Source organism: Parabacteroides sp. Marseille-P3160 (assembly GCF_900162725.1).
Lineage (GTDB): Bacteria > Bacteroidota > Bacteroidia > Bacteroidales > Tannerellaceae > Marseille-P3160.
Genome location: NZ_LT799418.1, coordinates 1981835 through 2039505, shown reverse-complemented (window position 1 = coordinate 2039505; position 57671 = coordinate 1981835). Strand labels below are relative to the sequence as shown.

Sequence of the window (57671 nt, the reverse complement as noted above, 5' to 3'; positions counted from 1 at the left end):
TACAGGCAGGCATTACGGCAAGTATTCCGATATTCGACCGTAACCGCGTAAAGTCTAATGTTACACAAAGCCGGATTGGACAGTGTCCATAATAATGTGTAAATGTAAAACTACAGGTTGAATAACTTGTAGTTTTTTCATTTATGTATAATTTTATCAAAAGTCATTGTTATGGACATACCAAAAGGTTTTTTAAGTAAGGAGTTCTTGAGCCAATTCAAGACACAAGACGATGTTGAAGCTTTTATGAGTGAGCTTCACGTAAAAGTTTATGAACAAATGCTTCAAGGAGAGATGGATTCTCATCTTGGTTATGAAAAAGGCTCAAAAGAAGGCATCAATACAGGTAACTCTCGCAATGGCAGCTATCCAAAGAAGATTCAAGGCAAGCATGGTGAATCGGTTATTGAAGTACCTCGTGACCGAGAAGGCGAGTTTGAACCTGTAGTTGTTCCTAAGCATCAAAGTCGAGGATTATCCATCGAACGTTTAGTCATCTCTCTTTACGCTAAAGGGATGAGCGTATCAGATATTGAATCAGAGATGCATGAGATTTATGGCGTAAATCTATCAACATCCGCTATCTCCCATATAACTAACAAAGTCAATCAACAGGCAATTGAGTGGCAGAACCGCCCATTAGATAATCTGTACCTGATTGTATGGATGGACGGTATTGTCTTCAAAGTCAGGGACAATGGCAAGGTTATTAATAAGACCGTTTACCTGTGTGTTGGACTTAACAAGAATGGTTTTAAGGAAGTGTTGGGTATGTGGGTCGGCAAGACAGAGTCATCCTCGTTTTGGATGGGAGTTTTGACCGATTTGAAAGCCCGTGGCGTGGAAGATATACTTGTTACCGTAACCGATAACCTGAGTGGATTTACAGATACGATAAAGACTGTTTTCCCTGAATCGACCACTCAGATATGTGTTGTTCATCAAATTCGTAACTCCTGTCGCTATGTTGTCTGGAAAGAGAAGAAAGAGTTTACATCTGACATGAAACTCATTTATAATGCACCAACTAAAGAATCGGCAAGTCAGGAATTAGATAATTTCGAACAAAAATGGGGCTCAAAATATCCCTATGCCATCCGTTCTTGGAGAGCCAATTGGGATGAGTTAACCTCGTTCTTTGATTTTCCATTAGAAATCCGAAAGATTATCTATACCACCAATCTGATTGAAAATCTGAACGGTAAAATAAGGAAATACACCAAAAACAAACTCTCATTCCCCAACGATGATGCTTTGAAAAAGTCTGTATATCTGTCTATTGCTGAGATTGAGAAGAAGTGGACGATGCCTATCCACAATTGGGGGCTGATACTGAATCAATTTTTGGTTATCTTTGGAGAAAGAGTGAACCTGTAAAAGAAAAATTCTTTCAAACTCCCCATCTTTTTTTTGGGGGGGGAGAATTTGAAAGAATTTATATGATAATAATTCAACCTTGTAGTTGACCGTTTACACAATGTTTTGGATAGTCCCCTCCTAATCAGATTCTATAGTGTATTTATCATGAGGATTGCCTAAAATCATCACACCAATACTTTACACCCGTGGGTTGAGTGTAAAGTATTGGAACTTTATTCCCTAATTTATGCAAATACAATCGCAGATTTAACATGTTAAATCTGCGATTATTTTCTTTTGTTATTCTTTCCCAGTATTTCTTCGTTAAATCTGGGATTAAAACAGTTCCTATAAAGCTAAAAACTATAAACTAGATTGGTAATACCACCAATCGAAATAGATAACGATTGCCAAATTTATATTTACCAAAAACTAATTTCTAATTCAGGTTTTTATTTTCTATAGATTCGAGCAATAAAACCACCCCCTTGTGCCATTCTTATTTTTAGTTTTTTACTAGTAGGAACAGAGATAACTTCTCTCTTATAATCTCGGGCTGCTTTATTAGCATTTGCTCCATCTTTGAATATTTCAACTTGAAATTCTCCTGTTCCTAAAAACGACAAATCAAGCTCTAGCTCACGCTCATCCCAATTAGTTAGTGCCCCAACATACCATACTCCTTTTTTTTGGCGGGCAATTGTTACATATTTGCCGACTTCCCCATTTAAAGCGATTGTTTGATCCCATACTGTTGGTATCTGAGAGATGAAATCTAAACATTCTTTTTCTTTCAAATAATTTGACGGACTATCACACATCATATTCAGAGGAGATTCGAACACTATATATTCAGCTAGCTGACGACATCGTGTTCCCTGGCTCATCGGTTCGCTTTCCACAGGACGATAGTTTCCCCTTGTCGCATTGCGCATAGCTCCTTGCGTATAATCTATAGGCCCTGCTACTTGTCTAATAAATGGTATTGTTACATCATAAGTAACCTGATCCATGTTAGACCATTTCATTTGTTCCAATCCGTTTACCCCTTCGAAATTAATTACATTCGGAAAAGTGCGTTGCAAGCCCGTGGGTTTGTATGTGCCATGATAATCGATCAGTATTCTATATTTAGCTGAAATTTCGGCTGCTTTGTAGTGAAAATCAACCATCAGTTGGTCGTCACGATCCATAAAATCCACTTTGAATCCCTTAATCCCCATTTCGGAGTAATGCTTACTAATGCCTTCTATATCTTTGTTCAATGCATAATATCCAGCCCAGAGAATCAGCCCTACGTTACGTTCTTTAGCATAAGCTACCAACTCGGGCAGATTAATCTCAGGTACCACCTCATATAAATCTGCGGTAAGATTAACAGACCATCCTTCGTCCAAAATAATATATTCGATACCATTCTCTGAGGCAAAGTCGATATAATACTTATAAGTTTCATTGTTAATTCCTGTCTTGAAGTCTACACCGTACAGGTTCCAATCGTTCCACCAATCCCAAGCTACTTTCCCTGGTTTTATCCATGAACAATCGCCTATCTGATTTGGAGTTGCCAGTTTATATATCATATCATTGTCAACCAGATCTTTATCATTCTCTGAAACAATTATGGCTCGCCAAGGGAATTTAGTAGCCCGATCGAATTTGGCAATATATGATTCTCTGCTTTGTACTTCTCCTTGCAGCATATTATGACCTCCTTGCCTTATCTCTTTAGGATATGGAGCAAAAACACCGACCAGCGAATTCGACTTATTACCATTATACAAATACATACCCGGATAATTAATCAAATCGGCCTCCACAATACATACTTTTTTCCCGTTGCCCCCTTCTACAAGTAGTGGCGAAAATGCTAAACGATCAGCATCCCACTCTGAAAGTTTATCATGCGTATATATATTCTCGAATGAATTGTAAAATTGATCTTCCAATGAGTTTCCCTTGTTTTTTACATAAGGGATATACGCTTTAGATTCGGCAGGAAAATTGAATACAACTTGTTCATTTTCTACAATAAAAGGACTTTTCCTGATTGTCTCGAAACGGTAGGCAAAACCATCATTATAAGCACGGAAAACAATATTATAATCATTTTTGAATTCTAACGTCAACTCATTATAATTATCTTTAATTTTCGCCTTTTTATATATGGGTGCATCTAAGATCTGATCGACGGTCTTTCTCGTGCTTCCGGATAGTCTGGGGTTCACTCCGAATACTTGATTATCGCTAAAAGTAAGAGAGATAGGCGACTTTAGCAACATAGTTGCTCCTGCATGAGAAACTTGATATTCAATCAATTTACCAACAGCTATATCGGCTTTTAATTTCTTGTCCGGCGATTCTAGGACAAATAGCTTTTGAGCTGAAGTTGATATAACTATGAGTAAAAATGATAGATTCAATAAATTCTTTTTCATATGATTTGATTAATTAATAAACATCATAGACTCTTGATACAATGACTTTCTTAAGAGCCTATGATGTTAATTTTTCACTTCAATCGAATAAGATTTCTTCAGTAATCTTATTATAATATTCAATACATTGTTTTATATCCGGCACATTGTTGTCCCAGTTATATTCATATTCGATAGATAAATATCCTTTGAAATTGAACTTTTTCAATTCAGTGAGCATTCCTTTCATATCCAAAATGCCTGTACCCCATATAACATCATGTTGTTCAGCTTCACCTTCCTTTTTTTTCGCAATATCTTTGAAATGAAGTGACATAACACGTTTGTTTATTTTTTTCAAACATTCGATTGGGTCTAAACCTTCTCTTTTCCAGTGTCCTACATCTGAACATGAACCTATGTTATTGCCGCGATCTCCTATAGCTGCAAGCAATAGATCTGGGTTCCAATAATCGGATGGCTGTGGATGATTGTGTACAGATATTTTAATGCCATATTGCTTAGATAAATTTTCTACAAGATCCCAGTCCTTTAATGCCGGTTCACATGTAATATATTCCATATTCATGTCCTTGGCAAAAGCGAACATTTTTTCCCAATCAGAAGTTTCATTGGTAACAAAGACTCCCGTTGCAATAATTTTCACATCTTTCGATGATGCCAATTCCTTTATTTTCTTACGGGTATCATTATCCAGTTCAAATCCGAATATTTTGTCGCCAAAACCGGCTCCGAGCTTATGTCCCGGATACACCTCAATATATTTCACTCCCAGTTCTTTTGTTTTATCCAAAGCCTCAGCTAAAGTAAAACGATGGAAGCTATATGACTGCACTGCCAGATACCAACCATTTTGCTCAGCCTTTGCTATACCTTTAGCCTGTATTTGATCTTCTTGCTGGCTGTTTTGATCTTGTTTTGATTTTGACGAACATGCCAATAGGGAGCAAGACAGTAGGCAAACTACTATGAATATTATTTTTCTTATCATTTATCCGTTTTTTGATGTGTTTAAACAATATATTCTAATTATTTAGGCATTTCAGGAAGAGTAAACCCGTTCTCATAAGTATGTTTAATCCATTCGTTTGACATATCTAATGCATTGAATTCAGCAAAACGTCTGTCAAAACGAGGATCACCATCTATTACGGTAAAGTCATCAACAGTTACAATTTTGATCTTATCATTTGGCGAGATATTTGTAAACTTCATATTTTCACCATCCCACAATAATTCACGGTTTAATCCATGTATTCCGGCCAGACGTACCGCCAATACTCCCATTACTACCATTTCGTTGAATGGTCCTGAGAACTGGAAGTTGGAGGATGCTTCAGTCCGATTTTCCGGACTCTCTTTACAAGCCCTGATCCAGTCCTGCTCATGGGCATTTGTATTCCATATATCACCATTGCCGCCTTTAATTCGGGGGATAGTAGCTTTAGGCTGGTTGAAATGCTCCATAGCAGAAAGTGGCAATAATGTAGGATTCATACCATAGCAACCTGTCATTATTTTCCCTTTCGACCCGATGAATATAATCCCACCATTCTCATCTCCCATCATTTCCCCATCTTTCAGTTCTTCCGGGCGAGGGGGCATTAACCCGCCATCATACCAATGTACTTTTACTTCAGGCATTGCTACCTTAGGTAGATTGTCGCGGGCAGGGAAAGTATATGTCACCACTTCGGCATGAGGAGGGGAATAAATATTACTCAGTGTAGAACTCCCTATTACGCTTGTCGGGTATTTAAGGTTCAGTGCCCAGTAAAGAGGATCCATTATATGGCAGGCCATGTCACCCAGAGCTCCTGTACCGAAATCCCACCATCCGCGCCAGTTCCATGGGGTATATACCGGATTATAGGCACGTTTTTTAGCAGGGCCGAGAAATAAATCCCAATCCAGTGTTTTAGGCCCTTTTACCAAACCTTTGGGTTCCTGTAGCCCCTGCGGCCAGATAGGGCGGTCTGTCCAGCAATGTACTTCGGTTACTTCACCGATTACTCCTGCCTGTATCCATTCGGCGACTTTTCTGCAATCGTCAAAGGAATTTCCCTGGTTACCCATCTGGGTAGCCACTTTGTATTTTTTAGCCAGTTTAGTTAGCAACCGGGATTCGTATACAGAGTGAGTCAATGGTTTTTGCGTAAAGCAGTGCTTGCCTAATGTTATGCCATGAGCTGTTACTCCTGCATGTGTATGGTCGGGCGTTGCTACCATAATGGCATCTATGGATTTGCCCATCTCTTCGAACATTATCCTCCAGTCTTTAAATTGCTTGGCTTTGGGATAATCGTTGAATGTTTTGGAAGCATATTTCCAGTCCACATCGCAAAGAGCCACAATATTTTCGGTTTTCATATTGGCGAGATTGCGACGACCAATTCCTCCTACGCCGATCCCGGCTATATTCAACTTATCGCTAGGCGCTGTATAACCAAACGATTTACCTAACACCATACTCGGTACAATTGTTAAACCAGCAGCGGTCATGGCTCCGGTTTTTAAAAATTTCCTTCTCGATAAATTTTTCATGTTCAATATAATTAAGGTCACAGACCTATTTGTTAATTTTGCAACTATAAAAACAACAGATAGTTGCAATTTTTAAATGTTCGATTAAATATTAACTGTTACTTATATTTATTTGCTAAGAGACTCTAAGATTTCCTTTCTCATTTTTCTGAAATTGGGGATTGTATTATTGTATTCGGCATAAGATATAACAACCTTATCTACAATGTCCTGAGCTTTTAACGGATTCTTCTCCCTCAACATCTTTAATAATTCATAGTCATAGATGCCATCTCTCATTGCCGACAACCTGATGGATGGATACAATTTTCCATATCCGGGATAAACGATGTAAGAATCGCCTCCAGGCCAGTCGTGAGTAAGGTTGGTCGTTTCCTTATAAGGATCAGCCGCAGTGGTCCATGAATTACCTCCCCAATGCAAATAGCCGGAAGCTTGGTATTTGAAATTAATCCAGTGCATGATTCTCATCTGGATCAGAGGTAACTGGATAAAACGGTTAGCATAATTACCCTGCGGTCCAGTACAAGTGTAGATCCAGACTTCATCTCCTTTGTCTATCAATGGTTTAAATATGGTGTCATAATTAGATCCAAATACATTTACCTGAGGAATCCAAATGTCAATACCATCATCAATACCTTCAGAAGTTAATACAGCCTCTAAGATTTTTACTCCTTCCATATGCTTCCTTACAAAAGTGCTTATTTCCGAATAAGATGCTGCGTTGGCGATAACAGGCTCGTCTCCGATGTGTTGTAGATATCTATCATACCAACCGTTGTCTTCTAAATATTTTCTGAATACAGGCAGAAACTGAGAATAGAATATCTGGCTTCGCTGATCGGAAAGAGGCAAAAGTCGAATTGAAATTTCGTTGCCTTCAAGAATAGGAACATATACTCCGAAAGGAGCTTCTGATTCACCGAACCGATAACCAAGATGTGCACCTTCGATTCTTGTCAACGCCCCTAATTCTTCAAAAATACGCAACTCTTTATCGAAATTATCGAAATCGAAACTATACACCCCATCAGCAGACAGACTGAATTTAATATTATCAAATAGACTTATATAGTGGGTATTATTCTTGTACTCTGCCGATATCTTAGCAAATTCCCGAACTAACTGCCAATAAAAATCAGAATATCTGGTTACCGGAGTTCCATTGTTCATATACGCCAATGTTTGGCTGTCCATAAAGTACCAGTTTGTTGTTGATAGTGAAATGTTATCTACTACCACCGGGTATACTTTAATAAAAAATGGCTTCTCCTCTGATATTTGTTTCCCATCGATAGATCCGGAAACCCTCATTGTTCCTTTATAGATTCCTGCAGGCGTACTCTTTGGAATTTCGGCGGTTATCCAAAAAGGCTGAGCCTCATAAGACTTAAATCCTGGTTCATCTAACGGGAACATAGGATCAGGATATTGATCGGTGGGTGACTTTATGATTACATTAGATTCTAAGATAAAGCGATTAGTAGATCCTACATACCCAATTTTTTTAATCGTAGCATCTAGACTTGCAGAATGCTCTGTATGATTTATCTTTACATTTATCTGAGGATCTTTTAATTGATCAAAGGGCTTCACTACCAATTGAATTGTTGCGTATTCTCCCTGCGCCACATACAAAGTATCGGCTTGATTTTCTAAAGACTGTTTAGGAAGTACCTTTTCCAGGGGATCTATTTGATAAATATGAAGAACCTTGGCAGGAGTTGAGTCTAGAGTATTGTCACATTGATGTCCATAAGCAAAAAGTGAATTCGTTATTATAGCTAGAAATAGGTACATCAGTCGATATACTATGTTCTTATTTTCGTTACACATAAATGTTTTATTGCTGATTAGTTAATTCAAATAATTATTTACTCACTAAGAGATTCCAATATTTGTTTTCTCATATTTCTGAAATTGGGAATCGTATTGTCGTATTCTGCATTTGAGAAAACAACTTTATTTACGATATTCTGAGCCGCTGCTGGATTTTTTTGATCTAGCATCTTTAACAGTTCATAATCATAAATCCCATCTCTCATTGCCGACATTCTGATAGATGGATACAATTTTCCATATCCCGGATAAACGATGTAAGAGTCGCCTCCGGGCCAGTCGTTAGATAAGTTAGTCGTTTCCTTATAGGGATCATCAAAAGCAGTCCAGGAATTACCTCCCCAGTGTAAATACCCGGAAGCCTTATATTTAAAATTGATCCAGTGCATGATTCTCATCTGAATCAGAGGTAATTGAATAAATCTATTTACATAATTACCCTGTGGCCCGGTACAGGTATAAAACCAAACTTCTTTTCCCTGATCAATCAATGGCTTAAAGACAGACTCATAATCTGACCCAAGGGTATTTACCTGAGGAGTCATAATATCAATACCATTCTGAATGCCATTTGTGGTCAGGATAGCCTCTAATATCGGCACTTCTTTCATGTGTTTTTTTACAAAGTCACTTATTTCCAAGTAAGATTGAATATCCGAATTACCGGGCTCATCTACAATATGTTGCATATATATATCATGCCAACCTCTATCTTTTAAGTGTTGTTTAAGTGCCGGAAGAAATTGATTATAAAAATCCTGACTTCGTTGATCTGAAAGGGATAATAATCTGATTGAAATTTCACTGCCATCAAGAATAGGCACATAGACCCCTAAAGAATTAGTGGGTGCACCAAATCGATATCCTAATTGACCACCTTCTATTCTTTTTAACGCCCCTGCTCGCTCGAAAATTAGTAATTCTTTGTCAAAATTATCAAAATTGAAACCATATTTTCCATTGGAAAGTGTAAATTGAATATTGTTAAACAAGTTTATGAAGTGAACATTATTTTTATATTCGGCAGATACTTCAGCAAATTTGCGAACTAATTGCCAATATAAATCAGAGTGCATATCTACTTTTGTTTTATTATTCATATAGGCGAGTGTCGGACTATCCAGGTAATACCAATTGGTTGTTAATAATGATATTTCTCGGACTGCCACCGGATATACTTTAATATAAAACAACTTTTCGGTAGAGACTGACTTCCCGTCAATAAACCCCGCAACCTTCACTACTCCTTTATAAAGGCCACTAGGTGTTTCCAAAGGAATATGTGTTGTTATCCATAAAGGTTGAACGCTATAAGATTGGTAACCAACCTCATCTATCGGAAATATGGGATCCGGGTATTGATTGGTCGATGACTTTATAATTACGTTAGATTCTAAAATGAAGCGATTAGACGCTCCTACATAGCCTACTCTTTCGATTTTAGCATTCAGGCTTGTGGAATTTTCTGTGTGATTGATCTGAACATCGATGTTACGATTATCTATTTTATCGAAGGGACTAACAACTAATTGTAACGTTGCATACTCTCCTTGTGCTACATGTAGGATATTATCGACATCGACTTCCAAAGACTGGTCAGGGATAACTTTCTCTAATGCGTCTATTTGATAAATATGAAGTAATTGTTCCAGACTCGGAGCAATCAATATTATTGATTTGCTTTTGTCAACCTCAACCCTTTCTGCTGTTTCATTTATTTTAATCGGAAGCGCATATTGTTTCTGGCTAAGATTCAACTTCTTTATTTGATCCCGATACAATGTTGTTTGTAACTGTTGAGCCTTGTCACTGGGCTTAAATTTTACCATTAATTGATTCATATTATAACATGAACCCGGTAAGAGATCAAAATTGGTACTATGAAGCGTATTGTAATCTTTCAGTTCTTTTTCGGATAAAACAGACAGATTTACTTCGATTTCTTTACTTGAATTGCCATCTTTCGCCAATCCTAAATGGAAAATAACCTCTTCCTGCGGAATGTCGACAAAGACATCAGTTACTCCATATTGTGAGAACGAGATTTTTACCGCTTCCTCTGTAATGGGGTCATCTGTATCGCTTTTACAAGAAAAGTTCAGGATGACTGTAATCATCGCTACAAACAAAAACAATAATCTGTTTTTCTTATTCTTGTGCATATTATTCAATTAAAATTATTATTCAGCCCAGTCATTCAATAATTTTTTCGCTTGTTCTAATTCCTGATAAAGCTCAGGACTTTCTTTTTTTGATCCGAATTGAAGAATGATCTTGTTCATTTTCTCTAATTTTTCTTTCGATTCCAGATCGTTCTTCTCTTTCCATTCATCCCGATAAATACGAATCTTTTCTGCATCCTGAATCCCTTCTCTCAGACGTTCGAATCGGACAGAACTACGATCAGGATATACGATGTAGGTATCTCCCGCGGGATAGCGAATAAAACGAGAGTCTTCGAGCGGCTTTTCATTCCATGAGTTGTATGTCCAATGTAGAAATCCATCATAGCCTAAAGCCAAAGAATACCACGAAATATACACTGCATCTGCCGGATTTGAAAAAGTAAATATATTGGGAAATCTATCTCCACAGCAAACATAATAAGCAGACACGAGGCCATTATCGCGCCGGACATCCAGATCTTCTTTCGTGAAAGGAGAGTTAAATCCGAGAGTTAAAGATCTGACAAAAGGATATTTTTTATAGCTCTGGTGATTATCTGCCAAAGATATTCCTAATTCCGGAGCAGCCTTTTGCATGAGATCAACAACGGCTTTCAGGTCTTCCGGAGTACGCTCGTCCATTGCAATATTTGTTATATTAATCCAACCTTTCTGTTTTAAATGAATGACAAAATCTTGTAAAAAGGGAGTCCACATCTCATAGAATTCAGTGCTACCGGGTTTAGCATTTACATTTACCATTTTTCCTGTGGATGCATCATGATAATGTAATTCATTGCCCCATGGAAGCATCGAATAACAATCTATCGTACCTTTTATACCCAAATCTTGCATAAAATGAACCCATTTATCAAAAGCGGTATAATCATATTTCCAACTTCCATCAGTGGTCTTGATCCATGTTATCATGTCGGCATATGCATCATAACATTGATTATTCCAAGGTTCTTTATTTAATGTAGCTGTTATTACTTTCTGACCGGCATCGACCAGGAGCTTCATAATCGGTTTCATTTTTTCGAAATGTTCGTCACTCCAGACTTCCAATCCATTCACACGAGCCACAGATGTAGGATGTTGCCACATATCCAGATGAAATTTCCAATCGGCTGGTAATGGCAAAGTCTTTTTCTTTACTTCTATGGCAATATCTAATTTTTGAAGGTTTTTATTTTTAGATTCGATATTGATCTTTCCTTTGTATAGGCCTGCCTCTGCTTCCCGGGGAATATCTATGGTAATCCAAACAGGACGCACGTTTTTTGGCTCAATGTCAAAATACTTAATATTATCAAGTATATCTGGAGATAAAGAGGAACGGAAATCGTCCGGATTCGCTTCTTCGCATCCTCTTTCAAAATAGTCCGTAATCACGTAACGAACAAAACGAGCCTGAGCTATATTCGTTGGTAAAGAAGATGAGCTTGATTGAAAGCTTTCAAACTCAATATTTACCTCTTCAAATTTTTCTACTGACCAAAGTAATAGTTGGCCAGAAATTCTTTCTCCTTTCCACCCACTTAGTTGCAGAATTTTGCTGGATGGAATATCCGGAGCTACGGATCTTGGATAACGTGTGTCTATGTCCGCAAAAGAAATATTTAATCCGGATGGGACTTTACTCCAATCGGAAAGAGTATCTGCCGTTGGATCGGCTCTCTCTGTAATACTACTATATTCATCTATGTTCTTTACCTGAGAGCAGGCTATAGACTGGAATATAAAGATAAAAAGACTAAAAGATATGATTCCTGTAAAAATATTTTTCATGATAAATGGATATTGCTATTCTCTCTTTTACTTTCTTTATCAGAGAATTTTTCATAAACGAAGATTGGATTCAATTGGATAGCATATCTTTATCAATGATATGCTATCCAATAATTAAGAGTATCTCAAGAAGTCATAAATTGATTATCGAGACATGAACCTTATTGTCATTTTTTCTGTATCAAGAATAATCAAATTGATATCCCCATCTAATATTTGCCAATAGTTATCTGGATACTCTGATGAGCCGGCTACAAACTGATAAACAGTATAGGTTTTTCCTTTCGTAACAGGCACCATAAGCCCATCAGGTGTAGTTAAACCTTTATATCCCCAACCTACTCCCTTTTCTATAGGAAATCTTATTCTACCACTCGGTTTTCCTGCTTCTCCAGCATCTAATGTTTCGTTGAAAACAAAAATATTTGGATTAGCAATACTTTGTGTCATTGATAGCGGATTATCCACATCCCAATCTTTGCCGCCTCCAGGAACCGCTTCCGCAATCATATACACATTGTCATATTTAGGTTTGATAGCTGTTGCTTCGGAATAAAAAACAACTGTTTTTTCTTTGGTATTTATCACCACAACATAAGTTCCGGCATTGGGGATCAGCCATGAATTATCGGGAGTACCCGAAGTAGCCAGCAGTACAGGCATCATAGTTCCATCATCTATGGTAAGGTTTGGAGTACGAGAAGAAACTATATCAGCGGAAGCATCTAAAGAAAGAGGAAACTTAATCTTGCCTTCTTGCAGCAACCCCTTATATGCAAAAACATAAGGATCTTCTATAGCTCTGCTCATTTCTATTTGTCCACCGGGCACTGCTGTTCCAACTGCATACATTTTGTTCGTTTCTATCACTCTAGGAGCAAAAGGAGTGACTGTAACCACTACATCTGATATTTCCGGTTTAATAAAATGAGGACCGGTAACAGTTGCAATTACCCTCGCCTCAATTCGGGCAGATTTTGCCGGTTGTACCTCCCAATAATCGAGAAGAAGCTCATTTAGTTCTCTATGAGTAAAACTTCTTGAGAATACACCTTCAGGCATCTCTTCTGTTTCTATGGCTGTTTGAAATTGATTCTCTGCAATATCTACTTTAAAGAGATAAGACAATGAGGTTCCTTCTCCTCTATTATTTCCTGTATTCCATGTAAAGGTAAGAGCAACTTCTTCCGATTTATCTTCATTGAGAACAATGTTATCGCCCGAAGCACTTATCGTTAATGGGTTATCTGTTGTCTCTCCAGGGTTTAAATTATCATTGTTACTATCACTATCACACGATGCAATACAACACATGAATAGGAGAAGGCTTAGCAGTTTAAATATATTTTTCATTATACTATTTTTTTTATTATACTATTTTTTACCATCCCGGAAGTTGTCTCAGATTTGGGTTCCGGTCTAATTCAGATTGAGGAACAGGAAACCAATAACTCTTGAATTTGCGTGTTTGATATACTTTTCGGACAAAGTAAGCCTCTGGATCATTCTTGTCATCACTATTTTTTGTTCCTGAGAAGTTCATTCCCCAAAAATCTGTATTCAAAGCCTTTTCGGCATCTTTCCATCTTCGGACATCGTCAAAACGGATAACCGCTTCACAATTCAACTCAACTCTTCTTTCCTGATGTATCGCCTTACGCATAGCAGCTTGATCCGTTGGAATAGTAACCTCATCTTGACCATTTCCGTAGAGTGGAATTCCAGCTCTTTCTCTGATTAAATTTAGGTAATTCACTACTTTAGTTTTGTTCGCTCCATAATCTGCTTCATTTAAGGCTTCAGCAGAGGTTAGGTAGGCTTCTGCCAAACGATAAATAATTCCAACTCGTTGTTTAAATGTGTTATTTACAGGATTAGCGTCTGGATCTGTTCTTTTCCTCATTAAATATCCCACAGGAGGAGAATCAGGGGAAGGGCCTCCATCTTTACCATTAAGATAGAAATCGGTAAGACGTCCTGCGCTGTTTATCCAGCTTCCATTATAAAGTACCGAAATATAAAAGCGAGGCTCTCTATTGCAATACATATTGTAGGTTCCAGCCAATGTTATCTTATTTTCATCGGCTAATGCATTTCCTTTTACCTCTTTCCAATGAGTTTTTCTTACTTCATCGCTACTTGAAAATCCTTTTTCGGTATAACCGGATTCCGGGTTGATAACCGGAAGTCCGGATGCGTCATATCCATTGATAGGAGGTAAACCGTTTTTCATAAAAAAGGCATCTACTAATGTTTGAGTTACACTGATAGCTCCAGTCCCGCCAGTCCCTCTTGGTTGTGTTACAATATCCCAATTATTATATTGACAATCAGGCCTAGCCATTAGTATTTCTGTATTACCTTCCAAGAATCCCTTTAACATCACATTCTGATAAGACATAAAAGGGTCAATCTCTCCCGAAGACAAATATTCATAAAACAATTTATGCCCATTTGCCGTCGCGTAATTAATCAGATCCTCAGATGCTTCTGCCGCCCGAGTCCATTTTTGGAGACTCGGAGTTGAATTAAAGATAGGGATACCTTCATTATTAACGACATCTTTCATCGCAGAGTTTCCATTTACTAATGGGCTGGCGGCGAAAAGAAGTAAACGGGCTCTTATTGCTTTGCACATGACAGAGGTTATTCTTCCATATTTCCGATTATCGCTGTAAGAAGGAGGTAAAACATTGGAGGCATCAACCAATAATGTCTCTATCCAGTCTACAACCTTGTCAAAAGGTTGCTGATTAACCAATAACTCATTCATGGAGTTTACATCTTGAGCTTTTTCCAAAATTGGAATTGAGCCATAATAAGTCAACATCAAATAATGATAATAGGCAATTAGGAAACGAACTTCCGCCTTCATATATTCAACCTCAGTATTTTTCAGGTTTTGATCTGGCAATGGCTTTACATTTTCCAAAAAAATGTAGCCCGAACGAATCTGTTTCGGTAAGTGTAGCCAATAGTTTTTATCCCATCCTGTACTTGAGGCACTCCAATTTCCTTGTTGATAGGAGATGGTCCAAAAGCCATACTGTTCCCATCTGGTAGATGGAGCTACGTCGTCTCCTATACTTTCCATTCCATAACTATAAACATCTGGCACACCACTATATATACCAGCGAGCCACTTCTCCACATTCGTTTTGTTTTCAAATACTAGATCCAAACTTAACTGATCATCAGGCTCTTTGTCAAGATAATCAGAGCATGAACTAAAACTGAATATAGAGATGGTTACTAAAATAACCAATCGCAATTTGTTCTTTTTCATATAATATTTTATTATTGTTGATTAAAAACCGATCTCAATACCAAAAGATAGAGATTTCATTATGGGATATTGTCCTCCCTGAGGTTCCTTTATTTCAGGGTCCCAGAGTTTAAATCGAGAAAAAGTAAAAAGATTCGCTCCCCGGAAGAATACACGAACTTTACTTAATAAGGCTTGACTAATAATTTTTTGCGGTATAGAATAACCAACCTCAATATTTTTGACTCTTAACATACTCATATCTTTAAGCCACCAAGTTGATTCTTGGCTATTATTTGTATTTAATCCTAATGATAATCTGGGATAAAAAGCGTCATGAGAAGTGTTTTCTGCAGTCCATCGATCGTTTACATTCGAAAATATATTACCTTTAGCGCCATTACCCGAACCCGGAATGATATTTCTATCCAACATATTATATGTTTTTCCGTTCCCTTGAAGCATGGCTCCAAAATCAAGATTTTGGTATTGAATGTTTAGACCTAATCCATAAACCAGTTGAGGGTCTAGTGTTCCTTTGATAGCTGTCCTATCCAAATCGTCTATTCTATTATCATTATTCAGATCCTTATATTTAATGTCTCCAGGACGCACATTTCCATATGTATGCGCGGGTATTCCATCAGCCAAAATTCCGGCATCAACATCGGCAAAATCCGCGTCTGTAAAAAAACCATCGTCTAACAGACCAAACCATTGGCCTACTGGATGCCCAGTCTCGGCCCTGGTACTCCCAATTATTGAAATCGATTCATCGATTTCAATAATCTTGTTTTTTGCATAAGTAAATGAGCCGAAGAAACTTACAAATAAATCTTTTTTCAGTTGCTTATTTACGCCCAGTGATAACTCTATTCCATGGTTATTGACTTTTCCAAAATTGCTCCATGGAGTCTGGATATAACCTCCTGTGCTAGGAATAGATCGTCTCTGCATGAAGATATCCGATCTTTTATCCATAAAATAATCTGCTTGTAAATCTACCATCCCTTTGAATAAACTAAGTTCGAGCCCCAGATTGGTCTTTTTGACAGTCTCCCATGTTAATGAAGGATTGGCAAAATGACCTTCTGAATATCCCGGCATAGGTGTCGATTTGTTGTGTCCCCAGGTATAGCCGCCTATTTCTTCGATCGTAGCAAGGTAAGCAAAACGACGGTCTTCAAGCTGATCATTACCAACCAATCCATGAGAAAGCCTTAGTTTGAGTTTTGAAATTGTTTTTGAGACCGGATTCATAAAAGGCTCTTCCGATACGATCCAGCCAACAGCTATAGAGGGGAAAAAACCAAAACGCTGCCCTTTTGCAAAATTTTCTGATCCATTATATCCAAAATTAAATTCTCCGATATATTTACCGCCATAGGTATATGATGCTCTCCCTGCAATCCCTTGATTTCTATATGGAATTGCGGATCCATTATCATAATTCGATTGGTTATAAAGGAATAAACCTTCTACTGCATGTGATCCAAATGTCTGATTATATGTGAGACGTCCTTCCAGATAGATTCTTTTACTTCCCCATTCCGACCCGGTTTCATATCCTAGAAAATTACTTCCCGATTCTCGTAGTGCAACAATTAGGTCTCCTTCATCATTTCTCCCCGATGCGACTTGATAGTAATTGGGTTTATTAGAGCGAGTTACTGAGTTGGAAGAGTAACGGTCGAAAGAAAAAATTCCTGTGGCTTTCAATCCGGGTAAAAGAATCTTCAAGTCTTGTTCCAGAGAGAATAAGGTTTCTATTTGACTTGAGCTGCTACGCGTAAATCCGGTTTGAGTTGTTTTGGCCCATGGATTGGATTGTCCCAAGTTAGGAATCTGACCCGAAGAATATTGCTTGGGATGAATAAACGGCGGAGCCACAAAAGCTTCATAATATAAATACTGAATACCTTGAGGGGGAGCTGTTCGTTCTTGTAAATATCCACCTATGTTAAATCTTATCAATGTGGTTGGTGTTAGATTCATATCAACATTAGAACGCACATTGTATCTTTGAACTTTGATTGAGGAGTCCCATTCCTTTCGATTATCTCTTGCCAGAATTCCTTTTTCACCATAATAAGCAGCAACAAAAGAATATCGCAATCTTTCGGATCCCCCGGAAATATCAAGAGTCGTTCTCATATTGGAAGCATGATCCTTTGATATGGCATCGATCCAATCAACATCGGGATAAAGATCCGGATCATAGTTAGATCTGGTTTTTGCAATTTGGTTTGTATATAAGGGTAACATATCACTATCGACCCGAATATCATCCAACACTTGCATATAATCTGCAGCCCCTATAAAATCCGGTAAGCGAACCGGAGCAGTTTGGGCAAATTCACTCTTAACAGTAATAGACGGTTTTCCAATCTTTCCTCTTTTCGTATTAATAAGGATAACGCCATTGGCTCCTCTTACTCCATAAACAGCACTAGCTGCTGCATCTTTTAAAACAGAGAAAGACTCTATTTCTTCGATATCAATATTATTGAGAGATCTCTCGATTCCATCAACCAAAACGAGCGGATTACGAGCCCCTTGAAAAGTGCTGATTCCACGAATCCAAAAACTTGAATTATCATAACCGGGCTCTCCTGATCGTTGCACTCCTATAATCCCCGATACTGTACCTGCAAGATTATTGCTTAAAGAGCGTGTAGTTCCAACCTTTAACTTACCTGGGGTCACTGTTGTTATAGACCCTACAACCGATTCTTTCTTCTGATTTCCATAAGCAACTACTACCACCTCGCCTAAGCTTTCAACATTCTCTGTCATAACGACATTGATAATTTTTCTTGCATCAACGATTTCTTCTATAGTATTAAATCCCACATAAGAGTATTCTAAAACTAAGTTTTTACCAGTTACGTTAATAACATATTTTCCGTCTAAATCTGTAATAACTCCATTTTGGGTGCCTTTGACTTTTACTGTAACCCCAACCAGCGGATTTCCGCCTATATCTGTTACATTTCCTTTTATTGATATTTTAACCTGTTCGCTATCCTTTACTGTTTCAGGACTTGCCTTATGGTCTCCTTCATAGATTACGATCTGTTTGTCAATTATTTTATATGACAGTTTTGAACCGGCAAACAATTCATCCAATATCTGGGATATGCTTTTTGATTTACTTTTGATGCTGGTTTGTTTATCCAAACTAGGTTTTACACTGTTGTTGAAGATGAAAATGAATTCGCTTTTTCTTTCTACTTCATGAAGGACTTCCCTGATTGTTGTGTTTTTCATCTCCAAGGATAGCTTTGTTTCCTGCGAATAGCTGTTCCCAGCAATTGCTGTAAAAATACATGTGAATACCATCGCTAATATTAATCTCATGATTTTTAATACTCGTATTAGATTAGGATTATATTTTTCCTTTGCGTAACTTTGGTGCATAATTTATCTGTTTTTAATTATATTTATAATTCGCGTTGTAAGTAATTAAATTCATTCGTCGGGTGGTAATGCTAATACCGCCCGATTTTTTAGGTTAAATTTTTCTCATAGGCATTTTTCGTTTTTTTATTTAAGGCTAATTATTAAGTTATACTATATTTATTCAAGGTTGAAGTATATGGTTTTACCTTCCTGTCGGTAGTGAGTAGAGGATAGGATGGCAATAGCTTGCATTACGTTGTTTACATCCGGTGACAAATAGATTTTACCTGTGCAGGTTATGTTTTTCAAATTCTCGCTATTTCCGGCATTGAAGGTTATGTTATAATATCGCCCTATTTGTTTCAAGACTTCAGTAATGGGAGCATTATCAAATCTGAAATACCCGTCTTTCCAACTTATATATTGCGAAACATCAACCAGCTCTTTTCTGAAAGAGTTATTTGTCAAGGATACCCGTTCGTTAGGCTGTATGTATACTTCGTCTAGCTTTTCTGATTTAACACCGACGCTCCCTTCTACTAAAACCACCGATGTAGGAGAGTTAGCATAGGTGGAAACATTAAATTTTGTTCCGTACACCCTTACATCAATATCGGATGAATGGACAAGGAACGGTTTACTTTTATCCTTTGCTACCTCGATGTATATTTCTCCGTTAAGATTAATTTCTCTTGTGTTTTTACTGAAGTCGGTCGGAAATTCCAATATCGATCCAGAGTTGAGCCATATTTTAGTACCATCGGATAATTCTATTTGTGAGCGTTTCCCGTAGGGCACTACTAATTTATTCAGAGTCTCATTTTCTGTTAACAACTCGGATACTTCGGTTTGTCCACTTTGAGCGACAAGAATATTTCCTTTTCGATTGATATGGATACTCAAATCGTTTTGGAAGGTTGTGGTCCCCGATGCTGTTACCAAGAGGATATCTTCTCCACTTTCTTCAAGTCCTATTATCAGATTGTCATCGGCAGACGAATAGTCAAATAGATTTATAGGTTTGAATATAGTAAACAGCCCAACGAGGAATATGACACATGCTGCTGCAGCATATCGCCCGAACAAGCGTACTCTCTTTTTCCTTTTTATGGCTTTGGAAGAAGTCTCTTTTATGGACGAGAGTAAACTTGCTCGGGTGATACTGTCCAGTCCGTCACCCTTCGATTGAAGTTTGCTAAAGAGGCGTATTGCTTCTCTGAACTGATTCTCTAACTCTGGATATTGGTTAATGTAATTATTCCATAATAGCTCCAGATCCTTATCTTCGGTAAATCTCCATGTGATAAAATCCTCATCATTAAGGAATTCAATATTGCTCCTGAGCTTTTTCTTGTTTTTCATAGTCATATATAAAATGAGGATTCACCCCCTTTTATATAAAGACGATCTCACTTTCCTTTTCTTGCCAACTTTTTGTGAGAAAGTATATATTTATAGAATTTTAACAACTACTACCCGAGATTATAAGAAAGAAAATAAGGGGTGAAAAGTTTTCACTTTTCAATTTAGCCAATGTCTTCGACATCAGTTTGTGACACGCAGGAACGGTTATATTCATCAAATTGGATATCTCCACATAGTCGTAGCCCTGTATAAATCGAAGATAAATTATTTCGCGCTGACGATTGGTGAGAACATTCAGTATATTATTTATCTTCTTTTCTAGGCTTAGTTGCTCTTCTCTGTCTATCAACTCATCCTCTATTGTTACTTTCAAAGTAAAGGGTATGGGATTCTGAATATATTCGTTATCGAAGTCAATATATTTTTTTTGGGCTTTGTCGATGTCGAGAAGCCTGTTTTTAAGTGACCGAAATAAATAGAATTTTATATTTTGCACATTGTCCAGTATTTTGCTGTTGATACATATTTTACAAAATATATCGTGAATAGCATCCATTATCAACTGGTGATTGAATCCGAGATTCTGTGCATAGCTATATAAATCATCGACATACTGATTGTATAGAGAATCTATATCAATTTGTATATAATTATACTTGTCGCTCTTGTTCGTCATAATGTTCAAAACTATTGCAAAGTAACAAATTTTTGTAATCCATAATATGAAACTTACAATAAATTTCATGCGTTTCAACACAAAGAAACAATATAACTATGCTAATATAGAGCAGAGGAGTGAATTATTTGGAAAAAATTCTAAGGAAAGAATCCTTTGTTTATCTTTGGAATAGATTATTCGGGATATGTAAAGTTGTGCAAATCAAAGCCAAAAGAACCGTTTCTATATCGTTACCTCGCTTGAAAATGCCTCGCTCAACTCTCTAACAGAGAGGCATTAGGCACTATTTAACTGCTATTTATAAAAAATTGCCGATTTGTGCGGCATAAAGAAACAGCTTACGACACACATCTCCCGCCAATGTATTATCAATAAGAATTTGATAAAGGTTATAAACTGTAAATTCCGCGAAGTCCGCCTTGAATCAGAGAGTAGCTCTTTTACGATACAATGCTGCCGTAGTCAGATGAAAGAATTGGCCAAAGTATACAAACTGCAGGATTAGCCTGAAATGACTTTTGCTGAGGATAAAAATAAACTGTCGATAAATGCCGGATCAGGGAATTATTTTGTACCTTTACGACAGATAAGTCGCTCTTTGGATATGGCAGAATAGTGAAGCGAATCAACGAACCTCGCTCGTTTCTTTATCGTTACCTATCAGTGAAAATAATTTTATAAGTCATTTATTTTCAATTGAAAAGATGAAATATTATGTCTTGCTACATGCGTGGTAACGTCCTTGTCAATCCCGCAGAAATCGGTAATTTCTTTCAAGTACGAGTTCATCTTCTGATTACACATAACCGGAAGAAGAATACCTTTTGACTTGCACATTCTATGATTTTCATACCTGCGAATTATTTCCAACGGAATATCAAGTAATGGGATGTCGCACATATTTTCTGTTTTCTCCCTTGACTTGCGAATCCAATAAGTGCCTTCGTTATCCAAAACGATATGCTCCTTTTTTAAGTTGCTTACATCTATGAACGCCAATCCGGTGAAGCAACAGAACACAAACACATCCCGGACTAACGCAATTCTCGGCAGGGTAAATTCTTTGGTTGTGATTATATCCAGTTCCTCTTTGGTAAGGAAAACGGGATTAGTTTTAGCCTGCTTGAACCGCATACCTGCGAAAGGATCGCTTTTCAATAATCCGGTAGCCAAAGCAAGGGTGCTTACCTTTTTGATTACTTTCATATACCGAACGAGGGTGTTAAGGCTTAATCCCTTATCAACTGTCAGGTATAATTCGTATTTCCGAATAAGTTGGGGAGTAAACTCGGTAAAAGTTATATCGGATTTCCCGTACTCTTTTTCAATTACGGTTTGCAGCGATTTATAGCAGTTATCGTATCGGTTAATGGTAGAGTAGGCATAATCCAGCCCGATACGCCGTCGGCAATCCTCGTTATGTTCTTTGAAAAATGTAAGGACGGTTTTCGTTGTTTCCTTATTAAAGAGTTTTTTCAGTAAAATTTCGGGGGTAAAATACTCGTCCTGCAATACCATATTCCGGTGAATTTCATATAGGCGGGTATGGAGGCTACGGATATAATCGTTCAGTTCGTTAGCCTCCCGACTCTTTCCCCGGCACATTCCTAATTTAGCATCCCAGATTTCATCTTTAACGCTGCGGTTAATACGAATGTCGCTGTAAACCCCGTCAATAGTTACCCTAAGCAACACAGGGCATTCTCCGTTTCTCAATTTTCGGGTCTTAATAATGTAGACCAAAACATTCATCATTTCTTGCTTCATAATACCTCTATTTTAATGTTTCAAAATTAAGGAAATGAAACGAGATTGTCGGTATGTAAAATTCGTCAAATCAGCACATTAGATACTATTTCGTTTGCTTTTTTTGCGCCAAATAAAAAGCATATGAATGAACAAAGATAAATGTTCTATAAACCGTCATTTTCTGCCATTTTCGAGGGGTTGCCCTAAAAAGAAAAATCCCTGAAACCATCTATTTTTCAGGGATTTGCTTTGTTTTGCTACTCTTATTAAGTGGTGCCACCAGGAATCGAACCGGGGACACAAGGATTTTCAGTCCTTTGCTCTACCAACTGAGCTATGGCACCAACATTTTTCGTTTGACGGATGCAAAGATAGACATATTCTTTGAATCAGCAAAGGTTTTGCAATTTTTATTGTCGTTTACTCGCAATATAAGAATTAACTGATTGTTGTTTAGTATTTTAATTATTTGGATTCGAGGCATTGATTTCAGTTTATGGACGCTAATTTCTTGTCCCGGGAGGGGCGATACCGAAAAAGGAGGAGGAAAAGAATGCCAATCAAGAGGGCATAAGCGGCAAAGGTGAACCAGATGGATGCCCAATCTTTGCTTCCGGTAGCGCCGGTAAAGTAATCAACCACCCAACCGCTCCCCTTGGTGCCGATTATGGTACCAATGCCATTGACCATTAAGACAAACAGGCCTTGTGCACTGGCACGAATACTTGCGGGAGTTTCCTGCTCGACAAAAAGGGAACCGGAAACATTAAAGAAGTCAAATGCCATTCCATATACAATCATGGATAGAATTAAAAAGACAAAGCCAGTTCCTGGATTTCCAATCCCGAACAGTCCGAAACGGAGTACCCATGCTCCCATGCTCATTGTCATGACAGTTTTGATTCCAAATCTTTTCAGAAAAAACGGAATAGCAAGGATAAAAAGCGCTTCGGACATCTGTGAAATCGAGGTAAGGATTCCTGGATGTTGTACCGCAAAGGAAGAAGCGTAGGCCGGATTGTCCCCGAAGTCACTCAGAAAAGGTTGTCCGAAAGTATTGGTAATCTGTAAGGCAGCCCCCAACAGCATGGCGAAAATAAAAAAGACAGCCATCCTTTTTTCTTTGAATAAAGAAAAAGCATCTAACCCCAGAGAAGCTTTCAGCGATTGTTTGCTTACTTTGTTAGGTTTGCATTTCGGTAAAGTCAGAGCATACAAACCGTATAATATGGAAAAACCACTGGCCATATACAATTGGTTCACACTGGAAGTCCATTGAAGGAGGTCGATCAACCACATGGCAAAGATGAACCCTACCGTTCCCCAGACCCGGATAGGAGGAAAGTCTTTGACCACATCCAGTTTTGCTTGATTCAATGAATAATAGGCAATGCTATTGGTCAATCCCAATGTCGGCATGTACATCATTGTATAGAGCAGCATCAACCAATAAAAATGATCATAATTGCTTATTTGGCTCAATGAGAATAGAAAGGCTCCGCCAATAATGTGACAGGCGGCAAGTATGCGTTCCGCATTAATCCAGCGGTCTGCTATGATTCCGAGCAGAGCCGGCATAATAATGGCGGCAATTCCCATGGTTGAAAAAACACCGGCAATCTGTCCTCCTTCGAAATGAAGTTCTCTCCCTAAATATACACCCAATGAGGTAAGCCAAGTTCCCCATACAAAAAATTGGAGGAAACTCATGATCGTCAACCGACTCTTTATATTCATAGCTCTTTTTTTCTATCCTGCAAAACTATAAATAAAAAGTCACGGACCAAGCAGGCAAGGCTCCAGAATTAAAACTTTTTATGCAAGATGCGGACGGCATTCAAAATAGCCAGCAAAGCGACACCGACATCCGCGAAGACAGCCTCCCACATCGTCGCATACCCCATAGCTCCTAAAAGAAGCACTAAGGCTTTAATCGTGAATGCTAAACAGATATTTTGGAGGACGATACGTCTCGTTGCCTTGGCGATTCGAACGGCGGTCGCTATTTTAGAAGGTTGGTCTGTCTGGATAATCACATCAGCCACTTCAATAGCTGCATCGCTCCCCACACCTCCCATGGCAATGCCGATATCGCTGATGGCCAGCGAAGGAGAATCGTTGATGCCGTCTCCGACAAAAGCAACCACATTGCGGGGAACAGTCTTCAGTTCTTCCAAGTAGGCGACTTTTTCTTCCGGAAGTAAATCTCCATGTGCCTGGTCGATACCTAACCGGGTCGCCAGTTTTCCGGTAATGGATTGTTTGTCTCCGCTAAGTACCATGATCTGCCGGATACCGAGTTTCCGCAACTCACGGATGGCGTCGGCAGCATCCTCCTTCTCTTCGTCGGCAATGGTAATATAGCCGGCATAGTGACGGTCAATAGCAATCAGGACAATCGAATCCACAATCGACCGGATCGAAGTGTCATAGTCGACTCCCTCTTTCTGCATCAGCTTTTCATTGCCTACCAAAAGCTGTTTTCCGTCAACTTTTCCTTTCAGTCCGAAACCTGAAATCTCTTTCACTTCCTCCACGTCATAGATTCTCTTATTTTCTTGTGGATAAGAGGTGATGGCTTTGGCAATCGGATGGTTCGAATGGTTTTCAAGGGCGGCAACAAAACCGATTAATTCCTCTTTGTCATAGGTGGCGGACACAATCTCCTGTACCTTGAAAACACCTTTCGTCAAGGTGCCTGTTTTATCCATGACGACCGTATTCAATTGGGTCATCCGGTCTAAATAATTGGCACCCTTAAATAACACTCCGTGCTTAGAAGCAGCCCCGATGCCTCCGAAGTAGCCTAAGGGGATCGAGATTACCAGGGCGCAAGGGCAGGAAATCACCAGAAAAACCAATGCCCGGTATAACCAAGTCTTAAATGCATAGTCTTCTACCAGAAAAAAAGGAAGAAGAGCGATGCCTAAAGCCAGAAAAAAGACGATAGGCGTATAAATTTTCGCAAATCTCCGGATCAGCAGTTCCGTCTTTGCCTTGCGGGAGGTGGCATGCTGTACCAGTTCCAATATCTTAGCCAAGGAACTGTTGGCATAAATTTCTTTCACTTCTATTTCCACTACATGATCCAGGTTTACCATACCGGCCAATACCTTCTCCTGCCTTCTGACCGTCCGGGGTTTACTCTCTCCCGTGAGGGCGGCCGTATTAAAACTGCTTTTAGGAGAAAGCAGGATGCCGTCCAACGGAACCTTCTCACCGGCTTTTACCAGAATACGTTCACCGACCGCCACCGTTTCGGGAGCCACTTGAAGGTGCTTACCTTCCCGGATTACGGTGGCCGAGTCGGGACGGATATCAAGTAAAACTTTGATATTACGTTTAGCCTTGTCGACCGCTGCATCCTGAAAATGCTCGCCTACGGCATAGAAGAGCATGACTCCTACGGCTTCGGGATATTGTCCGATCGCAAAAGCGCCGAGAGTGGCAATACCCATCAGTGTAAATTCATTAAAAAAATCATTTTTACGTATCTCTTCGACCGCTTCTTTAAGTACCGGCCACCCGACCGGCAGGTAAGCCGCGAGATACCAAAGCCAACGAACCGGATCCGTAAAAAAGAAAGAAGAGCCCCAGTGATCCACTACAATTCCGGTCATTAAAAGAAAAGCGCTCAGTACGCCCGGAATATATTTCCGGAAGGCTTTTCCGGAAGATGTTTCAGCCGACGGATCACTGCATCCGCAACTACATCCGCACCCACACGTATCCTCTTCCGGTTTCAGTTCTGAATTATTCTCCATATTCTAACTCTACTTGTTCCTATTCATCATTACGAATACAAAAGTAGATAAAGAAACATGCAACTAAGTTGCAATCTTGGAACAGAGGTTACAGAGTCCCTTCATCACAAAGTTTTCGTTCTGTACGACAAAGCCCGGCGGCAACTGTACTTTGGGGATCGCGATATGCGTCAGGCAAAAAGTCCGTTTGCACTTCGTGCAGGTGAAATGGATATGAAGATCGTTGATGGAACAGTTGCAACCGGGGCTGCATACCGAATATTTAATCGATCCGGAACCATCGTCTATACTATGAATCAACTTCTTCTTATGAAATAAAGTAATCGTCCGCGAAAGAGTGGATTTGTCTACGGTATCCAGCAAATCCTCCAGGCTGGACAGGCTGAATGCTTCCTCTTGGTTTGCCATCGCTTTGAAAATCAGCAAACGAATTGCTGTCGGTTTAATTTCCCGGGCCTTCAGTCTTTCTATATAATCATTTGCGTTCATATACCTATTCGTTGAAAATAACGGAAAGATAAAAATAATTTTTCGAAGAAGATCGGTTAACCGGATTTTCCGCCGTTTTCCTTTCTCCAACAACCCGTCATTCAATTAAGAAATACCTAACTTTGTACGGTTTCTATGAGACAAACGTCCCTCAATTTTACAAAAAAACAAAATGAAAAAGCAATATAAAAGAGCGCTGACTATCGCGGGAAGCGATCCGAGCGGAGGAGCCGGCATCCAGGCGGATCTGAAAACCTTTTCCGCCTGCGGATGTTACGGAATGTCGGTGATTGTAGCGGTTGTGGATGAAAATACTATCGGCGTTACAGGCGTGCATCCGGTACCGGTTCCGTTTGTCACGGGGCAAATCAGATCCGTATTGGAGGATATTGGTGCCGATGCCGTCAAGATCGGGATGCTCCATTCTTCGGAACTGGTTTGCGCCGTGAAAGAAAGCCTTCAGCGCTATCAAGTCAGGAACATCGTCCTGGATCCGGTGATGGCGGCGACCTCCGGCGACGCATTGCTGCAGGAAGAGGCCATCCGCACCCTGAAAGAAGAACTGATCCCTACGGTGCGCATTATCACCCCCAACATCCCGGAGGCGGAGATCCTGCTGGGGAAGAAGATTGAGAGACAAAGCGATTTGCCGAAAGTTATCAAGGAACTCTCCTTCGGCCGACAGGTTTCGGTCTTGCTCAAAGCCGGCCACCTGGCAGAAGAGCAATTGACGGATGTGTTCTACAACGCCGAAAGCGACGAGCTTCTGCAATTCTCCTCCCCTCGCCTGCAAACACGAAACACGCATGGCACGGGCTGTACTTTTTCGTCGGCCATCGCCTCCTTTCTGGCACAAGGTCTCGGACTGAACGAAGCCGTAGGTAAAGCGAAAAAGTACATGGAGCAGGCGATCCGTGCCGGAGCGGATTATGAAATCGGACACGGACACGGCCCGGTGCATCATTTCTTCCGGTTTTGGGAATAGGTTTATGAATCTTTTTCTACCTTTGAAGCTAAAATATCCTGTTATAAACAGTATAAACAAAAAACAATGAAAACATTTTTAGGAATAGACCACCCTGCCCTGGCAGCGGAAGACGCAACAAAACTGGCACAATGGTATTGTGAAGTATTAGGTTATGAGATTATCGCTCAAACCGACAAACCCATTTATATCATCAAGGCTCCCGACGAGACCTACATCGAGATAATGCCCAAAGACGACCATGAACGTCCGAACCGCACGGTATGTACCCCCGGTTGGTCGCACCTGGCACTCCGGGTAGCCAACCTGGACGAAGCAATTACCTCGCTGGATGCCCATCATGTCAACTGGCAAGGAGCGGAATTCCTGGCTGTCGGAGGCGGACGTATCCGTAACTTCCTCGATCCGGAAGGCAATCTGCTGCAAATCGTACAACGTTAAAGAGTGGGCTCCCCACTCTTTTTTTATTTAGCCTACTACAAGCGACAATTTAGGCATAACCCCAATTGGTTTTTAAGGCTATCGATATTGTTAATATAGCATACTGATTTTATACACAATGCATCAACAAGTCGATTTTCACCCGTGGGAGAAAGACCTTCATTCCTTGGCCAAAAGATCTCCACGCTTTGGGAGAAATTAGATTTCCTACGCGCAAATACGCAACCGCCAGTGGCGAATCAACCAAATATACCTTCCTTTTTATAAAAAAGGGTATATCCGAAATAACTCTTATCTTTGCGCTCTTTACAATCAAAAGAGAATTAAATGAAAAAAAAGATCGGATTATTCTTATCTCTGGCAATCTGCCCTCTAATGTATATCTCCGCAGGAGGTTTATTAACAAATACAAACCAGCATGCCCGGTTCATCCGGATGGTCGCCCTTGATGCTTCCACATCGATCGATGCCGCTTACTATAACCCGGCGGGATTGGTGATGCTGACAGATGGATTTCATTTCGGCTTTACGAATCAAAGCGCTTTCCAGACACGTACAATCACAACGACATTTCCCCTATTCGCTCCTACGTACGGAACGCCTACCAAGGAATTCGAGGGCGAGGCCTCGGCCCCGATCATTCCCAGCCTGCAGGCAGCCTATAAGACCGGCAAATGGGTACTTTCCGGTAATTTGGCCGTTAGCGGTGGAGGCGGTAAGGCTACCTTTAACCACGGATTGCCGTCCTTCGAATCAGGAATGGCGATGGTTCCCGCCATTATCCAACAGGTAGGCGCCGCTTTGCAACCGATGGGTATTTCACTGGGTAGCGACAAGTATTCGGTCGACCAATACATGACCGGCTCTTCCTTTATTTACGGCGCGCAGCTGGGCGGTTCATACGCCATCAATGAGCATCTTTCCGTTTACGGAGGGTTCCGCCTGAATATTGTAAACAACAACTACGAAGGACATCTGAGAGATCTGAAAGTGAACCTGACCTCCAATAACATCGGTTATGTCATTCCCGGCCTGGCGGATTACGACGGTTCGATGGCCAGCCCCGCAACGGTTCTGGAACTTGCAAAAAGAAATGCAACCGAGGAAACAAAACAAAAGATCGAGTTGTTGCAGGCGGCTTCCAAAGATGGTGTCTATCTGGATTGCGACCAGTCCGGCTGGGGAATCTCCCCGATTCTGAGCGCCAACTACCATTGGGAGAAGCTCAATGTAGGAGTAAAATATGAATTCAAAACTCCCCTGAATGTGGAGAACAAAACGAAAATAGATGGCACGGGTATGTTTGCCAACGGAGTGAATACCCCGCATGACATACCAGCCCTGTTGACTGTCGGAGCCTCCTACCAACTGCTGCCTCAACTGTCGTTGAACGTAGGTTATCACCATTTTTTCGACTCGGATGCCAAGATGGCAAATGACAAACAGAAGTATATCAATGGCGGGACGAACGAGTATCTGACCGGTGTGGAATACCGGATCGACCGGATGTTCCTCGTGAGCGCCGGCGGACAGATTACGCGCCAGGGCCTCAAAGACGAGTACCAAACCGACCTGAGTTTCTCCTTAAACTCTTACTCCATCGGACTGGGAGGCGCCGTGAATGTAACGAAGGATATCCTGATCAATGTCGGTTACTTCTGGACGACCTATTCCGACTGGACAAAAGAGATGACGAATTACGGGGGCAGCGGCCTGGCCGGGAAGGATGTCTTTTCGCGTACGAACAAAGTGTTTGCCGCCGGAGTCGACTTTTCTTTCTGATTTTTTATACCTTTGCTTTCCCTTATAGAAAATAGATTTTAGTCATGCCATTAAATGTTCAGAAAAATTTACCGGCAATCGAATTGCTGAAAAAGGAACGGATCTTCGTCATGGACTCGTTACGGGCTTCTATGCAGGATATTCGTCCCTTACATGTGATCGTGCTGAACCTCATGCCGCTGAAGATTACGACCGAGACGGACATTGTCCGTATCCTTAGTAACTCTCCCCTCCAGGTGAAGCTCTCCTTCATGAAGCTCAACGGGCACACGCCCAAGCACACGCCAGTGGAACATATGGATGAATTTTACAAGGATTTCGCAGAGGTAAAGGACCTGTATTTCGACGGTATGATCATAACCGGCGCGCCCGTAGAGCAGATGTCTTTTGAAGAAGTAGATTACTGGAAGGAAATCACGGAAATATTCGACTGGACCCGTACGCACGTCACTTCGACTTTCTATATCTGCTGGGCGGCCCAGGCCGGGTTATATCATTTCTATGACATCCCGAAATACGATCTGCCGCAAAAGATGTTCGGCATCTTCAAACATAAGGTGAATGACATTTACGAGCCGATTGTACGTGGCTTCGACGACGAGTTCTTCGTTCCCCACAGCCGGCATACGGAGATACGGAAAGAAGACGTCGAAAAGAATCCCAAACTGAAACTGATTTCGGAAAGTGACGTGGCCGGCGTCTACCTCGTGATGGCGCGGGGTGGACGGGAGTTTTTCATCACCGGCCATTCGGAATATTCGCCTTGTACGCTGCATACTGAATATCTCCGCGATCTGAAAAGGGGATTACCCGTACAGATCCCTTCCAATTATTATAAGAATGACGACCCTGCCGAAGCTCCGCTAGTTCGTTGGCGCGGCCATGCCAATTTGTTATACACCAATTGGCTGAACTATTACGTTTATCAGGAAACTCCCTACCGGATCGAAGACATTCAGTTTCTTGGAGACCTATAGGATATGGCTTCTTCTCCCCGTTCCATCGAATTATTGGCCCCGGCTAAAGATCTGGTTTGTGGCATGGAAGCCATCCGGCATGGGGCGGACGCGGTCTATATCGGTGCGAGCCGGTTCGGCGCACGGTCTGCCGCGGGCAATTCGGTAGAAGACATTCATCGGCTTTGCGAATATGCCCATCTTTTCAACGCCCGCATTTACGTCGCGGTCAACACGATCCTCAAGGAAGAAGAATTGCCGGAAGCGGAGCGTTTGGCCCTGGAGCTTTACCAGGCAGGCGCCGACGCTTTGATTGTACAGGACATGGGGATTCCGGAGTTGAACCTCCCTCCCATTCCGCTGCATGCCAGTACGCAGACGGACAACCGGACGCTGGAGAAAGTCCGCTTCCTGGAGAAGGTCGGCTTTACCCAGGTCGTCCTTGCCCGTGAACTTTCCCTTAATGAAATCCGCCGGATTGCCGCGCAGACAACTGTCCGCCTGGAAGCTTTTGTCCATGGGGCGCTTTGCGTCGGCTACAGCGGGCAGTGTTACCTGAGCGCAGCACTGAACGGACGGAGCGCCAACCGGGGGGAATGTGCACAATGCTGCCGCTTGCCATATACGATGGTCGATGCCACGGGAAAAACGATCGTAAAGGACAAGCATTTGCTTTCCCTGAAAGACCTGAACCGCTCCGGCCAGCTGAAGGCATTGATGGATGCGGGCGTCTCCTCTTTCAAGATCGAAGGGAGGCTGAAAGACCTCGCGTATGTAAAGAATATAACGGCCTATTACCGGAAAAAGCTGGATCGGATATTGGAACAGGATCCCTCCTATTGCAGGGCTTCAGCCGGACATTCGACCTATAGTTTTGAGCCTGTTCCGGAGAAGAGTTTCAATCGCGGCTTTACCTCTTACTATCTCGAAGGACGGGAAGCAGACGTAACCGCTTTTGATACGCCCAAATCCATCGGTGAACCGATCGGCAGCGTAAAGGAAATTCGCGGCAATTCTCTTACGGTCTCCGGAATAAATCGTTTGAATAATGGAGACGGATTATCCTTCTTTAACGAACGGGGCGAATGGGAAGGCTTCCGAGTCAACAAAGTAGAAGAAGGCAGGATCTTTCCTTTGGAAATGCCCCCACTACGTCCTAAAACGGTTCTTTACCGCACCTATGACCAGGAGTTTGAAAAACTATTGGCAAAACCCTCCGCAGAACGCCGGCTATCCGTTAGGATGGAATGGAGAGACAATCCGTTTGGTTTTACCTTGGTTGCCGAGGATGAAACCGGCGCCCGGGCAATGATTTCACAACCGTTCGAAAAGGAACCGGCGCACAAAGACCAACAGGAAAATATCCGGACACAACTGTCCAAACTGGGCAATACGCCGTTCGAAGCCCGGGAGCTGCTGATCTGCTGTACGGACAATTGGTTTGTACCCTCCTCCTTATTGGCGGAGATGCGGCGGGAAATCGTGAATAAGTTGCTGCAGGTCCACCGTATCCGCTATGTATACGAACGGGTAAAGCCGGTAAAAACCGTTCCGGAATTACGCTATCCGGAGCAGCAACTGACTTATTTGGGCAATGTCTCCAATACGAAAGCCCGCACATTCTACCGGCAATACGGCGTGAACCGGATCGACCCGGCTTTCGAACTTCAGCCGGAGAAAGAAGTCCCGCTAATGTTCACCAAGCATTGTTTGCGGTACAGCCTGGGCTGGTGCCCGACTTATCAGAAACAGCATTCTCCTTATAAGGAACCGTTATTCTTACTATACAAACAAACGCGCCTTCGCCTGCAATTCGATTGCCGCCATTGCCAGATGTTGGTTTATCTTTCTTCTCCCGAAAATCAGAAGGACGAGAAAAGCAACAGCAATAAGAGATAAGAGGTATTTTTCAGGGGATCGGAGGAGGTCACGCAATCCTCCTTTTCTTCCAGGTTCTGTTGTATCGCCATGATACATTGTTTTAATTTATAACGGACAGTCCTTTCGTTGATATCCAGTTCTTTCGCAGCTTTGGATATGGGATAATCCTGCCGGCAAACCAAATCGAAGAGTTTGCCGCTTTCGGGAGACAACTCTTTCAATGCTTCCCCGATGACCTGATTCAATAAAACGGCGCTGCAATCCTCCTCTACATGCGTATAAGAGAACTCGCCTTCTATCTCATCAAGAGATTGGCTATTTGTCCGCAAACGATTCGCCTTAATACATTCCATAACATAAAAGGCAAAATGCTGGGACAGAAAGTTTCTGGCGGAATCGTTTTCGTCAACCATGATTTTCTCCGGTTCCAACCAGATTTTCATCCAGAAATTCTGGGTAATATCCTCGCTTAGCATCACATCCCGGGTATAGCGCCGGATCCATCGTAATAAGATCGCCGCATACTTCATGTAAAAAATATTGAATGATACATTATCTTTTTGAGAAATCGCTTGTAATAATTTCCGATCTGTCATTACCTCTTCATATAACATTCCGGCAGTAAAAGTAGGTAAGCCATGTTGCAATGCGGTTACGTTCCTGTATCAATTCGGTTAATACGCTTCCAAGCCCCGATAATTAACTAAAATCAGAAAAGATAAAAGTTAAAAACAAAAGGTTAACAACCATATTCTACTGGATATAAATACACAAGAGACTCCGTAACCAAAACGCAACAAAAATGAAACATTTTCGTTGCCCGGTTTTACCCGGGAAGTTTCTTTACATAGATGAAAGGGTAGCATACTTAATCATATGGAAGACAAGAAAAACGGAAAAGAGAGAAAAAAAGGCTTGAATTGGGCAATAAGTTTACTCGAAAAATATTTCAAGGGAGAACTTGATGCAAAGTCGACGGAGAAGTTGAGAAAATGGAATCCGGAAGAGATCGGTCCGATCTACGAGGCTTCTGAAGAAGAAATCTACCGGAGTAGGGAAAAAGTCAAAGAAAACCTATTTCGCCGATTAGGCATTGAGGATCCCGATAAGAACGAGGAACCTCAAAACAAACGAAAAGGACGGGCAATCTTCAATCTGTTGAAATATGCTACCGCCGCCGTTATCGCCGGACTTATCATAACGGGAGGATATTTTGCCATGAACCGCTCCGCATTGCCCCCTTCCAATTACCTGGCAAAATCAAACGAGGAGATTGTCATCGAAGCGGGCAAGAGCATCCGCGTCATTACACTTCCTGACTCCACCAGGCTTCATATAAACATCGGGAGCATAATCAGCTACAATAAAAGCAGTTTTAACCATCGGAAGCGCGAAGTCCGGTTGGAAGGCGAAGCCTTCTTCGACGTAGCCAAAAATCCCGACAAGCCCTTTATCATCTATACCGACAAATTAACGACAACAGTGAAAGGAACCTCTTTCAACATAAAGGCTTATAAAGAATTGGAAGAGAATTCCATATCAGTGAGGAATGGCTTGGTAGAAATCAGCGACGGTGAAAAGAAATTAACCTTATTGACTATTAATGAACAACTTACTTATAACACGGCAAAGAATCAATTTAAAACGGAAACAGTCCGCTGGCAAAACGCCGCCGAATGGATACGGGGTGGTTTTGTATTAAACTATGTAGGCCCTCAGGAATTAGCAATGAGGATAAAACAATATTACGGAAAAAATATCGAAATCCGGGATCACGCACTTGACAATATCCGGATGAAATCATCTTTTGCAAAAGGCACCGGATTCGAGAATGTCATCAGGACTTTATGCGAATTATATCATGTAAAATATTCCTGGGAAAACGATAAAATCATCTTATACAAATAACGGATAAATAAGTTAAATGTAAACATATAAGAATTCTCATAACAGGGAAGAAAAGGAACCTCATTACTTCTAAAAACAAAAAATAAGAATATAAAACATTGATTATTAACAAACAAAAGAAAGAAAAATGAAAACAAAAAGAGATGGAAGGTTTTGGTTTAAGGCGCTTCTGTTAAGTACGGCAATCTTTTGGTTATGTACCGGATTATCGGCCCAAACCATCCAGAATGGATTTCCCGCGGAAACCGTGGAGCAGAGGGTGAAAAAATTGGCAGCCATTGGCCAAACCAACATTTCCTTTGATTCCCCACAGATCGGGAACAAACAATTACCTGCGGTGAATGCAAAAGGTAATACGATTGAACAGGCGCTGGAAAAGAGTCTTGCCGGTTCAGGGCTCACCTTTAAAAAGATAGCTGAAAATACATATATCATCATTTCTCTTCCGGTTAAAGCTGCGGCAACGGAAAGGAAAACGAAAATTTCCGGGAAGGTAGTTGACAATAAAGGGCTCCCTATCATAGGAAGTACCGTACAGGTGAAAGAATTGGCGAACGCCGGAACGATGACGGATGCGGATGGGACTTTCATACTCGAAACCATTCTTCCCTCCACTCTTACGATTTCCTATATCGGATATCAAAAGAAGGAGATTCAAATAAAGAATAATTCCCCCTTACATGTCGTATTGGAATCGGATGACCAATTACTCGACGAAGTAGTAGTCGTAGGATACGGAGTACAAAAAAAGGTGAACTTGACAGGCGCCGTTTCTTCTATCGGATCGGATCAATTGGAGCAAAGAACGGTACTTTCTACGTCTGCGGCCTTGCAGGGGCTTGCGCCCGGAGTAACCGTCACTACTCAATCAGGAGCGCCCGGCGGCGACGGAGGACAAATACGAATCCGGGGGATCGGTTCTTTCGGAGGTTCGGACTCTTCTCCCCTTATCTTAATTGATGGGATTGAAGGAAACATAGATATGCTGGATGTAAATCTTATTGAATCTGTTTCGGTTTTAAAAGATGCCGCTTCTTCTGCTATTTATGGCTCCCGCGCTGCCAACGGGGTTATCTTAATAACAACAAAACGAGGTACTATAGACAATGTACTCGTGAATTACAAAGGATATGCCGGTTGGCAGCAGGCAACTCGGATACCGGAAGTAACGGACGGATTGACTTTCATGAAAGTCTTCAACGAAGCAAGCATGAATGATAACGGATACGAATTGTATGATGAAAAAGCAATAGAAGAATATAAGGAAAAATATGCCGCAGACCCGGATAATTTCGATTGGCAAAAAGCAGTCTTATCAGGTTCGGGGTTCTTACAAAACCATTTCGTTTCTTTATGCGCCAACTCCGACAAAATTCATGTCATGCCCTCCTTCGGTTATAGCGACCAACAGGGGATCATCAAAAATACCGGGTTTAAAAGATATATCTTTCGGAACAACATGGATATCGCAGCAACCGATAAATTGTCTGTCAAATTAGATGTCTCCTTTAACAATAGCGACCGGACACAAATTGCAGACGAAGGAACTATTTGGAATTATCTGGGACGAATGCCAACTAACATTCCAATCAAACGCAATGGTTTATGGTCTGAAGGTTGGGTTAACAATAATATTGTAGGATTCATTGAAGAAGGAGGAAACAAAAAGACCAATAATATTGAATTTATCGGCAATTTAAACCTGGATTATTCTCCATTCAAATGGCTCAAACTGAATGGAATCATCGCTCCCAGGTATAAGACACGGAATACACATACATTTAAGAAAAGCCTGATGACTTACAACGATGACGGAAGCGAAGCGGGCGCGTCTAATACTTATACGGATCTGACAGAAACGGCATCCCGCTATTATTATGAAAATTATCAGTTTTACGCTTCTACTTCCCATCAATGGAAAGAACATTCCTTCAACCTGATGCTCGGAACTTCCCGTGAGACGTATGATGAAAAATATCTGATGGGATATCGGCGCGACTATCAATACGACGATTACGAAGTCCTTGATGCCGGCGCTGATAACGAAACGAAAAACAATGGAGGTGCCCGCTATCAATGGGCCTTGATTTCGGCTTTCGGACGCTTCAACTATAGCTACAAAGACCGCTATCTTTTTGAAGCGAATGTCAGACGGGATGGTTCTTCCCGATTTTCTTCCTCCAACCGATGGGCTACTTTCCCTTCCTTCTCCGCAGGTTGGCGTATATCCGAAGAGGCATTTATGGCGGACTACAAAAAGATAATCGACCAATTGAAACTCCGCGCTTCCTGGGGCAAATTAGGAAATCAAAATATTGGAAGCACTTACTATCCTTTTGCCGAAATGCTTGCGGTGGGAAGTATCTCCATGAACGATAATATTTATCCGTTGGTCACACTAAACACCATGTCGAATTCCAATCTGATTTGGGAAGAAACGACAATGATTGATTTTGGCGTTGATGTAAACCTGTGGAATCATTTTTCCATGTCGTTCGACTGGTATCGTAAAAACACCGATGGAATTCTCTTGCGATTAAACACTACCGAATTGTCTGGTCTGAGCGCTCCCTATCAGAATGCCGCTAAAGTAAGAAATACAGGATATGATATCAGTGTAAGCTATGATAACCGATGGGGAGATTGGTCTTTAGGCGTAAACGCAAATTTATCGGACGTAAAAAATGAAATCACGGATATGAAAGGACAGACATCCGGCGATTTACTGCGCCAGCAGGAAGGTTCCCCGCTTAATTCGATCTACGGCTATGTAGCTGACGGGCTCTATCAATCGGAGGAAGAAATCAAGGCCGGCCCGACACAAATCGGTACCCTCCAACCGGGTGACATCCGATACAAGGACCTCGCCGGAGCCTTTGATGAAAATAACAATCCAATACCTGACGGAAAGATCACGGATGCAGACAAAACCATCATAGGAAACACCATTCCCCGTTACACTTACGGTTTCAATCTGAATATAGGATGGAAAGGGATTAAACTTGCGGCCCTTTTCCAGGGCGTAGGAAAAGTGGATGGTTATTTAAATTCGCATTACGTTATTCCCTGTGTAAACTCAAGTGCCGTAAAGACCTGGCAACTCGATTACTGGACGGAAGAAAACCGGGATGCCGCTTTTCCGCGCCTCTCGACCTCATCTACCAACAATACGCAAAATTCAACCTTCTGGATGAAAAGCGCTGCCTATCTAAGGTTGAAAAGTCTGCAATTAGGCTATTCAATTCCTAAAGATTTTATAAAAAAATTGGGAGTAAAAGACTTATATCTTTATGTTGATGCCCAGAATTTATTTACGCTTACCGATTTTTGGAAAGGATATGATCCGGAAGTTTCCTATAATGCAAGCGCGGCAGACGGCGTTTCATTAGGCGCTGCTGCTTATTATCCACAGGTTCAAACCTTTTCAGTCGGTTTAGATATTAAATTTTAAAAAGAAAAATCATGAAAAAAATAGTATTTGAAGTAACATTGCTTTGCTGTTTATTATTAAACGGATGCGATTTGGAACGCCTTCCTTTAAACGGACCGACTACCGGCTCCTTCCCTGCAAGCGAGGAAGAAGCGACAATGGGGTTATATGCCGCCTATAAAGGATTATCCTTACTGGATGCATCCAGTACGCCCATCATTCATGTAATGGACAATATTACGGATGTCGGATATGCCCGGCCGGGAGGGAATTACACTCCTTCTATCACAAGTTCCGTCACGACGGACAATGCATTGGCAACCAAACCTTGGGAATATCATTACAAAACAATTGCCCGCTGCCATTTAGTGCTGGATAATCTGGAAAAACTGAAGTCTGAAATAAGTGAAAACGACTATAACCAGTTAGACGCGGAACTTCGTGTGATCCGTGCCTATTGTTATTCACAATTGATTGAACTATATGGCGACGTACCTCTTGTTATGCATACGCTTACTTTAGAAGAGAATGAGTTTCCCAAAGAATCGATGACAACAGTTCAGCAATGGATTATCGATGAACTGACGGCTGTTGCGGATCATCTTCCCGTTTCCCAGCCAAACTATGGAAATGTCCGCGTAGGAAGCGTGGCCGCCTATATGTTAAAAGCCAGAGTAGCCTTATATAGCAAACAGTATAACGTTGCGGCCGAGGCGGCGGCTAAAGCTATCCAGCTTTCAGAAGGAGTCTATGAATTAACGCCCTTTGACAATTCATCCGCCTATTGCAATCAGACATATGAAGCCGGTGAACCGGAATGTTCCAACATTTTCGGTTACGACGGATATGCAACGAGCAAAGAATGGATCTGGGTCATTGAATATAGCCAATTGATCAGTGGAAATACCCATAACCAAGGATATTATATGGGCTCCCGTCTGGGAAAAGGCTGTGCATATTGGGGTCCCACACAAAACTTTATCGACTCTTTCCAAGACATTAACGGCAAACCGATAGACCAGTCGGAAATCTATGATGCTGCCGATCCTTTCACGAACCGGGATCCGCGACTCGATATGTATTGCGCCCGTCCGCACGCACGACTGATGGGCTTCCAGTTCGAAGCGAATACAAAATACAGCAAAGTTAAGAACTATTGGCCGGTCATTAAAGGAGAAAGCGATGCTCCTTCATCCGTTAGTAATACGGATGCGACCAATGCTTATCGTACCTTTTCCGGTTACTACTGGAGAAAGCACACGGATAATAAAGATTACGAAACCAATTCGTCAAAGGGTGTTTCCGATTTGAATTGCGGGATCTTCCGTTATGCCGAACTACTTTTAATTTATGCGGAAGCTAAAATTGAAGCTAACAAGATAGACGCTTCCGTATACGATGCCATCGATAAAATACGGACAAGAGCCGGTATGCCGGTTTTGGAACGTAATCTTTCCCAAAGCCAGTTGAGAACGGCCTTGCGCTACGAACGGAAAATCGAATTATGCAATGACGGATTGCGATGGTATGATTTGCGCCGTTGGGATATAGCTGACAAAATTATGAATGGCTACCTTTATTTAAACCGGAGTGGAAATACATGGACAAAAGGGGTGATTACCCGTATTGACGAAAACTATACTCCGATTTACAACCATGAAGAAGCTAAAAAATACTTTACTACTCAAGAAGTTGTCTATAAAAAAGAAAAAGACGAACTTTGGCCGATAGCTCAATCCGAATTGGATTCGAATAAGAAATTAACACAAAATCCGGGATATTAATCAATTTAGACTAGTTAAGATAATGAAAAAGAGAAAGTTTTTTAAATATGTAACACTGGCTTTACTTACGATCGGAGTTGTTAGCAACGCCTTTTCACAGGAACCTTATCAAAAGCCCGAATTGGAACAGAAAGGGTCTTGGTCCGTGATTATGGTACCGGATCTCCAAAACTACGTAAAGCGTGGCGTAAATCAACCCATCTTGGATTTGATGACTGCATGGATTGAAGACAACATCGACTCTCTGAATATCAAAATGGTAATTTGCGTAGGCGACTTGGTGGAGCAAGAAAAAAAGATAATCAGGGATTACGACGGCGACCAGTCTTCCCAACGCCAATGGGAAGCCGTGGCGCACGCTTTTGGCAGATTGGACGGAAAGGTACCTTACATAACCGCTACGGGAAACCATGATTACAGCATCGACAGGGAGGGAAACCGGAGTTCCCGTTTCAGCGAGTTTTTCACTGTAGACAAGAACTGGATGAACCAAAAGACACTCGTTCAGAACAGTACCAATGAAGCCGGTGAATCGACCTTGGAAAACTCGGCTTATGAACTAAAAGATTTAAACGGAAAGGACTACCTGTTCATGACCATTGAGTATGCGCCGAGAGATACGGTGATGGCTTGGGCGAAGAGGATTGCAGGCATGGAACAGTATAAAAACCACCGGATCATCCTGACTACGCATAATTATTTGAACGAAAAGGACGAATATACTTCCGGGGAGGTCAAATGGTTGCTATGGGAACCTTATTCGGTCAACAACATGATTCAGAAATCCCCGGCGATAAAACTGCCGAAATCCAACAATGGACGGCAAATCTGGGAAAAGCTGGTAAAACCTTCTTCCAATATCGAAATGGTACTCTGCGGACACATATCGGGCGAAGGTTACAGAATGGATAAGAATGCAGCGGGAAAATCCGTCCACCAGATATTATTCGACGCCCAATCCATGGGAGGCGGCCACCGTTATGGCAACGGCGGAGACGGATGGTTGAGAATTCTGGAGTTTTATCCGGACGGAAAAACAGTCAAAGTCAAGACCTTTTCGCCGCTCTTCGGTATTTCCCCCACGACACGGGAACATGCCTGGAAAAAAGACAGCCGCAATGAATTCACCCTACAATTCAATTAAGGCAAGATTTCTGTCTGAAGGGAAATGAAGAAAAGGTTCCGTACTTTCAGAACAGTAGCAAACAAGGAAGGAAAGGCTGCCGCAAGGGCGGCCTTTTCTATTTAAAATCAACCAAGGCGCGGTAGACGACGACTTGGGCGCCTTGGTCGAGCGTGAGGGTGAACTCGGCGCCGAGGGCCTGGTTCAAGGTACCTTGCCACCAGTTGGTGAACTGACGGGCGGTTACCTCCCAACGCAAGCCTTGTGTGGTGATCTCTCCGCCGGGATGGAGGGAAAAAAGGGAGATTTGCTGGCCGGGATTGCTCGTTAATGTGGCGGAATGAAGCAGGGGTGTAAAAAGCCCGTAATCCGAAAGCATCTCGATCCGGTCGAACAGCTCTGCATATTCGATCAGAAGGGAGATATTCCCCAGCGTATGGTCTTCCCGCAGGCCGGTAGCTCCCAGGATAAGCGGACGGCGAAATCCCGCCTGCCGTACAAAACGGACAGCTTTCGTCAGGTCGTTCGTTTCCTGGTCGGCGGAAGAATGGATTTTCTCGGCATACAGGTTATGCAACTCCGGCGGGATACTATCCAGATCCCCGATAACGGCAAGTGGCTCAAGGCCTGCTTCATGAATCTTGCAGATGGCGCCGTCGCAGACAATCAGCGCCGTCGCTTTCCGCAGTTCTTCCAACGGAAGCGGCGCCGACGGGAACCGGCCATTCGCCACAATTACACAATCATACGTTGGCTCCATCCGCCTTTTCTCCTTTCTTTTTCCAATTATAAAATCCGATAATAGCCAATATAAAATATCCGAAATAAAGAAACGAGGTCGGATATAATCCTCGCGAATAATAGAGGTAAGCCGAAGCAAGATCGATGACCCACCACCAAACCCAATGCTCCAGAATACGACGCGCCAACATCCAGGTCGCTACAATCCCACCGGCAGTGACGAAAGCGTCTCCAAGGGCAACCGGAGAATCCGTGTACCGGTTGAGCAGAAAATAGATTCCTCCGAATAAGAGCAGCAGGGCGGCTCCGGCGCCCACCCCTGTTTTCAGGTCAAGATGCGTATAGACAATCCCCGCCGACTCCGATTCCGGGGAAGCCTTTTTACGGCTCCATCGAAGGAAACCGTAGAGGCTGATCAACACATAATAGATATTCAACGCCATGCCGGCATAGAATTTGGAAAAGAAAAAGACAAAAACATAAATCAGCGACGTGAGCAATCCCACGACCCACATCACTTTCTTTTGCCTGATCTCCAAATAAAGATAGAGCAATCCGCTGGCAACGCCGAAGTATTCGAGTGTCTGTTCCACCGCGCTTCCTTCCATTAAAAACGAAGCGTAACGCGTCCCATCACATGCGTACCGGCCTGTGTGAAATAGCCGTTATCATTCTTCCGTTCCCCGTCCGAAATATAGGAATAGGTCCAACCGTTCGATTCATACTCTTCATTGAACAGATTATGGATCGTAAAATCCAGGGCAATCTCATTCATAAATGCCGGCTTGAAAACGTATCCCAACCGTAGGCTGCTGATAAAATAGGGATCGAGTGAACGCTCCTTGTTGGAGGTATTGTCCATATATTGGCGGCCTACAAACTGGGAATTGAATCCGGCGCTGAAACCTTTGTAATGCAAGTCGAACAGACTGTTGGCAATGACATCCGGGGAAAAGGAGATGTCGGTCGTCCCCAAAGAATTGGCCTGTTGCGGAAGTGACTCGTCACCGGCATAGACATCCACGTATTCCGTGAAGTTTTTGATCTTGTTCCGGCTCAGCGTCAGGTTTCCGTTCCAATCCAGCCAGGGAGCGATCTTCACTCCCCCTGTCCATTCTACTCCCATCCGATAGCTTTGGTCGATATTGGTAGTCAGAAGTTCGCCTATCTCGCTGATTCTTCCGGACAGGATCAGTTGGTCTTTATAGTCCATATAATAAAGGTTGACGCCGAGACGGAACAATGGATGCGAATAGGTATAACCGGCCTCGTAATCATATAGCGTCTCGTGCGTCGGACGTTCATTGGCCGCCGCCTCAGTAAAGTTATCCCGCCCCGGTTCCCGGTTGGCTACGGAAAAGGAAACGAAAGCGTTATGTCCCCCGGAGGTTAGGTCCAACCCGACTTTCGGATTGAAGAAATTCCAGTTCCGCCGGATATCCACATTATCGCCCGCCTTATCGTCGCTTCCCTTTATCGAATAATCAATTCCGCGGTATTGCAAGTCCAGAAAGCCGCTCAAAAGAGAAGAGAACTGATAATTCGTTTTCACAAAAGCATTATAATCCGTTTTCTTCCCGGTATTCCGGTAATATTCATAATCCGGCTCGGGTAAGGCATTGGCCGCTTTCGCCCAGATCACCCTTCCGAAATGATCGCCCACATACCGGTTGGCAGCCGCTCCGAAAGTGAACTGAAGCGCTTCTTTCCGGTAATTCGCACTGTAGATGGCTCCGTAAAAGTCATTGTCCAGCCATTTCCGGCGTACCAGATCCGTCTTTGCCTTCTCCTGGCCATCGGGATTGATATAAACCGGCAGTTTATAACCACTATATTTTGCATCTTCTTTGTAATCTTCATAATATCCGTTTCCGTCGGTATAATGCAACGTCAGGTTCATGTTCCAATAATCCCCGAGGCGTTGGCTTGCCATCAGGTGGTAATGATGCTGCCAATAATTATCTGTCTGGTTGTTATAGAATTTCGTCACCCCGTTTTCGTCATATTCCCCGCAGGGATTGTAGGTACGATCCGTCTTCAGCGAATCCGCCGGCACGCCGTTCCACGCCTGGTAAGTTTTTTCACTGCTTCCAAAGGTCTGGAACTTGATCAACGTATTCTCGGCATAATAAGCTCCCGAAACGAAATAAGAGCTCATGTCCGCATCGGCCCGGTCGATATAACCGTCCGTTTCCACCTTGGAATAACGGGCGTCAAACACAAAATGGTCATATAAAAGTCCAGTACCTCCTTTGGCGGTATGCTTCCATGTACCGAAAGAGCCGGCTGACAGGGAGTATTCCCCATAAGGCTTCAGGCTTGGATTCTCTGTCTGCAACGCTACCGTCGCGCCGAAAGCAGCCCCGCCATTCGTCGAAGTCCCTACTCCCCGCTGGATCTGTATATTATCGATGGAAGACGCAATATCCGGCATGTTTACCCAAAAGACGCTTTGCGACTCGGACTCATTCAGCGGAACGCCATTTATGGTGATATTGATACGGGCGGCATCCGTACCGCGCACCCGGAAGCCTACATAGCCGATCCCCAAGCCGCCGTCCGAAGTCGTAATGACCGATGGAGACTGGGAGAACAAATAAGGAATCGCCTGTCCGTCATTCCGCCGGTTCAGCTCTTCTTTCGACAGCTCGGAATAGGCGATCGGTACGCCTTTGCCCACCTTCGTGGCAGTAACAACGATTTCATTCAAGGAAACGGTCTTGGGAACCTGTACCGTATCGGCCGGGCTTTCAGCCTGCGCCGTTAAAGTCGCCGTAACAACGGCGATACAACTCATAATAAATACACTTTTCATCCTTCTTGCCTTTTAAATAAAACGATATGAATAGGATAAGGAGTGTTAGGTAGGACATATACACCGGATGGATTCTATCCCTTCGGCGGCATTACCCGCATCAGGTACTATGGGTATAATCTCAGCCCGGGAACGTCCGCAACGCGAATCATTCCGCAAGCACCCCTTGGTATTCAAAAGGCAAAGCTATAAAAAAATCTTAAACAACACAAATGAATGTACACTCCCCATAGAATATTTCTATCGCACACCCAATCCTCTCCGCTTATTTATCATCATAGTGACCATAAGCAGATATAGAACTAAAACGGTTAGCGTTTCACCATTTACCGAATAAACAAATCTATGTTCTTGTGCCATTCTGCGCAACCATTACCCCATTTTTTCAATACCCAAAGGTTTTGGATGTCCTGTGCCTGCATCGGGGCATTCATAAAGTTCTTCAATTAATTATAGAGCCTTTTTGTATACTTATGGTTCATTTATCCTTTTGCTATAATTTCATGTATTATTTCGATAGAAACATGGCATTATTTTTATTAAAAATAAAGTTAGCCAAACGGTTAATTATATATAAATACATTCTATCCGGCATTTTCCTTCTTAAAAAAATATATATTTGAAAGCATTATAATCGTTACAATTACATTTTAATATCATGAAAAAACTAAACTAATTGAAATTGCATGAAGAGGACCTAAGTCTTGTAAACAAATAAAGAAATGGAAAACCGCATAAGTTCCAATAACCATTGGTGGGGTCTACTGCATAAAATGTTTGCAATTAATAAAGTTTTTTCGAACAGATTAAAAATTTTGAAAATGAAAAAAGTAAATGCAATTTCAGCTATTATCCTTTTTATAATGACAGGATGCGGAGGAAACAAAGAATCAAAAGATGATTTCATCACTGTCGATGTGAATGCCAATTATCCGGAGAAGGAACTGATTCTTCAGGATTTTATGGATGTAGAATATGTTGCTCTGGAAACTACGGACGAATTTATTACTCAAGGTATTATACAGGCTATCGGTAAGGATATCATATTGGTAACAAACCGAACCATAGATGGAAATATTTTTGTTTTTGACAGGAAGACCGGTAAAGGCTTAAGAAAGATAAACCGCTTAGGGCAAGGCCCGGAGGAATATTCACAGTTCACAGAGATTGTCCTGGATGAGGATAACAATGAAATGTTTGTCGTGGCCTATAGTGCAAGAAACATACTGGTTTATGACTTAGATGGAAACTTTAAAAGAAGTTTCAAATTCATAGATGACACCAGTTATTATAATTATACATTCAACTATGACCGGGATAATTTGATTTGTTATAAGAGTTATTTACCGGGGATAGAAACCGAACAATCTTCCCATATACTTTTTTCCAAACAAGATGGCAGTATTACGCGGGAAATTCGACTACCTTTTAAAGAGATTGAAACACCGGTTATAATAGAAGGCGAAGGAAATATAACACCCGGTTTTTACCTGACAGTTCCAAGTCATAATGATTGGATACTTATGAGAACCTCATCCGATACTATCTACAACTATTTACCGGATGGCAATTTAAACCCCATTATTGTAAGGACCCCCTCCATACACGCCATGAACCCTGAAGTATTCCTCTTTCCAACTGTTATTACCGACCGTTATTATTTCATGCGAACCATGAAAAAAGAAATTGACTTTACAACGTTTAAAGGATTCCCCGGTATAGATTTAGCGTACGACAAGCGGGAGAAGAGCCTATTCAAATGTATCGTAATCAATGATGATTTTTCAAACAAGCAACAAGTTTCTTTGGGAGAGAAACCCGAAAGCACTGTAAATAAAGAGATCGCAACCTGTAAGTCCTTAAATACCCCTGACCTGATCGAGGCATATGGAAAAGGGCAACTCAAAGGCAAGCTGAAAGAAATTGCCTCGACTTTGGAAGAAGATTCAAATCCGGTGATAATGCTGATAAAACATAAGAAATGATAGAGGATAATTGTACACGAAGCTCGCCCAACGCCTTCGCCGCACGGGACCAGGAGTACCGGAGGAAAAGGGCTGTGCTATTGCTAATGAATGTCCTTTTCCTTTATTCAGATCGGGAATGTGTTGGATAGTAAAAGAAATTGCCATAACTCGAATTTGTTTTTAAGGTTATTGATTTTGTTATTATAGTATACAGATTTTAAGCACAATGCACTGACAAATTATTCTTCTCCCGCCATGCGAAGATCTTTCACTAGCCGGAGAAAGATCTAGAAAATCAGGTTATGGTATCTCCTAACAATATTTAAGACCTGCAAATAATCCTAAAATTTTCTGGGCAAAGCCAGAATAAATGATGGATAATATCCGACCTCTGAGTCTCCTCTTTCAAAAGCGCCAAACCATTTAAGATTCGGTTACAAATGACAGAGAATGGCGGAAAAGGCCTGTGAAATGCATTTTCTTTTCCTATCTTTGGCTTGGTTTTAATTTGAATGTTCATTCTTAATTAGATTGTCATGTTATCTAAGAAACTCTATTTCCTACTGTTTCTTCTCGGTTTTTCGATCTCGCTATATGCTCAAACCATTCATATTGAAGGAATAATACAAGATAAACAATCGGGTGAGGCGCTTGCCGAAGCGACTGTTTACATCAAAGAAACCGGTAATGCCGTGACCTCGGATCAGTCCGGGAAGTATTCCTGCCGGTTAAAAAAAGGTAGCTATACGCTTATCGCTTCTTATATCGGCTATAAAAATGAGGAAATACGGATAAAGGCCGACCGGGACCAGACCGTGCCGATCCTTTTGGAAAGCAGTACTGAACTGCAGGAGGTTATTGTGTCGGCAAAAGCGAAGGATGAAAATGTATCGCGGATCAGTATGGGCGTGGAAAGGCTGACCGCGACAGAAATCAAACGGATACCCGCGCTGATGGGCGAAGTAGACGTGATCAAGGCTATCCAGTTATTGCCCGGCGTACAGTCCGCCTCGGAAGGGGGGTCGGGATTCAGTGTCAGGGGAGGCTCTCCCGATCAGAATTTAATCCTGTTGGACAATTCCACCGTTTATAACGCCGCCCACCTGATGGGGTTCTTTTCGGTCTTCAACAATGACGTGCTCAGCGGCCTTGAGCTTTATAAAGGCGACTTGCCACTGAAGTTCGGCGGCCGCCTCTCGTCTTTACTGGACGTACAGACAAAGACCGACCAGCCGGAGAGGTTTCAGGGAACCGGCGGAATCGGACTGATATCCAGCCGGTTGATGCTCGAAGGCCCGATCGGTGAGAAAACCTCTTGGATGATCGGGGGAAGGCGAAGTTACGCAGACCTTTTCCTTAAATTATCCAATGACGAATCCCAACGGGATGCCGCCCTCTATTTTTATGATGTCAATGCCAAATTGTCCCACCGCTTTTCGGGAAAAGATAAGGTAGAAGGGAGTGTCTATTTAGGCCGGGACTTATTCGGCGCCCAGCCGGGAGAGTTTAAGTACAGTAATGCCGCCGGTTCGCTCTCGTGGGGACACACCTTCTCGGACCGGTTGTTTTCGAAGTTCAGCCTGCACTTGACCAATTACGACTACGGCCTGAAATCCAAACTGGAAGATGCCGAGGCGGCATGGGACGCCAGCATCTTCGACGTCATGCTGAGGGCTGATTTCAACCAACCGCTCAGCGACCTGTGGAACCTGGGTTACGGCGTTTCTACCATCCATCACCATTTCCAGCCGGGAGTGGTCACCATGCCGGACTATCCGGGCCTCAAAGTGGAGGGAAACAATGCACTCGAACACGGGATCTATCTTTCCAATGAGCAGAAATTGAGCGACCGGCTGAGCCTTAAGTACGGCTTGCGGGTATCCGTCTTCCAAAACATGGGGAAAGCCTTGGTCTATAGTTACGATAATGAGTACGAAGTATCGGATTCGACCCGGTATAAGTCGGGGGAGATCTATCATACATATACCGGCCTGGAGCCACGCCTCGGATTCGTTTACAAGCTGACGGACTATTCTTCGGTGAAAGGAAATTATGCCCACAACACGCAATACATGCAGTTGGCTAACAATTCCGCTTCCGGTTCGCCGCTCGACATCTGGTTTCCCGCCAGCCCAAACATCAAGCCGCAGCGGGCGGATCTGTTTTCCCTCGGTTATTTCCATAACCTGAAGGAAAATAGCTATGAGACTTCGGTAGAAGTTTATTATAAAGGCTTGAAAAATGTAGTCGATTTTGCCGAGCATGCGGAACTCATGTTGAACGATAAGTTGGAAGGGGAAGTGCGGACAGGAACCGGGAAGGCTTATGGAGCCGAGTTTATGGTGAAGAAGAATACAGGACGGCTGACCGGATTCGTCAATTACACGCTTTCCCGTTCGGAGCGTACGATTCCGGAAATCAATCAAGGCAAGACATATCTGGCTCCATACGACAAGACGCACAGCGTTAATATTGTGGCGAATTACCAGCTGTCGGAGAAGGTCAGCCTCTCCACTGTCTGGGTGTATGCGACCGGAAATCCGACGAGTTATCCTTCCGGACGTTTCGAAATCGGCGGGGAGTATTTCCCGATTTATTCCGGACGAAACGAATTCCGAAAACCGGACTATCATCGCCTGGATCTTTCGCTGACTTATATTCCCAATCCGAAGTCCAAAAAGCGTTGGCAAGGGGAGTGGAATTTCTCCTTATATAATGCTTACTGGCAGAAGAATCCGTGGATGATCACGTTCGACCAGGACGATGTGAGCGGTCTCCCTCATGCCGAAATGATTTATCTGTTCGGGATCATCCCCTCAATTACCTATAATTTTAAATTCTGACAAAATGAAAAGAAAGATATTCCAACCGGTATTCTATACATTAATATATATACTTCTCACAGGCTGTACGGCCGACATCGATATAAAGACCAATGACTCCGAACCGGTGATCGTCATTTATGGCTTGCTGACGAACGAGTATAAGAAGCAGTCCGTAAGGCTCACGCGCTCCTCGCCATATTTCAGCCAAGAGAAGAATGAGGCGGTTTCAGGCGCCGTCGTCCGTATCACGTCGTCCCTCAATGAGGAATTCAATCTCATGGAGAGCCAGTCGGAGAAGGGCACCTATGAAACGACCGATTCCCTTTCCGCAAAAGCGGGGATAACCTACCGGTTGAATATCCAGGTGGATTTCGACGGGGATGGCATAGTCGACACATACGAGGCGGAAACCGTGATGCAACCGGCTATCAGCCTCGATTCCATCCGGATAAAACCGTTAAGAATCATGGGTGAAAGCTATTATGCACTCAATCTCTATGCGACTGACTCACCTGATGAAGATTATTATATCTGCAACTATTTCGTCAATGATACTTTAAAGACCGATCGGATCAGCCGCTACCGTATGCTAGGCGATGAAATCGTGAACGGGGAATATATAAACGGACTTACGATCGAATATTTCCTCGACCGGAAAGAAGCAAAGAAGCATGAAAATGAGGATAACTTTGACGATCTTATTTTTGTCTCGCCCGGAGACCACATTACTATCGAAATGAATAAGGTGGAGAAAAGTTACTATCTTTTTATCATAGATTGCCAGATGGAAATGAAAGGAGAAAATCCTTTTTTCGGCGGTCCGGCCTCCAATATCAGAACCAATATCAGCAAGGGGGGAACCGGATTTTTCAGCGCTTATACCATCAACCGGATCGAGGCAAGCGTCCCGGCAGATGAAACAAATTAGTTTGTATAAAAAATCAGACTAAGCAACGGTTTATCCTTTACCCAATAGAACCACCTCCTACCAGAGAAAGAAAATGTAACATTTTTGTAACAATTTGATACCTTCAGAAGGGGATTATAAACAAAATGAACCCCATTAACCTTTATTAACTCAAAATATTTTATTATATGCTCTACAACATATTATATTTGTAATGCAAAAAGGTTAAAGCCTTTCAGGAATGTAAAACACAATAAGGATACCATGATAACGCGGGATTCTTATTGTGTTTTTTTTTCTGGAAGATTACAAAAGGTTATTAATTAAAATTTTAGGTTATGAAAAAGGTATTTATTACAGTAGTTGCTCTGTTAGCGTTAGCTACAAGTTCTTTCGCTTCAAACAAGTATGACGTTCTTATCAAGTTAAACGAACCGGCTACCTCAAATGCAGTTGCTCGTTATCTTGGAGTAGGTTTCAATGAAAAAGATCAGTTGAAATCAATCTTCTCGATTTCAGAAGCCAAAATCAAACGCGCTTTGGAAACAAAAGACGAAAAAGCTGCAGAAAAAGCTTTGATTTTCAATCTGGCAAATGTAAAGGCCGTTCTTTCACAGGAACAATACCAAAAGTATCTGACCCTTTTGAATGTAACTGCTCACAATAATAGTTCAGCCAATTTGATGGTAAAAGAGTAAAAGCAGAAGGATCATGGATGAAGAATGTATTAATTCGATAAACAACAGAATAAAGGGTGTTCAAAAAACAATTGAACGCCCTTTAATTTTTATCCCCACCCTGGTCCTGTCTATATTATTTATTTTGTGACTGTATCTCCTTGGGACAATGCCGTTTGTTTCATTTTTTTCTCCAACTTCCCAATCTTCTGTTCCAGTTGTTCGATTTCTTCTCCCTGGTTTTTAATGGTAGTCAGCAGGGAATTCAGTTCTTCATTCTCGATGGAAGACGGGAATTGGGACTGTACACGCAGAATAAAATCGGATAAGACATTCATATAATTATTGAAGGCATCGTATGCATTATCATACGGACAGAAGGCATCGCTCCTACGCGTACTCATATAATAGAAGTGATCGCTGCTCTGCAAATAGATCCAATCCTGCTTTATCCGCCGGTCGTCACAGAGGGCGACCCGTTCGCTGATTTCATTAATTTTGCGGAAAGCTTCCTGCTGCAAAACATTCCCTAACCACGGGCTGCAATCTTTTTCTTCGTTTACCCATGACATCGGATAGGGAACGGAAATACTGTCTACCGGTTTTACAGTAGAGAATATTTCGGAAGGCAACGAAAATGTGAAGCCTTTCTGTTCTGCATAATGGGGTAAAGCCCTGAAAAAATCAAAAATACCGGTCTCGGCAGCATGGAAAGAGCCTAATACATCATAATTCATAAATGCATTGGTTATTTCTTTGGATTCTTGTTGATCGATCCATGAAATATATTTATCCGCCGTCAAAGGATATTCGTTCCAGCTATAATCGGCAAAACGGACGGAAACGTCTTCGCTGAATCGGTCGTTCTTCAACAGCAGTTTCAGTTGCGGTTCTACGCTGGAGCTGTATACATAATTCGGGCTTTTCCATCCCAGGACATGCTTTGCTCCTTCGGTCAACATCCCCTTAAATCCCATGTTATAGATCAACTGGGAAATATCATCCGAATAAATCAATTCCGTATTACGGAATACTCTGGGCTTCACCCCGAAAAGTGCATGTATCTTTTCGCGATGCGCCTTCACTTCCGCCTTAAACTCGGCGGCATTTCCCAAGGAAGAAAGGGAATGGGCGTAGGTCTCGGTAAGGAATTCGATATTTCCCGTCTTAGCCAACTCCTTAAAGCTGTCGATTACTTCCGGAGTATAGACTTCCATTTGCTCCAAAGCCGTTCCCGAAATAGAAAAGGCAACTTTAAATTTTCCTCCGCTGGACTTAATCATATCCATCATCAAACGATTAGCCGGCAAATAACATTTCTCGGCTATCCGGTGGATAATGTCTTCGTTTTGGAAATCATCATAATAGTAATGGTCGTTCCCTATATCAAAGAAACGATATCTCCGCAAACGAAACGGCTGGTGTATTTGAAAATAGAGGCAAATCGTCTTCATCATATTATGCTGTTTTTTTAGTTGTAACTACTCTTCTTTAATACCGCATCGTATATCCGGCGTACCTTTTGCCCGGCATATTCCCACTTGATATTATTCACTTCAGTCCGTCCTTCTTCTTTCAATAATTCATGGAAAGCAGGATAGGTTATCAAACCATAAATGGAATCGGCTATCGCATCGATGTCCCAATAGTCTACTTTTACGGCATATTGCAGAATTTCAGCACAGCCGGACTGCTTTGAAATAATCGAAGGCACGCCGCATTGCATGGCTTCCAAAGGAGAAATGCCAAACGGTTCGGATACAGAAGGCATCACATACACATCGCTTGCCTTAAAGATTTCATACACCTGTTTACCTTTCATGAAACCGGTAAAGTGAAACCGGTCCGAAATATTGCGGGAAGCAGCCAAACGTATCATCTGATCCATCATATCTCCGCTGCCGGCCATCACAAAGCGTACGCCTTGCGTCTTGTTCAGGACTTTAGCCGCAGCTTCCACGAAATATTCGGGGCCTTTTTGCATCGTTATACGTCCTAAAAAAGTTACAATCTTATCCTTCACTCCTTTTTTGTTGGGAATACTTAGGATATCCGTTCCAAGAGGTTCCACCGCATTATGCACAGTCGTTACTTTATCGGGCGACTGGTGATATTTTTCGATCACGGTCTGCCGGGTTAGATTGCTCACGGTAATGATATGATCCGCATGATCCATTCCATCCTTTTCAATAGCATAGACGCTGGGATTAACATTTCCCCGGCTCCGGTCGTAATCGGTTGCATGGACATGGACAACCAACGGTTTTCCACTAATCATCTTCGAATAAATACCGGCGGGATAGGTCAGCCAGTCGTGTGCATGAATGATGTCGAATTGTTCTGTGCGGGCAATCACTCCGGCTACAATCGAATAATTATTAATTTCCTCCAATAAATTATCCGGATATCTGCCGGAAAACTCCAGGCATCCCAAATCGTTCACATGCCGGTAGCTGAAATCGGCATATATATGATTACGCAAATCAAAATAGAGCTGGGGATCCATATATTTGGACAGGCGGCCGGATACATAATCCATATTGACATCACGCCACACAATAGGCGTATTGCATGCGCCTATTATTTTCAGAAAACTCTGGTCCTCGTCCCCCCACGGTTTAGGAAGGACTAACGTAATATCCATATCGGGCTGCATCGACATCCCACGGATCAAGCCATAACTTGCCGTACCCAATCCCCCGAGAATATGCGGAGGAAACTCCCATCCAAACATTAATGCTTTCATTCTTCTTTTTCTTCTTCTGCATTATACTTCCTCAACATATCCACGATCCTAAGCATGGAAGCAATACTCATCAAATAAGAGATTGCTCCCCGCCCGATAAAAGGCGGATTTCCATCAAAAAGCTCCGAAATCGTTCCGATACAATGCAATGACATTTCTTCTTCCAAACTAATCAACATCCGTTCTGCAAATGAGACTCCGCTTCTTCCGTTCAATTGCAGGTAAGAAGACAAATAGGGTCCTAACAACCAAGGCCACGCTGTTCCCTGATGATAGGATAGGTCTCGTTCATATTGAGGCCCGACATAATAAGGACGATATCCTTCGCTTTTGGGGCTTAAGGTACGCAATCCTTTCGGCGTCAACAACTCTTTCGTTGCCACATCCAATACATTCCTTTTCTGGCTCCGGGTAAGGGGTGAATACGTCATGGAAATCGCAATAACCATATTCGGTCGCACGCTCCAGTCCGGGTATTGCCCGTCTACATAATCGAAAAGGTATTTATATTTATTCACAAAAGTCTCAGGAAAGAAACGGTCCAGCGTCCGGACCACTTTATCCACGGCTTCAATCTCTACTCCGCCCTTCATTTCTTTATAAAAACGTAGGGCATTATACCATAAAGCATTCAATTCAACCAGGTATCCGGAACGACAGACGACCGGCTTGCCTTCAATTGTCGAATTCATCCAGGAAGCTGCCTTATCACGTCCTTTGACGTAAAGCAAACCTGTATCCATCAATCGTATATCCGGGTGTCTCTGCTCAAAGAAGAATTGGATTATCTCGCTGACAAGTTCCTCATAACGCCCGACAGCCTCTGCCAATCCGATTCGATTAGCGTATTGCTGCACACACCAAACAGCCCATAAAAGCACATCCGGCTTATCCAACTCACGAATAACCGGATCCAAGGTACCATCTTTAATATAGGTCATCAGTGCAGGCAAGGCGCTCCGCATCAATTTCTCATAGAGTTCCCGGTCGTCTATACACAATGTACAGCCGGGAATTGAAATGAATAAATCCCGCGCCCGGACTTTAAACCACGGATAGCCGGCCAACAAGTAAAATTCGTCTCCTTTAGGATTGAAAAGGAATTGTTCGGATGCATTCTTCAACATATTGAAGAAGCTCGACCGGGGGGTACGTAACTGCAATTCCATTTCGTAGAGCAACTTCATGCGGGTTGTTACCATTTGCTTATCCCCAGCACAAAAGAAGAGAGTTTCTCCTTTTTTGATCGGCACTTCAAAATAACCGGGAACATAGAGATCCTCATGATACGGATAACCCCTCTCCTGCTCTTTCGGATACTCAAGGCCTTTATACCAGTAAGGTTCGAAAACGAATTTGGCGCTTTTGCTGAATTGCATGTATAAATCGGGATAACCTTCATACATGCAGGTCTTGATGCCGTTAGGTATTTCTTCATACGATTGGTTTACCGAGCCGTTTTCATGAGTCAGTTGCTTTACACTGCGAAAAGCAAGAAACGGACGAAAGCGCAAGGTTGTCACCGAATGGGCATCTTCCAGTTTATATCTGATGAATATCTGGTTTTCCGTTCTTGAAAAGACTTTTTCTTTCGATAGAATAACTCCACCCACACGATACAGGGTACGCGGAACTATTTCCGTATTATATTCCCGGATATACTTATGCCCGTTCGGGCTGAAATGGCCTCCGGCATATTTATGTAATCCCAAATTAAATTCCGCTCCGTGTTGGATCACAGTTTCGTCAAAGGAAGACAGGAGAACATGGTTTTCATCATCCAGGCAGGGAACCGGCATAACCAATAGGCCGTGATACTTACGAGTATTACAGTCTACAATGGTAGAACAATGGTAAGCCCCTTTCTGATTTGTACGAAGTACTTCACGCGAAAGTGATTCTTCCAGATTGTTCATTAACGTTTTATCAAATTTAAGATAGCCCATTTTAATTTATTTATTTCTCCGTATAAAGGTCTGTACGTATCAAATGTATCAAATATTAATAATATAGACAATAGAAGTCTCCATTTTCTTTCAATAAATATAGTAATGAAATAAGCTTTCCTTTTTTTAAACAGAATAGAAGGATTCTTTATCCAAATAAAAAAAAGAAAGATCAAAGAAAGTGTATAGAGTAAAAAAAAATAATATTTTAGAAATGAGACAAGAATAAATTTATCAGGGAAGGTTCGACCAATAAAGGAAAACAGAAGCCGTATATTGCGCCGTAAAAGTGGGCATAATGATTGATATTATCTTTCGCTCTTCGTGCCATATATTGACAATAAATAAGATAGAGCACGCCAAAAAGGAGACTGGGTATAGGTAAAACGGCGAATAAAAGAATCTTTCCGAAAGGCTCAAAGAAGATGTATGTAAACAGGACACTTGACACGGCACCGGATGCTCCGATAGAGATAAAGGCGGGATTCCCCTTTTGTTTGATTAAATCGCCGATAGAAGCAACGACCATCCCTCCGAAATATAGCAACAGGTAAACACCTTCACTAAATTCCATAGAAAGAAAAAGCGTTTCAATATAGACGCCAAAAGACCAGAAAGTGAACATATTGACTAACAGATGCATCGAATCGGCATGGACAAACCCATGGGTTATAATGCGGTACCATTCATGGTTCCGAACTACCCTGAAAGGGATTAAAGCCAATTTCTCAAAAAGAGAGCGATTGGAAAAACAAATAAAAGAAACCGCACAGGTTATTGCAATAAGGATATAAGTAATCATAGATCTATTCGCTTTTAAAAATGTAAATATAAGAATCCTGACGTAATATCCCAGAGTCTTCCTTATAAGAATCTCCAAATTATCAAAACAACGGATCTTTCCCGGCTTCCCTCCTTAACACAAAAAAGACCGGAGAAGTTCTTGCTCCTTGCGGAGGGTGAACTTCCCCGGTCTTCAAAAAACGGCGGCGACCTACTCTCCCACTTATGACGCAGTACCATCGGCGCGATCAGGCTTAACTTCTCTGTTCGGAATGGGAAGAGGTGGATCCCTGATGCTATAACCACCTGAATTGCTTCGCTTACGATTCCTTGTGATGCACTCCTGCACACTCGGGCCTCTGAAAGGCCATTCACGTAAGCCTGTCTTTTATATAAACATACCGGACGCAATAAAGTAAATATACAGAGTCTAAAGCCGTCCTTTTTTTTCTTTTCAAAGAAAGTCACGGGCTATTAGTACTGCTCGGCTCGGACATTACTGCCCTTACACCTGCAGCCTATCAAGGTCATCGTCTATAACCACCCTTCAAGGGATATCTAATCTTGGGGAGGGCTTCGTACTTAGATGCTTTCAGCACTTATCCCTGCCAGACTTAGCTACCCGGCGGTGCACCTGGCGGTACAACCGGTAAACCAGAGGTCTGTCCAACACGGTCCTCTCGTACTAGTGTCAGAGCCCCGCAAATATCCTGCGCCCACGATAGATAGAGACCGAACTGTCTCACGACGTTCTGAACCCAGCTCGCGTGCCACTTTAATGGGCGAACAGCCCAACCCTTGGGACATTCTCCAGCCCCAGGATGTGACGAGCCGACATCGAGGTGCCAAACCGCTCCGTCGATATGAGCTCTTGGGAGCGATCAGCCTGTTATCCCCGGAGTACCTTTTATCCTTTGAGCGATGGCCCTTCCATACGGAACCACCGGATCACTATGCTCTAGTTTCCTACCTGATCGAGTTGTCTCTCTCCCAGTCAAGCGCGATTATGCCATTACACTCTACGACCGGTTACCAATCGGCCTGAACGCACCTTTAGAAGCCTCCGTTACACTTTTGGAGGCGACCACCCCAGTCAAACTACCCACCATACACTGTCCTTCT

The 57671-nt window shown here is 42.1% G+C and carries 38 protein-coding genes, 1 tRNA gene, 1 rRNA gene, 1 riboswitch and 1 other annotated feature (2 of these 42 running past the window's edge); of the genes, 15 read left to right on the top strand and 25 right to left on the bottom strand.

Going from position 1 to position 57671, the window contains the following annotated elements; translation table 11 throughout:
- A protein-coding gene (locus tag BQ8014_RS08020; protein ID WP_080903921.1) for a TolC family protein crosses the window boundary here: on the top strand, positions 1–92 show its 3' end. Its footprint begins 913 nt before the window's first position; the window shows 92 of its 1005 coding nt (coding positions 914–1005); the start codon falls outside the window, past its left edge; its stop codon occupies positions 90–92.
- Between the two features lie 79 nt (positions 93–171).
- Positions 172–1377 (top strand): IS256 family transposase, encoded by a 1206-nt coding sequence (locus BQ8014_RS08015; RefSeq protein ID WP_080903920.1) that lies wholly within the window; start codon positions 172–174, stop codon positions 1375–1377.
- A 434-nt stretch (positions 1378–1811) separates the two neighbouring features.
- On the opposite strand, the gene BQ8014_RS08010 is transcribed toward BQ8014_RS08015, so the two are convergent.
- From BQ8014_RS08010 to BQ8014_RS07935, 16 genes are all read right to left on the bottom strand, one after another.
- Entirely contained in the window at positions 1812–3797 is a 1986-nt protein-coding gene (locus BQ8014_RS08010) for a glycoside hydrolase family 97 protein (RefSeq protein WP_080903919.1), read from the bottom strand.
- 79 nt (positions 3798–3876) lie between these two features.
- Positions 3877–4788, bottom strand: a complete 912-nt coding sequence (locus BQ8014_RS08005) for a sugar phosphate isomerase/epimerase family protein (RefSeq protein WP_080903918.1) — start codon at positions 4786–4788, stop codon at positions 3877–3879.
- A 38-nt stretch (positions 4789–4826) separates the two neighbouring features.
- The gene (locus BQ8014_RS08000; RefSeq protein WP_080903917.1) at positions 4827–6341 is read right to left on the bottom strand and encodes a Gfo/Idh/MocA family protein; all 1515 of its coding nucleotides are present in this window, start codon (positions 6339–6341) and stop codon (positions 4827–4829) included.
- Between the two features lie 108 nt (positions 6342–6449).
- Entirely contained in the window at positions 6450–8144 is a 1695-nt protein-coding gene (locus BQ8014_RS07995; RefSeq protein WP_160150057.1) for a DUF4091 domain-containing protein, read from the bottom strand.
- Positions 8145–8218: 74 nt separating this feature from the next.
- Entirely contained in the window at positions 8219–10345 is a 2127-nt protein-coding gene (locus tag BQ8014_RS07990) for a glycoside hydrolase domain-containing protein (protein ID WP_080903915.1), read from the bottom strand.
- Between the two features lie 18 nt (positions 10346–10363).
- The gene (locus BQ8014_RS07985; RefSeq protein WP_080903914.1) at positions 10364–12139 is read right to left on the bottom strand and encodes a DUF4091 domain-containing protein; all 1776 of its coding nucleotides are present in this window, start codon (positions 12137–12139) and stop codon (positions 10364–10366) included.
- A gap of 144 nt (positions 12140–12283) precedes the next feature.
- On the bottom strand, positions 12284–13492 hold the full coding sequence (locus BQ8014_RS07980) for a SusE domain-containing protein (protein WP_080903913.1): 1209 nt from the start codon (positions 13490–13492) through the stop codon (positions 12284–12286).
- Between the two features lie 28 nt (positions 13493–13520).
- The gene (locus BQ8014_RS07975; protein WP_080903912.1) at positions 13521–15425 is read right to left on the bottom strand and encodes a RagB/SusD family nutrient uptake outer membrane protein; all 1905 of its coding nucleotides are present in this window, start codon (positions 15423–15425) and stop codon (positions 13521–13523) included.
- Positions 15426–15446: 21 nt separating this feature from the next.
- Positions 15447–18764: a SusC/RagA family TonB-linked outer membrane protein gene (locus BQ8014_RS07970; RefSeq protein ID WP_234998011.1), complete on the bottom strand. Its 3318-nt coding sequence runs from the start codon at positions 18762–18764 to the stop codon at positions 15447–15449.
- A gap of 219 nt (positions 18765–18983) precedes the next feature.
- Positions 18984–20168: a FecR family protein gene (locus tag BQ8014_RS07965; protein ID WP_160150056.1), complete on the bottom strand. Its 1185-nt coding sequence runs from the start codon at positions 20166–20168 to the stop codon at positions 18984–18986.
- A 100-nt stretch (positions 20169–20268) separates the two neighbouring features.
- Positions 20269–20847, bottom strand: a complete 579-nt coding sequence (locus tag BQ8014_RS07960; protein WP_080905883.1) for an RNA polymerase sigma factor — start codon at positions 20845–20847, stop codon at positions 20269–20271.
- A gap of 678 nt (positions 20848–21525) precedes the next feature.
- Complete coding sequence (locus BQ8014_RS07955; RefSeq protein WP_080903909.1) at positions 21526–22617, bottom strand: site-specific integrase; 1092 nt, start codon at positions 22615–22617, stop codon at positions 21526–21528.
- A gap of 253 nt (positions 22618–22870) precedes the next feature.
- Positions 22871–22943 (bottom strand) — tRNA-Phe (locus BQ8014_RS07950).
- Between the two features lie 145 nt (positions 22944–23088).
- The gene (locus tag BQ8014_RS07945) at positions 23089–24336 is read right to left on the bottom strand and encodes a nucleoside permease (RefSeq protein ID WP_080903908.1); all 1248 of its coding nucleotides are present in this window, start codon (positions 24334–24336) and stop codon (positions 23089–23091) included.
- A gap of 68 nt (positions 24337–24404) precedes the next feature.
- Positions 24405–26363 (bottom strand): heavy metal translocating P-type ATPase, encoded by a 1959-nt coding sequence (locus tag BQ8014_RS07940; protein ID WP_080903907.1) that lies wholly within the window; start codon positions 26361–26363, stop codon positions 24405–24407.
- A 63-nt stretch (positions 26364–26426) separates the two neighbouring features.
- Positions 26427–26852, bottom strand: a complete 426-nt coding sequence (locus tag BQ8014_RS07935; RefSeq protein WP_080905882.1) for a Fur family transcriptional regulator — start codon at positions 26850–26852, stop codon at positions 26427–26429.
- Between the two features lie 172 nt (positions 26853–27024).
- On the opposite strand from BQ8014_RS07935, the gene thiD reads away from it, so the two are divergent.
- The 5 genes from thiD to BQ8014_RS07910 all read left to right on the top strand — a co-directional run bounded on the left by thiD (position 27025) and on the right by BQ8014_RS07910 (position 32915).
- On the top strand, positions 27025–27837 hold the full coding sequence (gene thiD / locus BQ8014_RS07930; protein ID WP_080903906.1) for a bifunctional hydroxymethylpyrimidine kinase/phosphomethylpyrimidine kinase: 813 nt from the start codon (positions 27025–27027) through the stop codon (positions 27835–27837).
- Positions 27838–27903: 66 nt separating this feature from the next.
- Positions 27904–28278, top strand: coding sequence for a VOC family protein (locus BQ8014_RS07925; protein WP_080903905.1), 375 nt, complete (start codon positions 27904–27906; stop codon positions 28276–28278).
- Between the two features lie 327 nt (positions 28279–28605).
- Positions 28606–30060, top strand: a complete 1455-nt coding sequence (locus tag BQ8014_RS07920; protein WP_080903904.1) for an aromatic hydrocarbon degradation protein — start codon at positions 28606–28608, stop codon at positions 30058–30060.
- A gap of 44 nt (positions 30061–30104) precedes the next feature.
- Positions 30105–31037, top strand: coding sequence for a homoserine O-acetyltransferase MetA (metA, locus tag BQ8014_RS07915; RefSeq protein WP_080903903.1), 933 nt, complete (start codon positions 30105–30107; stop codon positions 31035–31037).
- A 3-nt stretch (positions 31038–31040) separates the two neighbouring features.
- The gene (locus tag BQ8014_RS07910; protein WP_080903902.1) at positions 31041–32915 is read left to right on the top strand and encodes a peptidase U32 family protein; all 1875 of its coding nucleotides are present in this window, start codon (positions 31041–31043) and stop codon (positions 32913–32915) included.
- Here BQ8014_RS07910 and BQ8014_RS07905 read toward each other — a convergent pair.
- The gene (locus tag BQ8014_RS07905) at positions 32879–33493 is read right to left on the bottom strand and encodes an RNA polymerase sigma factor (protein ID WP_160150055.1); all 615 of its coding nucleotides are present in this window, start codon (positions 33491–33493) and stop codon (positions 32879–32881) included. The two genes, BQ8014_RS07910 and BQ8014_RS07905, sit on opposite strands and share 37 nt — an antisense overlap.
- Positions 33494–33773: 280 nt before the next feature.
- Between BQ8014_RS07905 and BQ8014_RS07900 the strand changes: the two genes are divergently transcribed.
- The 4 genes from BQ8014_RS07900 (at position 33774) to BQ8014_RS07885 (ending at position 41163) form a co-directional block, all read left to right on the top strand.
- Positions 33774–34805 (top strand): FecR family protein, encoded by a 1032-nt coding sequence (locus tag BQ8014_RS07900; protein WP_080903900.1) that lies wholly within the window; start codon positions 33774–33776, stop codon positions 34803–34805.
- A 127-nt stretch (positions 34806–34932) separates the two neighbouring features.
- Complete coding sequence (locus BQ8014_RS07895) at positions 34933–38256, top strand: TonB-dependent receptor (RefSeq protein WP_080903899.1); 3324 nt, start codon at positions 34933–34935, stop codon at positions 38254–38256.
- A gap of 11 nt (positions 38257–38267) precedes the next feature.
- Positions 38268–40019 carry a RagB/SusD family nutrient uptake outer membrane protein gene (locus BQ8014_RS07890; protein WP_080903898.1) on the top strand — a complete coding sequence of 584 codons (1752 nt, stop codon included), beginning with the start codon at positions 38268–38270 and terminating at the stop codon, positions 40017–40019.
- A 22-nt stretch (positions 40020–40041) separates the two neighbouring features.
- Positions 40042–41163 (top strand): metallophosphoesterase, encoded by a 1122-nt coding sequence (locus BQ8014_RS07885; RefSeq protein WP_080903897.1) that lies wholly within the window; start codon positions 40042–40044, stop codon positions 41161–41163.
- Between the two features lie 97 nt (positions 41164–41260).
- Here the strand turns inward: BQ8014_RS07885 and BQ8014_RS07880 are convergent, their stop codons facing one another.
- Genes BQ8014_RS07880 through BQ8014_RS07870 form a run of 3 tightly spaced genes read right to left on the bottom strand, consistent with a single transcriptional unit; the run spans position 41261 to position 44698 of the window.
- On the bottom strand, positions 41261–41902 hold the full coding sequence (locus BQ8014_RS07880; protein WP_080903896.1) for a thiamine diphosphokinase: 642 nt from the start codon (positions 41900–41902) through the stop codon (positions 41261–41263).
- Entirely contained in the window at positions 41886–42491 is a 606-nt protein-coding gene (gene pnuC / locus BQ8014_RS07875) for a nicotinamide riboside transporter PnuC (RefSeq protein WP_080903895.1), read from the bottom strand. The genes BQ8014_RS07880 and pnuC overlap by 17 nt, the downstream gene beginning before the upstream one ends.
- On the bottom strand, positions 42491–44698 hold the full coding sequence (locus BQ8014_RS07870) for a TonB-dependent receptor (RefSeq protein WP_080903894.1): 2208 nt from the start codon (positions 44696–44698) through the stop codon (positions 42491–42493). Before BQ8014_RS07870 ends, pnuC begins: the two co-directional genes overlap by 1 nt.
- 60 nt (positions 44699–44758) lie before the next feature.
- A riboswitch (TPP riboswitch) is annotated at positions 44759–44875 on the bottom strand.
- 644 nt (positions 44876–45519) lie between these two features.
- Here BQ8014_RS07870 and BQ8014_RS07865 point away from each other — a divergent pair.
- From BQ8014_RS07865 to BQ8014_RS07850, 4 genes are all read left to right on the top strand, one after another.
- Positions 45520–46683 (top strand): 6-bladed beta-propeller, encoded by a 1164-nt coding sequence (locus BQ8014_RS07865; protein WP_080905881.1) that lies wholly within the window; start codon positions 45520–45522, stop codon positions 46681–46683.
- Positions 46684–47201: 518 nt separating this feature from the next.
- Positions 47202–49508, top strand: coding sequence for a TonB-dependent receptor (locus BQ8014_RS07860; RefSeq protein WP_080903893.1), 2307 nt, complete (start codon positions 47202–47204; stop codon positions 49506–49508).
- Between the two features lie 4 nt (positions 49509–49512).
- On the top strand, positions 49513–50418 hold the full coding sequence (locus tag BQ8014_RS07855; RefSeq protein WP_080903892.1) for a DUF4249 domain-containing protein: 906 nt from the start codon (positions 49513–49515) through the stop codon (positions 50416–50418).
- A 317-nt stretch (positions 50419–50735) separates the two neighbouring features.
- Positions 50736–51095, top strand: a complete 360-nt coding sequence (locus BQ8014_RS07850; RefSeq protein WP_080903891.1) for a hypothetical protein — start codon at positions 50736–50738, stop codon at positions 51093–51095.
- A 119-nt stretch (positions 51096–51214) separates the two neighbouring features.
- Here BQ8014_RS07850 and BQ8014_RS07845 read toward each other — a convergent pair whose 3' ends face one another.
- From BQ8014_RS07845 to rrf, 5 genes are all read right to left on the bottom strand, one after another.
- Positions 51215–52528 carry a glycoside hydrolase family 57 protein gene (locus BQ8014_RS07845; protein ID WP_080903890.1) on the bottom strand — a complete coding sequence of 438 codons (1314 nt, stop codon included), beginning with the start codon at positions 52526–52528 and terminating at the stop codon, positions 51215–51217.
- 17 nt (positions 52529–52545) lie between these two features.
- Positions 52546–53820, bottom strand: a complete 1275-nt coding sequence (locus tag BQ8014_RS07840) for a glycosyltransferase (protein WP_080903889.1) — start codon at positions 53818–53820, stop codon at positions 52546–52548.
- Positions 53817–55766 (bottom strand): glycogen debranching enzyme N-terminal domain-containing protein, encoded by a 1950-nt coding sequence (locus BQ8014_RS07835; protein ID WP_080903888.1) that lies wholly within the window; start codon positions 55764–55766, stop codon positions 53817–53819. Before BQ8014_RS07835 ends, BQ8014_RS07840 begins: the two co-directional genes overlap by 4 nt.
- A 208-nt stretch (positions 55767–55974) precedes the next feature.
- Positions 55975–56568 (bottom strand): rhomboid family intramembrane serine protease, encoded by a 594-nt coding sequence (locus BQ8014_RS07830; RefSeq protein WP_080903887.1) that lies wholly within the window; start codon positions 56566–56568, stop codon positions 55975–55977.
- A 179-nt stretch (positions 56569–56747) separates the two neighbouring features.
- Positions 56748–56859, bottom strand: a 5S ribosomal RNA gene (rrf, locus tag BQ8014_RS07825).
- A gap of 156 nt (positions 56860–57015) precedes the next feature.
- Positions 57016–57671 (bottom strand) — a sequence feature (most likely nonfunctional fraction of RNA operon); it runs 1628 nt beyond the window's last position.

What these genes read in the sequence shown, in the direction of transcription:
- BQ8014_RS07935 (WP_080905882.1), bottom strand. Translation starts at nt 26,852, where the DNA reads ATGAACGCAAATGATTATATAGAAAGACTGAAGGCCCGGGAAATTAAA.
- BQ8014_RS07900 (WP_080903900.1), top strand. Translation starts at nt 33,774, where the DNA reads ATGGAAGACAAGAAAAACGGAAAAGAGAGAAAAAAAGGCTTGAATTGG.
- BQ8014_RS07870 (WP_080903894.1), bottom strand. Translation starts at nt 44,698, where the DNA reads ATGAAAAGTGTATTTATTATGAGTTGTATCGCCGTTGTTACGGCGACT.
- BQ8014_RS07855 (WP_080903892.1), top strand. Translation starts at nt 49,513, where the DNA reads ATGAAAAGAAAGATATTCCAACCGGTATTCTATACATTAATATATATA.
- BQ8014_RS07865 (WP_080905881.1), top strand. Translation starts at nt 45,520, where the DNA reads ATGAAAAAAGTAAATGCAATTTCAGCTATTATCCTTTTTATAATGACA.
- BQ8014_RS07940 (WP_080903907.1), bottom strand. Translation starts at nt 26,363, where the DNA reads ATGGAGAATAATTCAGAACTGAAACCGGAAGAGGATACGTGTGGGTGC.
- BQ8014_RS07985 (WP_080903914.1), bottom strand. Translation starts at nt 12,139, where the DNA reads ATGAAAAATATTTTTACAGGAATCATATCTTTTAGTCTTTTTATCTTT.
- BQ8014_RS07830 (WP_080903887.1), bottom strand. Translation starts at nt 56,568, where the DNA reads ATGATTACTTATATCCTTATTGCAATAACCTGTGCGGTTTCTTTTATT.
- BQ8014_RS07925 (WP_080903905.1), top strand. Translation starts at nt 27,904, where the DNA reads ATGAAAACATTTTTAGGAATAGACCACCCTGCCCTGGCAGCGGAAGAC.
- BQ8014_RS07880 (WP_080903896.1), bottom strand. Translation starts at nt 41,902, where the DNA reads ATGGAGCCAACGTATGATTGTGTAATTGTGGCGAATGGCCGGTTCCCG.
- BQ8014_RS07905 (WP_160150055.1), bottom strand. Translation starts at nt 33,493, where the DNA reads ATGACAGATCGGAAATTATTACAAGCGATTTCTCAAAAAGATAATGTA.
- BQ8014_RS07885 (WP_080903897.1), top strand. Translation starts at nt 40,042, where the DNA reads ATGAAAAAGAGAAAGTTTTTTAAATATGTAACACTGGCTTTACTTACG.
- thiD (WP_080903906.1), top strand. Translation starts at nt 27,025, where the DNA reads ATGAAAAAGCAATATAAAAGAGCGCTGACTATCGCGGGAAGCGATCCG.
- BQ8014_RS07995 (WP_160150057.1), bottom strand. Translation starts at nt 8,144, where the DNA reads ATGTACCTATTTCTAGCTATAATAACGAATTCACTTTTTGCTTATGGA.
- BQ8014_RS07890 (WP_080903898.1), top strand. Translation starts at nt 38,268, where the DNA reads ATGAAAAAAATAGTATTTGAAGTAACATTGCTTTGCTGTTTATTATTA.
- BQ8014_RS07975 (WP_080903912.1), bottom strand. Translation starts at nt 15,425, where the DNA reads ATGAAAAAGAACAAATTGCGATTGGTTATTTTAGTAACCATCTCTATA.
- BQ8014_RS07835 (WP_080903888.1), bottom strand. Translation starts at nt 55,766, where the DNA reads ATGGGCTATCTTAAATTTGATAAAACGTTAATGAACAATCTGGAAGAA.
- BQ8014_RS07840 (WP_080903889.1), bottom strand. Translation starts at nt 53,820, where the DNA reads ATGAAAGCATTAATGTTTGGATGGGAGTTTCCTCCGCATATTCTCGGG.
- BQ8014_RS07910 (WP_080903902.1), top strand. Translation starts at nt 31,041, where the DNA reads ATGGCTTCTTCTCCCCGTTCCATCGAATTATTGGCCCCGGCTAAAGAT.
- BQ8014_RS07845 (WP_080903890.1), bottom strand. Translation starts at nt 52,528, where the DNA reads ATGAAGACGATTTGCCTCTATTTTCAAATACACCAGCCGTTTCGTTTG.
- BQ8014_RS08015 (WP_080903920.1), top strand. Translation starts at nt 172, where the DNA reads ATGGACATACCAAAAGGTTTTTTAAGTAAGGAGTTCTTGAGCCAATTC.
- BQ8014_RS08005 (WP_080903918.1), bottom strand. Translation starts at nt 4,788, where the DNA reads ATGATAAGAAAAATAATATTCATAGTAGTTTGCCTACTGTCTTGCTCC.
- BQ8014_RS07965 (WP_160150056.1), bottom strand. Translation starts at nt 20,168, where the DNA reads ATGAAAAACAAGAAAAAGCTCAGGAGCAATATTGAATTCCTTAATGAT.
- BQ8014_RS07945 (WP_080903908.1), bottom strand. Translation starts at nt 24,336, where the DNA reads ATGAATATAAAGAGTCGGTTGACGATCATGAGTTTCCTCCAATTTTTT.
- BQ8014_RS07955 (WP_080903909.1), bottom strand. Translation starts at nt 22,617, where the DNA reads ATGAAGCAAGAAATGATGAATGTTTTGGTCTACATTATTAAGACCCGA.
- BQ8014_RS08000 (WP_080903917.1), bottom strand. Translation starts at nt 6,341, where the DNA reads ATGAAAAATTTATCGAGAAGGAAATTTTTAAAAACCGGAGCCATGACC.
- BQ8014_RS07980 (WP_080903913.1), bottom strand. Translation starts at nt 13,492, where the DNA reads ATGAAAAATATATTTAAACTGCTAAGCCTTCTCCTATTCATGTGTTGT.
- pnuC (WP_080903895.1), bottom strand. Translation starts at nt 42,491, where the DNA reads ATGGAAGGAAGCGCGGTGGAACAGACACTCGAATACTTCGGCGTTGCC.
- metA (WP_080903903.1), top strand. Translation starts at nt 30,105, where the DNA reads ATGCCATTAAATGTTCAGAAAAATTTACCGGCAATCGAATTGCTGAAA.
- BQ8014_RS07895 (WP_080903899.1), top strand. Translation starts at nt 34,933, where the DNA reads ATGAAAACAAAAAGAGATGGAAGGTTTTGGTTTAAGGCGCTTCTGTTA.
- BQ8014_RS07960 (WP_080905883.1), bottom strand. Translation starts at nt 20,847, where the DNA reads ATGACGAACAAGAGCGACAAGTATAATTATATACAAATTGATATAGAT.
- BQ8014_RS07990 (WP_080903915.1), bottom strand. Translation starts at nt 10,345, where the DNA reads ATGCACAAGAATAAGAAAAACAGATTATTGTTTTTGTTTGTAGCGATG.
- BQ8014_RS07970 (WP_234998011.1), bottom strand. Translation starts at nt 18,764, where the DNA reads ATGAGATTAATATTAGCGATGGTATTCACATGTATTTTTACAGCAATT.
- BQ8014_RS07860 (WP_080903893.1), top strand. Translation starts at nt 47,202, where the DNA reads ATGTTATCTAAGAAACTCTATTTCCTACTGTTTCTTCTCGGTTTTTCG.
- BQ8014_RS07850 (WP_080903891.1), top strand. Translation starts at nt 50,736, where the DNA reads ATGAAAAAGGTATTTATTACAGTAGTTGCTCTGTTAGCGTTAGCTACA.
- BQ8014_RS07920 (WP_080903904.1), top strand. Translation starts at nt 28,606, where the DNA reads ATGAAAAAAAAGATCGGATTATTCTTATCTCTGGCAATCTGCCCTCTA.
- BQ8014_RS08010 (WP_080903919.1), bottom strand. Translation starts at nt 3,797, where the DNA reads ATGAAAAAGAATTTATTGAATCTATCATTTTTACTCATAGTTATATCA.